This is a genomic window from Rhodopseudomonas sp. (assembly GCF_036404135.1).
GTDB lineage: Bacteria > Pseudomonadota > Alphaproteobacteria > Rhizobiales > Xanthobacteraceae > Rhodopseudomonas_A.
Window position 1 is genome coordinate 1 of record NZ_DASWPE010000201.1, and the last position, 56,577, is coordinate 56,577.

General features: G+C 66.2%; 53 protein-coding genes and 1 other RNA gene (1 of these 54 only partly in view). 30 read left to right on the forward strand and 24 right to left on the reverse strand.

What is annotated here, in order from left to right; translation table 11 throughout:
* Positions 1–269 (forward strand): hypothetical protein (locus VGC77_RS22110; protein WP_331173707.1); only part of this gene is annotated, 269 nt, incomplete at its 5' end.
* On the opposite strand, the gene VGC77_RS22115 is transcribed toward VGC77_RS22110, so the two are convergent.
* Positions 224–943, reverse strand: a complete 720-nt coding sequence (locus tag VGC77_RS22115) for an outer membrane protein (RefSeq protein WP_331173708.1) — start codon at positions 941–943, stop codon at positions 224–226. The genes VGC77_RS22110 and VGC77_RS22115 overlap by 46 nt on opposite strands.
* Before the next feature lie 338 nt (positions 944–1,281).
* On the opposite strand from VGC77_RS22115, the gene VGC77_RS22120 reads away from it, so the two are divergent.
* The 7 genes from VGC77_RS22120 to VGC77_RS22150 all read left to right on the forward strand — a co-directional run bounded on the left by VGC77_RS22120 (position 1,282) and on the right by VGC77_RS22150 (position 6,505).
* The gene (locus tag VGC77_RS22120; protein WP_331173709.1) at positions 1,282–1,461 is read left to right on the forward strand and encodes a hypothetical protein; all 180 of its coding nucleotides are present in this window, start codon (positions 1,282–1,284) and stop codon (positions 1,459–1,461) included.
* A 1-nt stretch (position 1,462) separates the two neighbouring features.
* Complete coding sequence (locus tag VGC77_RS22125; RefSeq protein ID WP_331173710.1) at positions 1,463–2,221, forward strand: ABC transporter ATP-binding protein; 759 nt, start codon at positions 1,463–1,465, stop codon at positions 2,219–2,221.
* 2 nt (positions 2,222–2,223) lie between these two features.
* Entirely contained in the window at positions 2,224–3,099 is an 876-nt protein-coding gene (locus VGC77_RS22130; protein ID WP_331173711.1) for a metal ABC transporter permease, read from the forward strand.
* A gap of 11 nt (positions 3,100–3,110) precedes the next feature.
* Positions 3,111–3,992, forward strand: coding sequence for a metal ABC transporter substrate-binding protein (locus VGC77_RS22135; protein ID WP_331173712.1), 882 nt, complete (start codon positions 3,111–3,113; stop codon positions 3,990–3,992).
* 51 nt (positions 3,993–4,043) lie between these two features.
* Positions 4,044–5,081, forward strand: a complete 1,038-nt coding sequence (locus VGC77_RS22140) for a GTP-binding protein (RefSeq protein ID WP_331173713.1) — start codon at positions 4,044–4,046, stop codon at positions 5,079–5,081.
* A complete protein-coding gene (locus VGC77_RS22145; protein ID WP_331173756.1) occupies positions 5,081–6,100 on the forward strand; it encodes a WD40 repeat domain-containing protein in 1,020 nt (339 codons plus the stop codon). Before VGC77_RS22140 ends, VGC77_RS22145 begins: the two co-directional genes overlap by 1 nt.
* Positions 6,101–6,202: 102 nt before the next feature.
* Positions 6,203–6,505, forward strand: coding sequence for a hypothetical protein (locus VGC77_RS22150; protein WP_414709709.1), 303 nt, complete (start codon positions 6,203–6,205; stop codon positions 6,503–6,505).
* 177 nt (positions 6,506–6,682) lie between these two features.
* On the opposite strand, the gene VGC77_RS22155 is transcribed toward VGC77_RS22150, so the two are convergent.
* The 6 genes from VGC77_RS22155 to VGC77_RS22180 all read right to left on the reverse strand — a co-directional run bounded on the left by VGC77_RS22155 (position 6,683) and on the right by VGC77_RS22180 (position 11,921).
* Positions 6,683–8,119, reverse strand: a complete 1,437-nt coding sequence (locus VGC77_RS22155; protein ID WP_331173715.1) for a homospermidine synthase — start codon at positions 8,117–8,119, stop codon at positions 6,683–6,685.
* Positions 8,120–8,194: 75 nt separating this feature from the next.
* A complete protein-coding gene (locus tag VGC77_RS22160) occupies positions 8,195–8,584 on the reverse strand; it encodes a RidA family protein (RefSeq protein ID WP_331173716.1) in 390 nt (129 codons plus the stop codon).
* A gap of 133 nt (positions 8,585–8,717) precedes the next feature.
* Positions 8,718–8,900: a hypothetical protein gene (locus tag VGC77_RS22165; RefSeq protein ID WP_331173717.1), complete on the reverse strand. Its 183-nt coding sequence runs from the start codon at positions 8,898–8,900 to the stop codon at positions 8,718–8,720.
* The gene (locus VGC77_RS22170) at positions 8,900–9,490 is read right to left on the reverse strand and encodes an N-acetyltransferase (protein ID WP_331173718.1); all 591 of its coding nucleotides are present in this window, start codon (positions 9,488–9,490) and stop codon (positions 8,900–8,902) included. Before VGC77_RS22170 ends, VGC77_RS22165 begins: the two co-directional genes overlap by 1 nt.
* A 301-nt stretch (positions 9,491–9,791) precedes the next feature.
* Positions 9,792–10,934 (reverse strand): type III PLP-dependent enzyme, encoded by a 1,143-nt coding sequence (locus tag VGC77_RS22175; RefSeq protein WP_331173719.1) that lies wholly within the window; start codon positions 10,932–10,934, stop codon positions 9,792–9,794.
* A 705-nt stretch (positions 10,935–11,639) separates the two neighbouring features.
* Positions 11,640–11,921, reverse strand: coding sequence for a hypothetical protein (locus VGC77_RS22180; RefSeq protein ID WP_331173720.1), 282 nt, complete (start codon positions 11,919–11,921; stop codon positions 11,640–11,642).
* A 139-nt stretch (positions 11,922–12,060) separates the two neighbouring features.
* Here VGC77_RS22180 and VGC77_RS22185 point away from each other — a divergent pair, with 139 nt between their 5' ends.
* The 6 genes from VGC77_RS22185 (at position 12,061) to VGC77_RS22210 (ending at position 19,325) form a co-directional block, all read left to right on the forward strand.
* Positions 12,061–14,151: a M3 family metallopeptidase gene (locus VGC77_RS22185; protein ID WP_331173721.1), complete on the forward strand. Its 2,091-nt coding sequence runs from the start codon at positions 12,061–12,063 to the stop codon at positions 14,149–14,151.
* A 343-nt stretch (positions 14,152–14,494) separates the two neighbouring features.
* Positions 14,495–15,121, forward strand: a complete 627-nt coding sequence (locus VGC77_RS22190; protein ID WP_331173757.1) for a DUF1007 family protein — start codon at positions 14,495–14,497, stop codon at positions 15,119–15,121.
* Positions 15,121–16,275 (forward strand): nickel/cobalt transporter, encoded by a 1,155-nt coding sequence (locus tag VGC77_RS22195; protein WP_331173722.1) that lies wholly within the window; start codon positions 15,121–15,123, stop codon positions 16,273–16,275. The genes VGC77_RS22190 and VGC77_RS22195 overlap by 1 nt, the downstream gene beginning before the upstream one ends.
* 71 nt (positions 16,276–16,346) lie before the next feature.
* Entirely contained in the window at positions 16,347–17,384 is a 1,038-nt protein-coding gene (hemH, locus tag VGC77_RS22200) for a ferrochelatase (RefSeq protein ID WP_331173723.1), read from the forward strand.
* A 371-nt stretch (positions 17,385–17,755) separates the two neighbouring features.
* On the forward strand, positions 17,756–18,763 hold the full coding sequence (locus VGC77_RS22205; RefSeq protein ID WP_331173724.1) for an SPFH domain-containing protein: 1,008 nt from the start codon (positions 17,756–17,758) through the stop codon (positions 18,761–18,763).
* Positions 18,764–18,881: 118 nt separating this feature from the next.
* Entirely contained in the window at positions 18,882–19,325 is a 444-nt protein-coding gene (locus tag VGC77_RS22210) for an NfeD family protein (protein WP_331173725.1), read from the forward strand.
* Positions 19,326–19,749: 424 nt separating this feature from the next.
* Here VGC77_RS22210 and VGC77_RS22215 read toward each other — a convergent pair whose 3' ends face one another.
* The 5 genes from VGC77_RS22215 to ffs all read right to left on the reverse strand — a co-directional run bounded on the left by VGC77_RS22215 (position 19,750) and on the right by ffs (position 23,244).
* Positions 19,750–20,151: a hypothetical protein gene (locus VGC77_RS22215; RefSeq protein WP_414709710.1), complete on the reverse strand. Its 402-nt coding sequence runs from the start codon at positions 20,149–20,151 to the stop codon at positions 19,750–19,752.
* A gap of 20 nt (positions 20,152–20,171) precedes the next feature.
* Positions 20,172–20,777, reverse strand: coding sequence for a recombination mediator RecR (recR, locus tag VGC77_RS22220; protein ID WP_331173726.1), 606 nt, complete (start codon positions 20,775–20,777; stop codon positions 20,172–20,174).
* Between the two features lie 2 nt (positions 20,778–20,779).
* Positions 20,780–21,097 (reverse strand): YbaB/EbfC family nucleoid-associated protein, encoded by a 318-nt coding sequence (locus VGC77_RS22225; protein WP_331173727.1) that lies wholly within the window; start codon positions 21,095–21,097, stop codon positions 20,780–20,782.
* A gap of 27 nt (positions 21,098–21,124) precedes the next feature.
* Entirely contained in the window at positions 21,125–22,984 is a 1,860-nt protein-coding gene (locus VGC77_RS22230) for a DNA polymerase III subunit gamma/tau (RefSeq protein ID WP_331173728.1), read from the reverse strand.
* A 163-nt stretch (positions 22,985–23,147) separates the two neighbouring features.
* Positions 23,148–23,244, reverse strand: an RNA gene (ffs, locus tag VGC77_RS22235) — signal recognition particle sRNA small type.
* A gap of 142 nt (positions 23,245–23,386) precedes the next feature.
* Between ffs and VGC77_RS22240 the strand changes: the two genes are divergently transcribed.
* A complete protein-coding gene (locus VGC77_RS22240) occupies positions 23,387–23,806 on the forward strand; it encodes an HIT family protein (protein WP_331173729.1) in 420 nt (139 codons plus the stop codon).
* Positions 23,807–23,913: 107 nt separating this feature from the next.
* Positions 23,914–24,852: an NAD(+) diphosphatase gene (gene nudC, locus VGC77_RS22245; protein WP_331173730.1), complete on the forward strand. Its 939-nt coding sequence runs from the start codon at positions 23,914–23,916 to the stop codon at positions 24,850–24,852.
* A 222-nt stretch (positions 24,853–25,074) separates the two neighbouring features.
* On the opposite strand, the gene VGC77_RS22250 is transcribed toward nudC, so the two are convergent.
* From VGC77_RS22250 to hrpB, 3 genes are all read right to left on the reverse strand, one after another.
* Positions 25,075–25,275, reverse strand: coding sequence for a hypothetical protein (locus VGC77_RS22250; protein ID WP_331173731.1), 201 nt, complete (start codon positions 25,273–25,275; stop codon positions 25,075–25,077).
* A gap of 112 nt (positions 25,276–25,387) precedes the next feature.
* On the reverse strand, positions 25,388–25,903 hold the full coding sequence (locus VGC77_RS22255; RefSeq protein ID WP_331173732.1) for a TIGR02281 family clan AA aspartic protease: 516 nt from the start codon (positions 25,901–25,903) through the stop codon (positions 25,388–25,390).
* A gap of 249 nt (positions 25,904–26,152) precedes the next feature.
* A complete protein-coding gene (hrpB, locus tag VGC77_RS22260) occupies positions 26,153–28,816 on the reverse strand; it encodes an ATP-dependent helicase HrpB (RefSeq protein ID WP_331173733.1) in 2,664 nt (887 codons plus the stop codon).
* Positions 28,817–29,129: 313 nt separating this feature from the next.
* On the opposite strand from hrpB, the gene VGC77_RS22265 reads away from it, so the two are divergent.
* A complete protein-coding gene (locus VGC77_RS22265) occupies positions 29,130–30,167 on the forward strand; it encodes an acyltransferase family protein (RefSeq protein ID WP_331173734.1) in 1,038 nt (345 codons plus the stop codon).
* Here VGC77_RS22265 and VGC77_RS22270 read toward each other — a convergent pair whose 3' ends face one another.
* The gene (locus VGC77_RS22270) at positions 30,168–31,136 is read right to left on the reverse strand and encodes a quinone oxidoreductase (protein ID WP_331173735.1); all 969 of its coding nucleotides are present in this window, start codon (positions 31,134–31,136) and stop codon (positions 30,168–30,170) included.
* 96 nt (positions 31,137–31,232) lie between these two features.
* Between VGC77_RS22270 and VGC77_RS22275 the strand changes: the two genes are divergently transcribed.
* On the forward strand, positions 31,233–32,084 hold the full coding sequence (locus tag VGC77_RS22275; protein ID WP_331173736.1) for a LysR family transcriptional regulator: 852 nt from the start codon (positions 31,233–31,235) through the stop codon (positions 32,082–32,084).
* Between the two features lie 22 nt (positions 32,085–32,106).
* Here the strand turns inward: VGC77_RS22275 and VGC77_RS22280 are convergent, their stop codons facing one another.
* Positions 32,107–32,700, reverse strand: a complete 594-nt coding sequence (locus tag VGC77_RS22280) for a hypothetical protein (protein WP_331173737.1) — start codon at positions 32,698–32,700, stop codon at positions 32,107–32,109.
* A gap of 155 nt (positions 32,701–32,855) precedes the next feature.
* On the opposite strand from VGC77_RS22280, the gene polA reads away from it, so the two are divergent.
* The 4 genes from polA to VGC77_RS22300 all read left to right on the forward strand — a co-directional run bounded on the left by polA (position 32,856) and on the right by VGC77_RS22300 (position 38,808).
* Complete coding sequence (gene polA / locus VGC77_RS22285; protein WP_331173738.1) at positions 32,856–35,909, forward strand: DNA polymerase I; 3,054 nt, start codon at positions 32,856–32,858, stop codon at positions 35,907–35,909.
* Between the two features lie 228 nt (positions 35,910–36,137).
* Positions 36,138–37,043, forward strand: a complete 906-nt coding sequence (locus tag VGC77_RS22290; RefSeq protein WP_331173739.1) for a hypothetical protein — start codon at positions 36,138–36,140, stop codon at positions 37,041–37,043.
* 236 nt (positions 37,044–37,279) lie between these two features.
* Positions 37,280–37,843, forward strand: a complete 564-nt coding sequence (gene pyrE, locus VGC77_RS22295; RefSeq protein ID WP_331173740.1) for an orotate phosphoribosyltransferase — start codon at positions 37,280–37,282, stop codon at positions 37,841–37,843.
* A gap of 140 nt (positions 37,844–37,983) precedes the next feature.
* Entirely contained in the window at positions 37,984–38,808 is an 825-nt protein-coding gene (locus tag VGC77_RS22300) for a DUF2865 domain-containing protein (protein WP_331173741.1), read from the forward strand.
* Between the two features lie 162 nt (positions 38,809–38,970).
* Here the strand turns inward: VGC77_RS22300 and VGC77_RS22305 are convergent, their stop codons facing one another.
* Entirely contained in the window at positions 38,971–39,402 is a 432-nt protein-coding gene (locus VGC77_RS22305) for a hypothetical protein (RefSeq protein ID WP_331173742.1), read from the reverse strand.
* Between the two features lie 403 nt (positions 39,403–39,805).
* Here VGC77_RS22305 and VGC77_RS22310 point away from each other — a divergent pair, with 403 nt between their 5' ends.
* Positions 39,806–42,289: a glycogen/starch/alpha-glucan phosphorylase gene (locus VGC77_RS22310; protein ID WP_331173743.1), complete on the forward strand. Its 2,484-nt coding sequence runs from the start codon at positions 39,806–39,808 to the stop codon at positions 42,287–42,289.
* Between the two features lie 184 nt (positions 42,290–42,473).
* Here the strand turns inward: VGC77_RS22310 and VGC77_RS22315 are convergent, their stop codons facing one another.
* A complete protein-coding gene (locus VGC77_RS22315; RefSeq protein WP_331173744.1) occupies positions 42,474–43,661 on the reverse strand; it encodes a DUF2125 domain-containing protein in 1,188 nt (395 codons plus the stop codon).
* A gap of 48 nt (positions 43,662–43,709) precedes the next feature.
* Here VGC77_RS22315 and VGC77_RS22320 point away from each other — a divergent pair, with 48 nt between their 5' ends.
* The 3 genes from VGC77_RS22320 to VGC77_RS22330 all read left to right on the forward strand — a co-directional run bounded on the left by VGC77_RS22320 (position 43,710) and on the right by VGC77_RS22330 (position 45,582).
* On the forward strand, positions 43,710–44,288 hold the full coding sequence (locus VGC77_RS22320) for a gamma-glutamylcyclotransferase (RefSeq protein WP_331173745.1): 579 nt from the start codon (positions 43,710–43,712) through the stop codon (positions 44,286–44,288).
* A gap of 143 nt (positions 44,289–44,431) precedes the next feature.
* Entirely contained in the window at positions 44,432–45,010 is a 579-nt protein-coding gene (locus VGC77_RS22325; RefSeq protein ID WP_331173746.1) for a TetR/AcrR family transcriptional regulator, read from the forward strand.
* An 89-nt stretch (positions 45,011–45,099) separates the two neighbouring features.
* Positions 45,100–45,582 (forward strand): hypothetical protein, encoded by a 483-nt coding sequence (locus tag VGC77_RS22330; RefSeq protein ID WP_331173747.1) that lies wholly within the window; start codon positions 45,100–45,102, stop codon positions 45,580–45,582.
* Positions 45,583–45,604: 22 nt separating this feature from the next.
* Here the strand turns inward: VGC77_RS22330 and VGC77_RS22335 are convergent, their stop codons facing one another.
* The 4 genes from VGC77_RS22335 to ftsE form a co-directional block, all read right to left on the reverse strand.
* Positions 45,605–46,393: a lysophospholipid acyltransferase family protein gene (locus tag VGC77_RS22335; protein ID WP_331173748.1), complete on the reverse strand. Its 789-nt coding sequence runs from the start codon at positions 46,391–46,393 to the stop codon at positions 45,605–45,607.
* A gap of 11 nt (positions 46,394–46,404) precedes the next feature.
* Complete coding sequence (locus tag VGC77_RS22340; protein ID WP_331173749.1) at positions 46,405–47,130, reverse strand: YdcF family protein; 726 nt, start codon at positions 47,128–47,130, stop codon at positions 46,405–46,407.
* A gap of 160 nt (positions 47,131–47,290) precedes the next feature.
* A complete protein-coding gene (locus VGC77_RS22345) occupies positions 47,291–48,262 on the reverse strand; it encodes an ABC transporter permease (protein ID WP_331173750.1) in 972 nt (323 codons plus the stop codon).
* Complete coding sequence (gene ftsE, locus VGC77_RS22350; protein ID WP_331173751.1) at positions 48,255–48,914, reverse strand: cell division ATP-binding protein FtsE; 660 nt, start codon at positions 48,912–48,914, stop codon at positions 48,255–48,257. The genes VGC77_RS22345 and ftsE overlap by 8 nt, the downstream gene beginning before the upstream one ends.
* Positions 48,915–49,118: 204 nt before the next feature.
* Between ftsE and VGC77_RS22355 the strand changes: the two genes are divergently transcribed.
* The 4 genes from VGC77_RS22355 to VGC77_RS22370 all read left to right on the forward strand — a co-directional run bounded on the left by VGC77_RS22355 (position 49,119) and on the right by VGC77_RS22370 (position 54,901).
* Entirely contained in the window at positions 49,119–50,036 is a 918-nt protein-coding gene (locus tag VGC77_RS22355; protein WP_331173752.1) for an MJ0042-type zinc finger domain-containing protein, read from the forward strand.
* A gap of 2 nt (positions 50,037–50,038) precedes the next feature.
* Positions 50,039–50,413, forward strand: coding sequence for a response regulator (locus VGC77_RS22360; RefSeq protein WP_331173753.1), 375 nt, complete (start codon positions 50,039–50,041; stop codon positions 50,411–50,413).
* Positions 50,414–52,217: 1,804 nt separating this feature from the next.
* Positions 52,218–53,444, forward strand: a complete 1,227-nt coding sequence (locus tag VGC77_RS22365) for a hypothetical protein (protein WP_331173759.1) — start codon at positions 52,218–52,220, stop codon at positions 53,442–53,444.
* Complete coding sequence (locus VGC77_RS22370; protein WP_331173754.1) at positions 53,441–54,901, forward strand: aspartate aminotransferase family protein; 1,461 nt, start codon at positions 53,441–53,443, stop codon at positions 54,899–54,901. Before VGC77_RS22365 ends, VGC77_RS22370 begins: the two co-directional genes overlap by 4 nt.
* 356 nt (positions 54,902–55,257) lie before the next feature.
* Here VGC77_RS22370 and VGC77_RS22375 read toward each other — a convergent pair.
* Positions 55,258–56,577, reverse strand: part of the annotated coding region (locus VGC77_RS22375) for a TIGR02302 family protein (protein WP_331173755.1) (this coding region is incomplete at its 5' end). 634 nt of the annotated region lie beyond the right edge of the window; 1,320 of its 1,954 annotated nt are in view.

Genomic DNA, 56,577 nt, shown 5'->3' on the forward strand with positions numbered 1-56,577 from the left:
CAGCCATGCATCAGGCGCGGATGGGCCAGCCGGAGCGAATCAGTGATTTGAATTTTGCGGTGTGGAGATCGGGCCATGGCGCGCCGGTCGGCGGCGCTCGAACCGGCTCGCAGCAGGCCGGATGCCGGCCGCCCGCGGAAAAGACGATGGACAACAAAAAGGCCGGCGCAAGCGCCGGCCTTTCCGAGATTAGACGGAAGCTTCGCGAGAAGCTTCGATCAGATCAATACTTCGCCAGGAGCGGTGCGCCGCCCAGGTTGAAGCGGTAGTTCAGGCCAGCCTTGACGGAGTGAACGTCGTTGGTGAAGCCGCCGACAACCAGGCCCGGGGTGATGAAGCTGGTGTTGCCGAAGTTGTAGTACTGGTATTCGATCTTGCCCGACCAGTTCTGGGTGAACAGGTATTCCAGACCGCCACCGACGGTGTAGCCATCGCTCTTGCTGGACACGCCAGCGGCAGCGCCGGTACCGACGATGGTCACAGTGGTGTCGTAGTCGGCGAAGGCATAACCGCCCTTGACGTAGAGCAGCGCCGGACCCCAGGTGTAGCCGATACGGCCGGTCACGGAGCCGAGGCCCTTCTGCTTGTCGCTGAAGGAATAGACGCCGCCGACGACAACCGGATCGGTGCCCTGGTCGAGCCAGCTGTACTGGGCTTCAACACCCAACACCCAGTTCGGAGCGAACTGATAGTCATAGCCGCCCTGCACACCGCCGAGGAACGTGCCATCGCTGCTGCGGGTCGCGCCGGTGCCGATGCTGTCGTCGCCGACGAAGGCGCCGCCGACGTGACCGCCGATGTAGAAGCCGGTCCAGTTGTAGATCGGGGCAGCGACATAGGCCGGGGCCTTGGTGTAGGTGCGGGCGCCGAGGTCGGCGGCGAATGCCGGCACCGTCGCGGCCATGGCGACGAGGGCCACGGTACCAAGCAGGAACTTCTTCATTTCATCTCTCCAGAATTTACTTGCAGAGGAGCCGTCCGTGGCTCCGTCTCACAGAGGCATAAACGCCTTTGTCTAAAAATGCTGTCACCCATAGGCCACAGTGGAATTGGAAGTAACCTTATGAGGGACCTCAAAATTTTGTGCTTAATGGAGCCCTAAACAAACCTTAATGATGCCTTAATTTGTAGCTTTTCCGCTGCCGCTCAACGCGGCATTAACCCTTTTTGCCTGCGCCGAGAGCAGTCTGTCCGGGAAGCCATTGCGATTCATGACCGCGCCGGTTTGCATCTTGTTATGTTATAATATAACATCCGTAACATTCGCCGCTGAGAGGTCCCATGACGCCGCCGCACGACCACCCCCATTTTGATTCCGCCCACCATCACGCTGCCGCGCTGCCGCATCCGTCGCAGTCGCCGCCGTGGTCGATCCTGCGCATGGCGGTGTGGTCGCGGCTCGGCGTCGCGTTCGCCATCAGCGCGCTGTTATGGGCCGCGGTCTTGACGGCGATGCGCTGAGATGGCCGCGCAGCTCTCGTTTCGTAACGTCACGCTGGGATATGACCGTCATCCGGCGGTGCACCATCTCGATGGCGAGGTGGCACCCGGTGCGCTCTTGGCGGTGGTCGGCCCCAACGGCGCCGGCAAGTCGACGCTGTTTCGCGGCATCGTGGGGATTCTCAAGCCGCTGACCGGCGCGATCGAACGCGGCGGGCTCGGCGTCCGCGACATCGCCTATCTGCCGCAGATCGCCGATATCGACCGCAGCTTCCCGATCTCGGTGTTCGATTTCGTCGGCACCGGGCTGTGGCGCCGCACCGGGATGTTCGGCGGTCTCGGCCGGCGCGAGCGCGACGCCATTATCCAGGCGCTGGCGGCGGTCGGGCTCAGCGGCTTCGAGAATCGCACCATCGGCACGCTGTCCGGCGGCCAGATGCAGCGCATCCTGTTCGCCCGCGTGCTGTTGCAGGACGCAAGCGTCATCGTGCTGGACGAGCCGTTCAACGCCATCGACGCCAAGACCGCGGCCGATCTGGTCGGCCTGGTGCGGCGCTGGCACGACGAACAGCGCACCGTGCTGGCGGCGCTGCACGACATGGATCTGGTGCAGGCGCATTTCCCCGAGACCCTGCTGCTGGCGCGCCGCGCGGTGGCGTGGGGCGACACCGCGCAGGTGCTGACTGCGGACAATCTCAACAAGGCGCGGCGGATGTGCGAAGCGTTCGACGACACCGCGGGGGCCTGCGCCGGCGCGGCCACGCGACCGCGGGCCGCCTGACCATGGACACTCTTTATCAAGCGCTGGTCGCGCCGTTCACCGAGTTCGAATTCATGCGCCGGGCGCTGGCCGGCGTGCTGGCGCTGTCGCTCGGCGGCGCGCCGATCGGCGTATTCCTGATGCTGCGGCGGATGTCGCTGGCCGGCGACGCCATGGCGCACGCCATCCTGCCCGGCGCGGCGGTCGGTTTCCTATTGTCGGGGCTCAATCTGTTCGCGATGACGTTCGGCGGATTGATCGCCGGCTTCGCGGTGGCGATCCTGTCCGGCGTGGTGTCGCGCGCCACCGAACTGAAGGAAGACGCCTCGCTGGCGGCGTTCTATCTGGTGTCGCTGGCGCTCGGCGTCACCATCGTCTCGATGAAGGGCAGCAACATCGACCTGTTGCACGTGCTGTTCGGCAACATCCTGGCGATGGACGACCAGACTCTGTTGGTGATCGCCTTCAACGCCACGCTGACGCTGCTGGTGCTGGCGGTGATCTTCCGGCCGCTGGTGATCGAATGCGTCGATCCGGTGTTCCTGCGCAGCGTCAGCCGCGCCGGCGGCCCGGCGCATCTGATCTTTCTGGCGCTGGTGGTGATCAACCTGGTCAACGGCTTCCACGCGCTCGGCACGCTGCTCGCGGTCGGGCTGATGATCCTGCCGGCCGGCATCGCGCGGTTCTGGTCGCGCGACATCACCGGGATGATTCTCATCGCGGTCGCCAGCGCCATGGTCTCCGGCTACGCCGGGCTGGTGCTCTCGTTCCAGACCAAAGTGCCGTCCGGCCCCGCGATCATCCTGATGGCGGCGCTCATCTATCTCGTCTCGGTGCTGTTCGGCTCGGCCGGCGGCATCCTGCGGCGGCTGTTTCCCGGCCGTCATCTCGAAGCCTGAACGGAGACACCATGCGACGATTTTTTCAGACCGCCAGCCTCGTGCTGACCGCCCTCACCGCGACCATCCCAGCGCATGCGCAAGACCGCATCGACGTGGTCGCAAGCTTCTCGATCCTGGAGGATTTCGTCCGCAATGTCGGCGGCGATCGCGTTGCCGTCGCCACCCTGGTCGGCCCGGGCGGCGACGCCCATGTCTATACGCCGACGCCGGCGGACGCCAAGAAGATCACCGACGCCAAGCTCGTGATCATCAACGGGCTCGGCTTCGAGGGCTGGCTGCCGCGGCTGGTGAAATCCTCCGGCGGCAAGGCCGAGATCGCTACCGCGACCAAGGGCATCGCGCCGCGCAAGCTCGACGGCCACGCCGATCCGCATGCCTGGCAGGCGGTGCCCAATGCCAAGATCTACGTCGCCAACATCCGCGACGCGCTGACCGCCGCCGATCCCGCCGGCGCCGACGCCTACCGCGGCAATGCCGCGGCCTATCTGGCCAAGCTCGACGCGCTGGACGGCGAGATTCGCGCCGGCGTGGCGCAGATCCCGCCGGAGCGCCGCAAGGTGATCTCCACCCACGACGCGTTCGGCTATTTCGCCCAGGCCTATGGCTTAGCCTTCATCGCGCCGCAGGGCGTGTCCACCGAATCCGAGGTCAGCGCCAAGGATATCGCCAGCATCATCAAGCAGGTGAAGGCGGAAAAACTGCCCGCGGTGTTCCTGGAAAACATCAGCGACCCGCGCCTGATGCGGCGGATCGCCGCCGAGACCGGCGCCAAGGTCGGCGGTTCGCTGTATTCCGACAGCCTGACCGACGAAAAGGGCGAAGCCCCCACTTACATTGATATGGTCAGGCACAATATAAAGGCGCTGACGAGCGCGCTGACCACCGAGTAAGGGGCACCCCTGGCTCCGGCGCGGCTCAACCAGAATCCCGCCGGAGTCATGATGTCTGAACCCACCGCCGCAAAAATCCCCGTGACCGTGCTGACCGGCTATCTCGGCGCCGGCAAGACCACGCTGTTGAACCGCATCCTGTCGGAAAACCACGGCAAGAAATACGCGGTGATCGTCAATGAATTCGGCGAAATCGGCATCGACAACGACCTGATCATCGGCGCCGATGAAGAAGTGTTCGAGATGAACAACGGCTGCATCTGCTGCACCGTGCGCGGCGATCTGGTGCGCATCCTCGGCGGCCTGATGAAGCGCAAGGGCAAGTTCGACGCCATCATCGTCGAGACGACTGGCTTGGCTGATCCGGCGCCGGTGGCGCAGACCTTCTTCGTCGACGAGGACGTGCAGAACGCAGCCCGGCTCGACGCCGTGGTGACGGTGGCCGACGCCAAATGGCTGAGCGAGCGGCTGAAGGATGCGCCGGAAGCCAAGAACCAGATCGCCTTCGCCGACGTCATCGTGCTGAACAAGACCGATCTCGTCAGCAAGGCCGAACTCGCCGAAGTCGAGGCGCGGATCCGCGCCATCAACCCCTACGCCAAGCTGCATCGCACCGAGCGTTGCCAGGTGGCGCTCGCCGACGTGCTGGAGCGCGGCGCCTTCGACCTCGACCGCATCCTGGAGATCGAGCCGCAGTTCCTCGAAGCCGGCGACGATCACGACCATGATCACCACGATCATGATCATCACCACCATGATCACGACCACGGCCTGAAGCATTACCACGATGAGGACATGCAATCGCTGGCGCTGCACAGCGACAAGCCGGTCGATCCCGCCAAATTCATGCCCTGGCTGCAGCAACTGATCGCCGCCGAGGGCGGCAAGATCCTGCGCTCCAAGGGCATTCTTTCGTTCAGCGGCGACGACGACCGCTACGTGTTTCAGGGCGTGCACATGATGCTGGAAGGCGATCATCAACGCGCCTGGAAGGACGGCGAAGCGCGGCAGAGTCGGCTCGTGTTCATCGGCCGCGACCTGCCCGAGCAGGTGATCCGCGACGGCTTCGAACAATGTCTCGCCGCGTGATGGAAGAGTTCGACCCGGCCGGACCGGCAGACTCCATCGCCTCGGTCACCGACCGGGTCCGCAGCATCGATCTCGGCGGCCCCGCAAGTGCTGCGTATTTTCTCGGCGCGACGCTGGTTGTCGTCGGCGCCGAGGAAACCGTGACGCTGGTCGACGCCGCCTGCGAAACCGCACGCGTCGAGGTCAGCGGCGGCGCGATTCTCTGCGCCGCCAGCGACGGCAAACGGGTGGTGCTCGGCGGCGACGACGGCAAATTGAGCGCCGTCGAAAGCAGTGGCAAACCTGTGGCAATCGCCACCGACCCGAAACGGCGCTGGATCGACAATGTCGCGCTGCATCCGGACGGCGCGGTGGCCTGGTCCGCCGGTAAAATCGCCTTCGTCCGCGGCGCGAAGGGCGAGGACAAGTTTTTCGAGGTGCCTTCGACGGTCGGCGGGCTAGCGTTTGCGCCAAAGGGGATGCGGCTCGCCATCGCGCATTACAACGGCGTGACCTTGTGGTTTCCCAACATGGCGGCGAACGCCGAAATGCTGGAATGGGCCGGCTCGCATCTCGGCGTGGTGTTCAGCCCGGACAACAAATTCCTGGTCACCACGATGCACGAGCCGGCGATGCATGGCTGGAGGCTCGCCGATTCCCAGCACATGCGGATGAGCGGCTATCCCGGGCGGGTGCGCTCGATCTCCTGGACCGCCGGCGGCAAGGGGCTCGCCACCTCGGGCGCCGACAGCGTGATCGTCTGGCCGTTCGCCGCCAAGGACGGGCCGATGGGCAAGCAGCCGGCGATGCTGGCGCCGCTCTCGGCGCGGGTTTCGGCGGTGGCCTGCCATCCCAAGCAGGACATTCTCGCCGCCGGCTATAGCGACGGCACCGTGCTGATGGTGCGGCTCACCGACGGCGCGGAAATCCTGGTGCGCCGCAACGGCAAGGGTGCAGTGTCGGCGCTGGCCTGGAGCAGCAACGGCGCGATGCTGGCGTTTGCCGCCGAGGACGGCGAGGCAGGGCTTCTGACGCTGTAAGGCTGCTGACGCTGTCGGCCGCGGGAACTTTGCCGTTCGGCGCTCGTTGAATCCGGCACATCCGAGTGCAGGCTGATGACGAAGCTCGAAAGGACACGCGCCTTGAAACGGGATTTGGTGCTCGCCGGGTTGATGATCGCGGCGGGACTGACGATCTCCGCAGTGTCGTTTGCGGAACTGGCGAGCCAGCCGAAACTCGCGCAAGCGACACAGCCTTTGCAATCCACACCCGGCGCCGAGACCAAGCCGTCGGCGCCCGCCGAGCCCGGCACCACCGGCGCCCGGCCGCGCGAACTCGCGCCGGAGCCGGCGCGGCCCGACCCCGAGGCGCAGAGTTCGGGCGCAACACCGGCGCTGCCGCCGGCCCCGGCGGAAAAAACCGGCGATCCGATTCCGGCGAAGTAAGCGGGATCAATTCGACGAAATCCATCACCGGCTGACTTCGCCATTGATGTCATTCCGGGGCGCGAGAGCGATAGCTCATGCGAACCCGGAATCTTGCGACAGGCCAGCCGCTTCACGCGCAGCGAGATTCCGGGTTCGCGGGCGGCTCGCGCCGCCCGCGCCCCGGAATGACACCTCTCAGCGCACCAGCACGTTGCGGAACTGCCAGGGGTCGGACGTATCGATGTCTTCCGGGAACAGGCCGGGGCGATCGTTGAGCGGGGTCCAGTCGGTGTAGTAGCCTTTCACCGGGCCGAGATACGGCGTCTGCACTTCCAGGCAGCGGCGGAAATCCAGTTCGTCGGCCTCGACGATGCCGGCTTTGGGATTTTCCAGCGCCCACACCATGCCGGCCAGCACCGCCGACGACACCTGCATGCCGGTGGCGTTCTGATACGGGCAGACCTCGCGGGTTTCCTCGATCGAGAGCTGCGAGCCGTACCAATAGGCGTTCTTGGCGTGGCCGTAGACCAGCACGCCCAACTCGTCGATGCCGTCCTCGATCTCGTTCTCGTCGAGGATGTGCCATTTCGGCTGCATCTTGCCGGTGGCGCCGAACATTTCGTGCAATGACAACACGGCATCGTTGGCCGGGTGATAGGCGTAATGGCAGGTCGGGCGATACACCACGTTCTGGCCGTCGCGCACCGTGAAGTAATCGGCGATCGAGATCGATTCGTTGTGGGTGACCAGGAAGCCGTATTGCGCGCCGGGCGTCGGGCACCAGGAGCGAACGCGGGTGTTGGCGCCGGGCTGCAACAGATAGATCGCCGCACCGCAGCCTTCGGTGTGGGTGCGGCCGTTGTCGGGCATCCAGGTTTCATGGGTGCCCCAGCCGAGCTCGGCCGGCTGCAGGCCTTCGGAGACGAAGCCCTCGACCGACCAGGTGTTGACGAACACGTTGATCGGCTTCGGCTTCTTCGAACGCTGGGTATCGCGCTCGGCGATGTGGATGCCCTTGACGCCGAGCTTCTGCGCCAATTGCCCCCAGCCTTCGCGGCTCTTCGGCTCATTGATCTCGAGGCCGGTGTCCTTGGCGATATCCAAGAGCGCCTGCTTGACGAACCACGACACCATGCCGGGATTGGCGCCGCAGGTGGAGACCGCGGTGGTGGCGCCCGCGCCGGCCTTGGCCTTGGCGGCCAGCAAGGTCTCGCGCAGCGCGTAGTTGGAGCGCTTTTCCGGGCCGGCGCTCTTGTCGAAGTAGAAGCCCAGCCACGGCTCGACCACGGTGTCGATGTAGAGCGCGCCGATCTCCTGGCACATCGTCATGATGTCGACCGAGGAGGTGTCGACCGACAGGTTGACGCAGAAGCCCTGGCCGCCGCCTTCGGTGAGCAGCGGAATCAGCAGTTCGCGATAATTGTCTTTGGTCACCGCCGACTTGATGAAGCGCACATTGTGCTGCTTGGCCAGCTCGCCGTCCTCGTGCGGATCGATGATGACGAAGCGCTCTTTGTCATACTCGAAGTGCCGCTCGATCAAAGGCAGCGTGCCTTTGCCGATCGAGCCGAAGCCGATCATCACGATGGGGCCGGAAATCTTGGCGTGGATCTTGGCGGCGGGGGCGGGCATTGGCGAAATCTCCAGGGATAAAAACAGGCCGGCGACGCGATCGTCGCCGGCGCAGGACAGGAATAGGGGGAAGGCTCAGGCCTGGCGGCGTTTGGCGGTGACTTCGATTTCGATCTTCATCTCCGGCTTGAACAAGGCCGCCACCGTGACGATGGTGCAGGCCGGACGGATTTCGCTGAGATGCTCGCCGCACACCGCAAACACCGCGTCGGCGTCCTTCGGATCGGTGATGTAGTAGGTGGCGCGCACCAGATCGGCCAGCGCGAAGCCAGCTTCCTCGAGCACGCCCTCGATGGTCTTGAACGCGTTCTGTGTCTGCGCCGTGACACCCTCCGGCAGCGTCATGGTGGCGTAGTCGAAGCCGGTGGTGCCGGAGACGAAGGCGAAATCGCCGTCGACCACGGCGCGGCTGTAGCCGGCGGTCTTTTCGAAGGGCGATCCGGTGGAAATCAGGCGACGGGACATTGCGTTGACCTTGCAGCAGGAGCGTGACGGGTTGCGGTCAGGCAATGCCGTGTCTGCGCCGCCAAATCAAGCTGGCGATCGGGCTATTTTCCGCCGGCGCCTGGCAATGCCGAAAACCCGCTGATTCTGCCGGTCAGGAACGCTCCGACACCGGCCCGCGGCGCCGCGTCAGCACGTCGATGACGATCTCGATCACCAGCAGGATCAGGATGATGGTGGTGATCGCCGGCCGGGTCTCGCGGCGGCTGCGCACTACGACATGCTCGCAGCACAGCTCGGCATCGATCGTGTCCAGGACCTCAAGACTTCGCGCCATCACGCCGCCCGCCGCAGTTGGCGACGACCGGCGCGCGCCGGCTTGCCGAGGCCGGCCGGCGCCCCGGTCGGAACGATCAGCCCGGCCGCGCCGTCGAGCGCGTCGGCGCGCAATTCCAGGCCAAGCAGCCGGGAGCGCTCAAACGGACCGGGCAGCGACAGCGCCTCGGCGAGATCGCGGGTGAAGCCGAAACGGGCGTAATACGGTTCGTCGCCGAGCAGGATTACCGCGCCGTGGCCGAGCGCCTTGGCGGCGGCCAGCGCGTGCCGCATCAACGACGCGCCAATGCCGAGCGCGCGCGCTGATGGGTCGACCGCCAGCGGACCCAGCACCAGCGCCGGCCGGCCGCCAGCATCGACGTGCCACAGCCGCACCGTGCCGACCAGCCGGCCGCGATGCATCGCCGAAAAGGCGAGGCCCTTGGCGGGCAGCCGGCCGTCGCGCAGCCGCTGGCAGGTGCGGGCGTTGCGGCCCGCGCCGAAGCAGGCGTCGAGCAGCGCTTCGCGCGCCGCGACGTCACTGGCGCGCTCGGCGCGGATCGCGACGGCGGCTTCGGAAGGCGCGGCGGCAAGCGTGGTCAATGCGGTCATGGCGGTCCAGTCCCCACTCCGGGACGACGTTGGGTGAAAGCGGGGAATCCGCCGAGCCTTGCGATTTGGAAGGCGCCAACGATCGTTGGCCGGCTTCGTTCCCGCAGCCCAGCGTCCCGCCTCGCCAACGCGGCGCGGCGTGTTGTCATCCGGATGGAAGGTGACGGGATGGGAGCCGGCACACCGGCTCCCGATTTTCTTGCTCCCTCCCCCGTTTACGAGGGAGGGCTGGGGTGGAGGCGAAACGCGTAGTTCCCCCACCCGGCCTCCCCCGCAAGCGGGGGAGGTGAAGAAGACGACCTCAGATGTGGTAGGTCCGCAACGGCGGGAAACCGTTGAAGGCCACCGACGAGTAGGTCGACGTATATGCGCCGGTGCCTTCGATCAGCAGCTTGTCGCCGATCTCGAGCGTCACCGGCAGCGGATACGGCAGCTTCTCGTACATCACGTCGGCCGAATCGCAGGTCGGGCCGGCGAGCACGCAGGGCATCATCTCCGCGCCGTCGTGACGGGAGCGGATCGCGTAGCGGATCGATTCGTCCATCGTCTCGGCGAGACCGCCGAACTTGCCGATGTCGAGATAGACCCAGCGGGTGTCGTCGTCGTCGCTCTTGGTGGAGATCAGAACGACTTCGGTCTCGATGATGCCGGCATTGCCGACCATGCCGCGGCCCGGCTCGATGATGGTCTCCGGAATCGCGTTGCCGAAATGCTTGCGCAGCGCCCGGAAGATCGAACGGCCGTACTGCACCACCGCCGGCACTTCCTTCAGATACTTGGTCGGGAAGCCGCCGCCCATGTTGACCATCGACAGGTTGATGCCGCGCTCGGCGCAGTCGCGGAACACGCTCGACGCCATCGCCAGCGCACGATCCCACGCCTTCACCTTGCGCTGCTGCGAACCGACATGGAACGAGATGCCATAGGGTTCGAGGCCAAGACGCTTGGCGAGGTCGAGCACGTCGACCGCCATCTCCGGATCGCAGCCGAACTTCCGCGAAAGCGGCCATTCGGCACCGGCGCAATCATAGAGAATGCGGCAGAACACGCGGGCGCCGGGCGCGGCACGGGCGATCTTCTCGACTTCCGCGGTGCAATCCACCGAGAACAGCCGAATCCCGAGCGCGAAGGCGCGGCCGATGTCGCGTTCCTTCTTGATGGTGTTGCCGAACGAGATGCGGTCGGGCGTGGCGCCGGCATCCAGCGCCATCTGGATCTCCTGCACCGAGGCGCAGTCGAAGCACGAGCCCATCGAGGCCAGCAGCGACAGCACTTCCGGCGCCGGATTGGCCTTCACGGCATAGAACACCCGGCTGTCCGGCAGCGCCCGGGCAAAGCTCTGAAAGTTGTCGCGCACGACTTCGAGATCGACGACCAGGCACGGCTCGATGTCCTGGCCTTCGTTGCGGCGCGCGCGGAGGAATTCCTGAATGCGTTCGGTCATAGCACGCTCCCAAACGGCCCAGCGACGGGCTCGTTCAAACCAAAACGTCTGATCCGAGCGCGATAGACCCGACGCGCGATGGAGGCGCGACGAGCCAATGAGCTCAGACAAACTGTGCTGCCGTGGAGTGGTTGGGAGATGCTCCCGCCCGCACACCTGGCAATGAAGGACAAGCCTCTTCGGTATTCGCGCCGGCTGGTGGAAAGCCGGCAGAGACCAAAAAAGCCCGATCCGTCGTTGCTTTAAGTCGCGTCCCTCGTTGAGAGCGAGGTGCGCCGGTTCGCCTCCGGCTGCCAGTCACGGTTGCAAGGGGTAAAGTCACCTTCAACGGCATCCCTTGAGAGAGATGCTGGCGGCTTGATCTCACGCGAGTAAGATTTTGCGACCCTCGGCTTCTTCATCCCTTGGCGGCTGTCCGGCCTCTTGTCCGGATACCTACCGACTGACACACGACCACAGGCACGTGCGAAATTGGGCAAGACCGGAGATAGGTGCTTTAGTCCGGCACCGCAAGATTTTTTTCGCCCGAACGCGAAATTTCCCCGACACGGCGGCGCAGCGTTGCGCGCAAGCCACGAAAGTCGCCTCGAACATGAACGGATGTTCAAAGTACTTAACGTGGGGTGAAGGAAAGTCCGCGCCGAGCAGCGGTTTCTCGCAACGCCGCGGGCGCGGCGGGCCGCTAAGCGCGGCGGGTGAGCGCGCCTAAGCGCGCCTGGTAAACGGCTCGACGTGGTGGGCGTGGCGGACAAACGCCACCATGATCACGACGCCGATCACGAACAGCACCACCTGCACGATATGCGCGGCGGTGTCGTTGAGGCCGAACAGGATGGCGAGCGCCCAGCCGCCGGCGAACGCCGCGCCGAACACCTCGGCCCCGATCAAAATCGCGGCACTGAACACCGTGACCACGGTCGACCACACGATCCGGCGCGGGCCGGTCGGGGCGTTGCGGGGGCCTTGGGCTGCGGGCGGCTTGCTCATCGCGGAAAGATCCTGTTGCGGCGGCAATCTCTCTGAAAAACCCCGCTGCGGCAAGCCGCAAACGCGGTTAAAGGCTCAAAAAAGCCCGATCGCATGTTATATGTCGCGGCGTAACTTCCCCTTGAAGCAGGACCTTTCGATGCCAGATTCCGCGGTCGCGCCGGCGCCTTCCGACAGCCTCGACAATCCCCTGCTGCAGGCCTGGCTGACGCCCTTCGAGACCCCGCCGTTCGAACAGATCGCGCCGCAGCACTTCCTGCCGGCGTTCGAGCAGGCCTTCGCCGATCACACCGCCGAGATCGCGGCGATCACCAACGATCCATCGGCGCCGGATTTCGCCAACACCATCACCGCGCTGGAACGCTCCGGCCGGCTGTTGAACCGGGTCGCCGCGGTGTTCTACGATCTGGTGTCGGCGGATTCCAATCCGGCGCTCCTGGAGATCGACACCGAAGTGTCGCAGCGGATGGCGCGGCACTGGAATCCGATCATGATGAACGCCGCGCTGTTCGGCCGGATCGCGCTATTATACGGGCTGCGCTCCAAGCTCGAGCTGTCCGCGGAGCAGCTGCGGCTGTTGGAGCGCACCTACACCCGCTTCCACCGCGCCGGCGCCGGGCTCGACGCCAAGGCCAAGGCGCGGATGGCCGCGATCAACGAACGGCTGGCCGAACTCGGCACCGCGTTCAGCCATCATCTGCTCGGCGACGAGCAGGACTGGGTGATGCAGCTCGGCGAGGACGATTGCGCCGGGCTGTCCGACAGCTTCGTCGCCGCCGCCAAGGCCGCCGCCGCCGAGCGCGGGCTGCAAGGCAAGGCGGTGGTGACGCTGTCGCGCTCCTCGGTCGAGCCGTTCCTGAAGTCGTCGACCCGGCGCGATTTGCGCGAAAAGGTCTACAAGGCGTTCACCGCGCGCGGCAACAACGGCAACGCCAACGACAACATCGCGGTGATCAGCGAGATCCTGCAACTGCGCGAGGAGACCGCCAAGCTGCTCGGCTTTGCCAGCTTCGCCGAATACCGGCTGGAAGATTCCATGGCCAAGACCCCGCAGGCGGTGCGCGGGCTGTTGGAACGGGTGTGGAAGCCGGCGCGCGCCCGCGCCTTGGCGGATCGCGACGCGCTGCAGCAATTGGTCGCCGAGGACGGCGGCAACTTCAAATTGGCCGCCTGGGACTGGCGCTATTACGCCGAAAAGCTCAGGCAGCGCCGCGCCAATTTCGACGACGCCGCGATCAAGCCGTATCTCGCGCTCGACAACATGATCGATGCCGCCTTCGACACCGCGACCAAGCTGTTCGGCGTCAAGTTCAGCGAACGCAAGGACGTGCCGGTGTGGCATCCCGACGTCCGGGTCTGGGAGGTGTTCGACGCCGCAGGCACCCACAAGGGGCTGTTCTACGGCGACTACTTTGCGCGGCCCTCGAAGCGCTCCGGCGCCTGGATGACCTCGCTGCGCGACCAGCAGAAGCTCGACGGCGTCGTGGCGCCGCTGATCATCAACGTCTGCAACTTCGCCAAGGGCAATAACGGCGAGCCGGCGCTGCTGTCGCCGGACGACGCCCGCACCCTGTTCCACGAATTCGGCCACGGGTTGCACGGCATGCTGTCCGACGTGGTGTATCCGTCGTTGTCCGGCACCGCGGTGTTCACCGACTTCGTCGAATTGCCGTCGCAGCTCTACGAGCATTGGCAGGAGCAGCCGCAGGTGCTGCGGCAATTCGCCAAGCATTACCAGACCGGCGAGCCGTTGCCCGACGATCTGTTGCAGCGCTTTCTCGCGGCGCGCAAATTCAACCAGGGCTTCGCCACCGTGGAATTCGTCTCCTCGGCGCTGCTCGACCTGGAATTTCACACCCAGCCGGCCTCCGCGATCGGCGACATCGCCGATTTCGAACGCCGCGAGCTGGAAAAGATCGGCATGCCGGAGGAAATCGCGATGCGGCACCGGCCGACCCAGTTCGGCCACATCTTTTCCGGCGATCACTATGCCTCGGGCTATTACAGCTACATGTGGAGCGAGGTGATGGACGCCGACGCCTTCGGCGCGTTCGAGGAGGCCGGCGACATCTTCGATTCCAAGGTCGCCAAGCGGCTGCATGACGACATCTACGCCGCCGGCGGCGCGCGCGACCCGGAGGTCGCCTATGTCGCGTTCCGCGGCCGCCCTCCGGAGCCCGACGCGCTGTTGCGCCGCCGCGGGCTGCTCGACACGCCCGAGGCGGCGTAAGATGGCCGACCTCTCCCCGCGCGCGGCAGGGCAATCGCATATGAAAGTTTGCGCCGGCTGCGATGATCACCCTCCCCTGGAGGGGGAGGGTCGCTCGCGCAGCGAGCGGGGTGGGGTGGCGAAGAACTCATCCGCCGTGCTTGAGGCTCACCCCACCCCGGCGGGCACCGCGCTTCGCGCGGGACCCGCCGACCCTCCCCCTCCAGGGGAGGGTGAAGAGCGCGCCGAGGCAATAGCTCGCGAAAATCCATATGCGATTCCCCTGCCGCGCGCGGGGAGAGGTGAAGTCCGCGCTTCGGTGCACTGGCGTGGACTGCATCGCTTCGCCACTGCGCTCACCGCGGTGACCAGAGCGGTGCTATGCCTTGGCTTTCTCGCGCTCGGCATCACCGTCGCAGAGGCCCACCCGCATGTCTGGATCACTGCGCATAGCGATCTGGTCTATGCCCCGGACGGCAGCATCAGCGGCGTGCGCCACACCTGGACCTTCGACGACATGTTCTCGACGTACGCGCTGCAGGGCATCGAGACCAAGACCAAGGGCGTCTATAGCCGCGACGACCTCGCGCCGCTGGCGCAGACCAACGTCGAATCGCTGAAGGAATTCGGTTTCTTCACCTTCGCCAAGGCCGACGGCAAGAAGCAGAGATTCCTCGAGCCGGTCGATTACTACCTAGTCTACGACAAGACCGCGCTGACGCTGCACTTCACGCTGCCGCTGAAAACCCCGGTGAAGAGCCGGGAGCTGGCGGTCGAGGTGTTCGACCCGTCGTATTTCATCGACTTCACCTTCGACGACAAGGACCCGGTCAAGCTGGTCGGCGCGCCAGCCGGCTGCGCCGTAAGCTTTCAACGCCCCAATGACGGCACCGCCAACGCCGCCCGGCTCGGAGAACAGAACTTCATGAATGGCGACAATTCGAATTACGGCGCGATGTTCGCCAACAAGATCATGGTCAGTTGCCCGTAATGGCCCGCTCCCGTATCGCCGCCATCGCGCGCGGCCTCGTGATCTGCGCCGCGGTGCTGACGCTGGCGCCCTTGATCGATGCCGGGCTGAGCCACGCGCTGGCGCAAAACCCGTTCGGCGGACCGCGACCGGAGGCCGCCCCGCAGCTCGGCGGCGTGGTCGGCTGGCTGCTGGAACAGCAGTCACAATTCTATCGCCAGATGTCGGCGACGATCCGTGCTGCGAAATCCGACGGCAGCGCGGTCTGGACGCTGCTGGCGATCTCGTTCGCCTATGGCATCTTCCACGCCGCCGGGCCCGGCCACGGCAAGGCGGTGATCTCGTCCTATCTGGTCGCCAACGAGGAGACCGCGCGGCGCGGCATCGTGCTGTCGTTCGTCTCGGCGCTGTTGCAGGCGCTGGTCGCGGTCATCGTGGTCGGGATCTGCGCCTGGCTGCTCAACGCCACCGCCAAGACGATGTGCGGCGCTGAACGGGTGATTGAAATCGCCAGCTACGCGCTGATCGCGGCGTTCGGCGCGCGGCTGGTGTGGAGCAAGGGCGGCGGCTTCTTTCGCGCGCTGCGGGCGCGTCGCGCCGCGTCGCCGGCCTTCGCGCTCGCACCCGCCGCGGTGCAGCATCACCACCGCGCCCACCACGACGCGACGCACACGCATGCGCATCAGGCCCATGCTGAGCTTGCGCACGGTGACACGCACGACCACCGGCACGACCATGACGATCACCACCACCATGACCATGGCGGTCCCGGACACGTCCATGACGCGCATTGCGGGCATGCCCATGGTCCGGAGCCGGAGGAACTCGCCGGCCCCGGCGGCTGGCGGCGCGGCTTCGGCGCGATTGTCGCGGTGGGCCTGCGGCCGTGCTCCGGTGCGATCCTGGTTCTGGTGTTCGCACTTGCACAGGGCATGTTCTGGGCCGGCGTCGCCGCCACTTTCGCGATGGGCATCGGCACCGCGATCACGGTGGCGGCCATCGCCAGCCTCGCGGTTTCGGCCAAGGGCCTGGCGCGACGCCTCGCCGCGGGGCGCGACGGCGGCGGAGCATTGATCATGCGCGGCGTGGAATTCAGCGCGGCCGGGCTGGTGCTGCTGTTCGGCCTCGGGCTGTTACTGGGCTATGTAGCCGCAGAGCGGGTGACCTGCCTATGAGTAAGGCTCGATTTCGGCGAATGTTGCCTTATCTTGACAACATTATGCCAACGCGCGAAGCCAACCGTCTCATGACAGTCATTGTTCCCATTCACGGCACTGAGACCGTTGCCGATCAGGCGCCGGAACGGGTCGGCGTGCTGTTGGTCAATCTCGGCACGCCGGACAGCGCCGACACCAAAGGGGTGCGCGACTATCTGCGCGAGTTCCTGTCGGATCCGCGGGTCATCGAGAACCAGGGCGTGGTCTGGAAGCTGGCGCTCAACGGCCTGATCCTGCGCACCCGGCCGGCGCGCAAGGCGCGTGATTATCAGAAGATCTGGAACAATGACGCCAACGAATCGCCGCTGAAGACCATCACCCGCGGGCAGTCGCGCAAACTCGCGGCGACGCTGACCGGCCGCGAGCATATCGTGGTCGATTGGGCGATGCGCTACGGCAACCCGTCGATGCGCTCGCGGATCGACGCTTTGGTCGAGCAAGGCTGCCGCCGGCTGTTGGTGGTGCCGCTGTATCCGCAATATTCCGCCGCGACCTCGGCCACGGTGTGCGATCAGGCGTTCCGGGTGCTCAGCGAGATGCGGGCGCAGCCGACGCTGCGGGTGACGCCGCCGTATTATCGCGACGACGCCTATATCGACGCGCTGGCGAATTCGATCACCAGTCATCTGGCGACGCTGCCGTTCGAGCCCGAACGCATCGTCGCCTCGTTCCACGGCATGCCGCAGGCCTATATCAACAAGGGCGATCCCTACCAGTCGCATTGCATCGCCACCGTCGACGCGTTGCGCCAGCGCATGGGGCTCGACGACAACCGCCTGCTGCTGACCTTCCAGTCGCGGTTCGGCTTCGACCAGTGGCTGCAGCCCTACACCGACAAGACCATCGAACAGCTCGGCAAGGACGGCGTCCGCCGGCTCGCGGTGGTGATGCCGGGCTTCGCCGCCGACTGCCTGGAGACGCTGGAAGAGATCGCGCAGGAAAACGCCGAGATTTTCGTGAAAAATGGCGGCGAACAGTTCACCGCGGTGCCCTGCCTCAACGACAGCGACGGCGGCATCAGCGTGATCCGGCAAGTGGTGCTGCGCGAACTCGAAGGCTGGCTGTAGGCCGGGGTGCCGTTGTCGCCCGCGCGTAAAAGAAAATCCTTCTGCGAGCACTGACTTCACCTCTCCCCGCTTGCGGGGAGAGGTCGACCCGGCGTAGCGCCAGCGAAGCCGGGTCGGGTGAGGGGGCGCCCGAGTTTTTCCGCGACGCCCCCTCACCCGGCGCGACAAGCTTCGCTTGTCACGCCACCCTCTCCCCGCAAGCGGGGAGAGGGACGTCTGTCGCACCGCTTCGATTTGATCGCTTTTTGCGTGAGAGTGTTCGACAATCGCCGTCCTGTTGCAGTCGAACCTTCCATCTGATGCCGGCGACCACAGGCGTGCGCGGCGTGCCGATCCCGGCCGCCCTCCCTGTCCGCCGCGAGGAGACACCCATGATTTCGTTCAGCGGTTTCGACGTGTTTTCGATCGCGCTTGTGGTGCTGGTCATTCTCACGCTGTTCGCCGGCGTCAAGACCGTGCCGCAGGGCTTCGACTGGACCATCGAACGGTTCGGCAAATTCACCCGCACGCTGTCGCCGGGGCTCAACCTGATCATCCCGTTTTTCGACCGGGTCGGCCGCAAGGTCAACATGATGGAGCAGGTGATCGCGATCCCCGAGCAGGAGGTGATCACCAAGGACAACGCCACCGTGACGGTGGACGGCGTCGCGTTCTATCAGGTGTTCGACGCCGCCAAGGCGAGCTACGAAGTCTCCGACCTCAACCAGGCGATCATCGTACTGACCATGACCAACATCCGTTCGGTGATGGGCGCGATGGATCTCGACCAGGTGCTGTCGCATCGCGACGAGATCAACGAGCGGCTGTTGCGGGTGGTCGACGCCGCGGTGTCGCCCTGGGGCCTCAAGGTCAACCGTATCGAGATCAAGGACATCGTGCCGCCGGCCGATCTGGTCGAGGCGATGGGCCGGCAGATGAAGGCCGAACGCGTCAAGCGCGCCGACATCCTGCAGGCCGAAGGCCAGCGGCAGTCGGAAATCCTTCGCGCCGAAGGAGCAAAACAAGGCCAGATCCTGCAGGCCGAGGGCCGCCGCGAAGCCGCGTTCCGCGACGCCGAGGCGCGCGAGCGCTCCGCCGAGGCCGAGGCCAAGGCAACCCAGATGGTCTCCGAGGCCATTGCCAAAGGCGACGTCGCGGCGTTGAACTACTTTATCGCCGACAAGTACATCAAAGCGTTCGGCCAGTTGGCGGATTCACCAAATCAGAAGATCATCATGTTGCCGATCGAAGCGATGAGTATACTTGGATCGCTGGCCGGCATCGGCGAGATCGCCAAGGCGACGTTCGGCGAAACCGCGGCAACGCAAGCCGCGGCGCGGAGCAGTTCGGTGCCGCCGAGCGGCGGCTCGGCGGCGAGCCCGGCGACGCCGCCGCGCTGAGCGCGACGCGACGGCTCGTGAGCATCGTCCGATCGCGGGATGCTTCGGGCGAAATGTTTGCGGCGAGATTATTGCGGCGTGATGGTCGGGCGTGCGGCCGGGGAATGGGGGCTTGGGAATGACGGGTTTGTTGGTGTCGCTGGGGACCTGGAACTGGCTGATTTTCGGCTTCGCCCTGATGGGGCTCGAACTGCTGGCCCCCGGGGTGTTTCTGTTCTGGCTTGGCCTCGCGGCGCTGTTGGTCGGCGGGCTGTCGTTCGTCAGCGAGCCGTCCTGGCAGGCGCAGCTCCTGGCGTTCGCGCTGTTCGCGGTCTCCGCGGTGCCGCTGTGGCGGCGCTTCGCGCGGCCGCGCGCCGGTGAAGGCAGCAATCCGTTTCTCAACAACCGCGCCGCGGGCCTAGTCGGCCGGGTGTGCACGCTGGAGAAGCCGATCGTCGACGGCACCGGCACGGTGCGGATCGACGACACCATCTGGCGGGTGTCCGGGCCCGACGCGCCGGCCGGCAGCAAGGTCAAGATCGTCGAGGCCGACGGCGCCAAGCTGACGGTAGCGGCGGCTTGAAAGTTCTCATTTGGTTGGCTGGGGCCAATCAAAAGGCAAAGCCGTCATTCCGGGGCGCGAGTTCGTCAGAACGAGCGAACCCGGAATCTCGCAACACGCCCTTGCATCTCGCAACGCGTTTCGGCGCTGGTCCTCGCGGCGAGATTCCGGGTTCGCACGCGGCTGACGCCGCTTGCGACCCGGAATGACGGGAGTTGAATGAGCCGAATGGTCCCTCACTCGCAGCCTTGCACGGCTTCGGACCGACAGCGCTTGAGGTCGTCGCGGCCTCACCGAACAAGCGATCACGAGCGTTACATGAGAAGCGTCATTGCGAGGAGCTCTTGCGACGAAGCAATCCAGGGCCACGCATGAGGCCCCTGGATTGCTTCGCGTCTCAGTCGACGCTGCGCGCCGACTTCGGCTCGCAATGACGTACCGATTGCTACGGCGTCGCCACCACGCTCCAGGACGAGATCACCGCTTCGCTGATTTCGCCGGCGGCCTCGGCGCAGGCCATCTCGCCGACCTTGATCGAGACCTGTTTGCCGATCAGCCCCTTGAGCTGCGCCGCCTGGGCCTCGGTGCTGGTCACCAACTGAAAGGTCTGCGGGCCGGTCTCCAGATTGCACAGCCCGCCCGGCGCCGGCAGCCGGCGCGGCTCGCTGACCAGTTGGAACGAGGCGACGTGCTTGCCCTTGGCGCGGCTGCGCAGCGCGTTGAGCTGGCCGGTCAACACGTCGCCGTTCCTGATCGCCTTCTGCGCCAGCGCCTCGCTGACGCCGCCGGCGGCGAACGCCATCGCCACCGCCAGCATCAGCCATGGTCTCGCCGAGGGTCCGGTCATTCGGGATCTTTCGTTGGCTGTCAAAACAGGGTCCGCTGCCGCATCGCCGCCGACAGCGTGCCTTCGTCGAGATAGTCGAGTTCGCCGCCGACCGGCACGCCATGCGCCAGCCGCGTGACCTTGACGCCCGCCTCCATCAACAGGTCGGTGATGTAGTGCGCGGTGGTCTGGCCGTCGACCGTGGCGTTGAGCGCCAGCACGATCTCGCCGACCTGCGGATCGTGCGCGCGCGCCACCAAGGCGTCGATCGACAGATCGTCGGGGCCGACGCCGTCGAGCGGCGACAGCGTGGCGCCGAGCACGTGATAGCGGCCGCTCGCGGCGTGCGCGCGCTCCAGCGCCCACAGATCGGCGACGTCGGCGACCACGACGATGATCGACGGATCGCGCCTGGGGTCGGTGCACACCGTGCAGGGATTCTGCGTGTCGATATTGCCGCACACCTTGCAGACCTGAATCCGCTCGATCGCCACCTGCAGCGCCGAGGCGAGCGGCGCCATCAAGGCTTCGCGCTTCTTGATCAGGTGCAATGCGGCGCGCCGCGCCGAGCGCGGCCCGAGCCCCGGCAGCTTCGCCAAGAGCTGGATCAGCCGTTCGATCTCCGGGCCGGCAACCGCAGCGGCCATGCCTACAGGCCGAGCCCCGGCGGCAGCGACAGCCCGCCGGTCAAGGCCTGCATCTTCTCCTGCATCGCGGCTTCCGCCTTGCGGTGGGCGTCGGCGAGCGCGCTGACCACGAGATCCTCCAGCACCTCGGCCTCATCGGCCTTGATCAGCGTGGGATCGATCTTGATCGACTTCACCTCCATCTTGGCGGTCATCCGCACATGGACCAGCCCGCCGCCAGAGATGCCCTCGACCTCGATATGATCGAGCTCTTCCTGCATCGCCTTCATCTTGGATTGCAGCTGCGCCGCCTGCTTCATCATGCCGAGAAAATCAGCCATGATCGGTTCCTTCCACTTGCAGAGTTGTTACTGGTCGTCGTTGTCGAAATTGTCCGGCGAATCCTCGCCGCCGGCGTCGGCGTCCGGCGCATCGGCATCCGGGGTTTCGGCGGCGAGCCTGCGCACCTCCAGGACTTTGGTGCCGGGAAATCGCGCCAGCACCTCCTGCACCCGCGGATCGGCCTCCGCGGCGCGTTCGCGCTCGCTCTGCTGCGCCTGCGCCTGCGAGCGCAGCGTCGGCTGGCCCGGTTCGTTGGACACGATCACGGTCCAACGCCGCCCGGTCCATTGTTCGAGCTTGCGCGACAGATCGTTGATCAGGGTGCGCGCGGCGCTGCGCTCCATCGCCAATTCCAGCCGGCCGTCCTCGATCCGCACCAGCCGGACGTCGGCTTCCAGCGCGGCCCGGGTCATCACGTCGCGCTTCTCGGCGGCGAGCGCCACCAGTTCGGGGAAGCTGGAAATCTTCAGCACCGGCGCGGCCGCCGCCGGCTGCGGCGCGCTCAGTTGCGGACGCAATGAGGCTTCGGCGCCGCCGCGCGGCGCCGACGACATCCGCGCCGACGCCATCGCGCTCGGCGAGGACGATGATGATGAGCTCGATGATGAGGCCGAAGACGCGTTCGCGCCATTGCGCGCGGACGCGCTCGCCGCGGAGGCTGACGAATTGCCGCCGTCCTGCAACATCTTGATGGCTTCGTCCGGCGTCGGCAGATCGGCGACATAGGCGATCCGCACCAGCACCATTTCCGCGGCGGCGGCCGGGCGGGTGGCGCCTTGCACCTCGGCGATGCCCTTCAACAGCATCTGCCACATCCGCGACAGCACCCGCATCGACAGTTTCGACGCGAAGTCGCGGGCACGCAGCCGCTCGGTCTCGCCAAACGCGACGTTGTCGGCGGTCGCCGGCACGATCTTTACCCTGGTGACGAAATTGACGAATTCAGCGAGGTCACTCAGCACCACCACCGGATCGGCGCCGACGTCGTATTGTTCGCGGAATTCGCCGAACGCGCTGGCGATGTCGCCGCCGGCCAGATGCGCGAACAGATCGATGACGCGTGTCCGATCGGCGAGGCCGAGCATCTGCCGCACCGCGTCGGCGCGCACCACACCGGCGGCATGGGCGATCGCTTGATCGAACAGCGACAGCGAATCGCGCACCGAGCCTTCGGCGGCCCGCGCGATGATGCCGAGCGCTTCCGGCTCGACCTCGACATTCTCTTTGCCGGCGATGTTGGCAAGATGCGCCATCAACACGTCGGCCTCGACGCGGCGCAGATCGAAGCGCTGGCAGCGCGACAGCACCGTCACCGGCACCTTGCGGATTTCGGTGGTGGCGAACACGAATTTGGCGTGCTCCGGCGGCTCCTCCAGCGTCTTCAGAAAGGCGTTGAACGCCTTGTCCGACAGCATGTGGACTTCGTCGATAATGTAGACCTTGTAGCGCGCGCTGGTCGGCGAATAGCGCACGCCGTCGGTGATCTGGCGGACGTCCTCGATGCCGGTATGGGAGGCCGCGTCCATCTCCAGCACGTCGATGTGCCGGCTCTCCATGATCGCCTGGCAATGCACGCCCGGCACCGGCATATGGATGGTCGGCGCGGAGACCGAGCCGTCCGGCATCTCGTAATTCAGCGCACGGGCGAGAATGCGCGCGGTGGTGGTCTTGCCGACGCCGCGCACCCCCGTCAGAATCCAGGCCTGCGGAATCCGCCCGGTCTCGAACGCATTCGACAGCGTGCGGACCATGGCGTCCTGGCCGATCAGATCCTCGAAATTGTTCGGACGATATTTGCGCGCCAGCACCCGATAGGGCGCGGCCGCCGCCGGCGCGGCGCCTGCCGGATCGCTCGGGGAAATGACGGGAGGGCCAGCGTCGGTCATCGATCGATCCGCAAGTGGTTGTCTCTCGGCGCCGAATTTTCGGAAATGCACGGGCGGTTTCAGGCGATCGCCGCCGGGCTGGACCCCGGGACGCGATCCGGCTCGAATGAGGAAAGGGTCCACCTTCGATCGATCGGAGCGCTGAATTCGCTCGCAAAAACAAGTAGGAGACTGACGAGCGACCCGATCCGGACCTCGTTAGGGCTGCTTCCTTCCGGACCTGACCCGGTTGGCGAGTGGCTCGTCCACCGCCAATCTCCCGGGGCTTATTTGGAGCCAAATGCGCCGAAATGCAAGCGTGGCGACGGCGCCATTCGTCGTGCTAAAGCGGGCGCCAAATGCGCCGCCGTGGCGCGCCGTTCGGCGCTCGAACGCCGCCGCCCACCTTCATTCGGAACCTCGATGCCCGCTTCAGACTGGTCGCTGCACGCGCAGCTGCAAAAAGACACCATCGACATCGGCGACCTGCCGCTGTGCCGCGTGCTGGTGATCAAGGACGCGCATTATCCCTGGCTGTTGCTGGTGCCGCGCCGCGCCAACGCCAGCGAAATCATTGATCTCGGCGAGGTCGAGCAGGCGCAACTGATGACGGAAATTTCCCGGGCCGGTCGCGCGCTGAAAGACGTCACCAAATGCGACAAGCTGAATATCGCAGCCCTCGGCAATCTGGTGCCGCAGCTGCATATCCACGTCATCGCGCGGCGCTCGAGCGATGTCGCCTGGCCGCGGCCGGTGTGGGGCGTGGTGCAGCCGCTCGCCCACGACCCTGAAGAAGTGCAGAGCTTCATCGCCGAACTGCGCCGCCGGATCTGGCTTGGTTGAACTGCGCGGGGTTTTGCGGCAGACTTGCGACCAACCGCCGCAGCCCTCCTCCCGGACCATACGCGACCCTCGTTCGCCACGGCGGCGTCCGGCTTTCGGACCAGCCCATGACAGCACATGATTCGTTTCCGCTCGGCCAGCCGGCCTTCGTCACGCATGTGCTGGATCGCGCCGCGCATCTGCGCTCCGACGACGACAAGCTGTTCAAGCTGGAGAGCCGGCGCGACGCCCGCGCCTATGTGGTGCACCGCGATTCGCTGGTGACGGCCAGGCAGGCCGACGGCGTCCGGGCGCTGTTGACGATCGACGAGGCGCTGGGCTTCGGCGCCAATTCCGGCACCATCTTTCTGGGCCTGCGCGACGGCGCGCCGTTGTTCGGCATGGGCATCGCGGCGGCCGCGGTCGACAAATTGCTGACCCGCGACGACGTCGCGGTCGCCGAGTTGCGCGGCATGGCGATGCAGGGCGCGGTGCCGGCCGAGGAGCTCTCGGCGATCGCGATGGCGAAATCGATGGTGAGCTGGCATCAGCGCCACGGCTATTGCGCCAATTGCGGCACCCGCAGCGTGATGTCGCAAGGCGGCTGGCGCCGCGACTGCCCGAACTGCAAGGCCGAGCATTTTCCGCGCACCGATCCGGTGGTGATCATGCTGGTGACAAAGGGCGACAACTGCCTGCTCGGGCGACAGAAGCATTTTCCGCAGGGGATGTATTCATGCCTCGCCGGCTTCGTCGAGGCCGCCGAGACCATCGAGGACGCGGTGCGCCGCGAGGTGTTCGAGGAATCCGGGATTCGCTGCGGCGAGGTCGCCTATTACATGACGCAGCCCTGGCCCTATCCGTCGTCGCTGATGATCGGCTGTTCGGCGCAGGCCACGACAGAAGACGTCGTGGTCGATCACTCCGAACTGGAAGACGCGCGCTGGTTTTCCCGCGACGAGGCGATGCTGATGCATCACCGGCGCCATCCCGACGGGCTGACCGGCGCGCATCCGTTCGCGATCGCCCATCATTTGCTCGGTCGTTGGCTGCATCCGCCGGCGTGACCGGCGCGGCGACGACGGCACATCAACCGGCAACCGAGGAACTGCCAGTCGCAAAAAAGCCGGGCGAAACGGATCGCTCCGCTCGCCCGGCCGAAGTAACAGCTATTGCGGTTCTGACAGATCAGAACCGGAGTTCTGGATTGTTATTTTGACGAGTTTTCTTCACGCGAAGGGGATCCACTCGGCTCGAAAACGCTAGAGCTGATCGCGATCAGACGCCGATCAATAGCGGTGATGGCCCTTCTTGATGATCACCACCCGGTCGCCGCCATGGTGGCGATGCGGGCCGCGGTCGTGGTGGCGCATCTCGGCGCGCGGACCGTCGCGATAGACCTTCTTGATCACGGTGGTTTCCGCCGAAGCGATCGAGGGCAGGGTCAACGCGGCGACGGACAGGGCGGCGAGCGCATAGCGAAGCTTCATCATGTTCCTCCTGGGAATTGGTTATCAGCGGGGAGGCAACACAGAAGTATGATGAGCGTTCCGCGAAACTTTTTTCATCCAACCTGAACGGGCGTTCAGAAAGCCGCGCGGTTTATTGCTCCAGGACCATCGTGCCGTTGGCATATTCGAAGCGCTTCAGCTTCGACAGGAACGACAGCCCGAGCAGGTTTTCCGACAGCGCGTCGTCGGGCAACACCAGCGCGTCGACGTCGCGCACCAACAGCCCGCCGACATCGACCATCGCCAGCCGGGTGCGCGCCGCCTTCACCGTGCCGTTGGCGGTGGTCACCGTGGCGTTGTAGTCGCGCGGCGCCGGCCGCAATCCGAATTGCGCGGCGGAGCTCTCGTTGAGCGCTATCACCGAAGCGCCGGTGTCGACCATGAAGCCGATGCGCTGACCGTCGATGCGGCCGTCGGTCTGGAAATGGCCGCGGGCGTCGCGGGGAATGCTGACGCTGCGCACCGCGGAGTTCGGCGTCACCGCGGCGCCGACCGTGGCCGAAGCCGCCGATGCGGTCGCGGATTTCTGCGTCATCCGGTCGGCGACTTCCGCCATCGCGGTGCCGAGGATCGCCATCAGCGCGGCAAAGATCATGATGTTACGCATCACGCACACTCACACTTACATCGACGCGATCACCGGAGCGCAATTTGATCATGACGGATCGCAACCGGCGACTAATGCCGCGCGCAGGCTTCGGTTTTTGCGGAAAAGGGTGAGCGAAGCGTTAACGCAGACATCGTTGCGAGGAGCTGTTGCGACGAAGCCATCCGGGCACCGCATGCGATGGGCCTGGATTGCTTCGCTGTGACCAGTGCTACGCGCCGTGCTCAGCCCGCAATGACGGAACAGCGCTCAGGTGCCGCGCGGCTTGACCCGCCGTGTCGGCAGCGCGGCGGCGGGATCCTCCGGCCAGGGATGCCGCGGATAGCGGCCGCGCAGATCGCTGCGCACCGCCGCATAAGAGCCGCGCCAGAATCCCGGCAGATCGCGCGTCACCTGCACCGGGCGCTGCGCCGGCGACAGCAGTTCCAGCACCAGCGGCACCGCGCCGCCGGCGAGCGAGGGATGCGTGGTCAGCCCGAACAATTCCTGCAAGCGCACCGCGATGGTCGGGCCCTGCTCGGCCTCGTAGTCGATCGCCAACATCGTGCCGGTCGGCGCCTCGAAATGGGTCGGCGCCTCGCGCTCCAGCCGTGCCCGCAGGTCCCACGGCAACAAGCCGATCAGCGCGTCGCTCAATTCGCCGGCCGACAGATCCCTCAGCGCAACCTTGTCGAACAGCGCCGGCACTAGCCAGGATTGGCGCGCCTCGGCGAGCGCATCGTCGGAGAGGTCGGGCCAACGATTCTGTGAAGCAGCACCTTCGGCCTTGCGCAGAAACATCACCCGGTCGCGCCATTGCTTGAGCGATTTCGACCACGGCAATTTGTCGAGCCCGGCCATGACCAGGCCGTCGGCCAACACAAGTGCGGTCGCCTCCGACGGCGCCACCGCCATCGGCGCTTCGGACAGCGCGATCGCCTGCAGCGTGCGCTTGCGGCGGCCGCGCAGCGCCATTGCCGCGCGGTCGAACGAGATGTCGTCGACGGCGTCGATCTCGGCGGCAAAGCGGGCTTCGATCTCGGCGAGCGTGAGCGGCGCGGCGAGCAGGATTCTGCCGTTCGCCGCGGTGCCGGTGAGTTCGGCCACCGCGATATAGGGCGCGCGCGCCAAGGCCGCGGTCCTGTCGATCGCCGCGCCGCGGCCGTTGGCCAGCACGAACGAGCCGTTGCCGCGGTTTTTTGCGACGCGATCGGGAAACGCCAGCGCCAGCATGCCGCCGGTGCTTAACTCACCTCCCCCTTGCTGCAACGCCGCTGCATCGCCGCGCGCACCGCGCGACTCCCCTCCCCCTTGCGGGGAGGGGTCGGGGGTGGGGGTCGCTCCAACACAAGCGCCGCGTTCTGTGGACCCCCCTCCCCGACCCTCCCCCGCAAGGGGGGAGGGAGCAGAGAGCGCCGCACTCGGGGCTAGGGCACTATAAGATGGCGTGCGAGCAGCCACCTGCGCCGCCCAGCGCTGCGCCATCTGCCGCGCGCTGATCGCCCGCTGCGAGCGATCGCGGCGGAACTGGTCGCGACGGTGATCGAGATCGACGGCATCGCCGCCGAGCCCGCGCTCGGTGAGGATCGCGGCGACCTCTGCGGCCTCCTCGCCGCAGCCCAGCCGCTGCGCATCCACGATCATCCGCGCCAGCCGCGGCGGCAGCGCCAGCGCGCGCAGGCTTTGGCCTTCCTCGGTGATGCGGCCGTCGGCGTCGAGCGCGCCGAGTTCGCGGAGCAGCGCGCGCGCCTCTTTCAGGGCCGGAGCCGGCGGGGCATCAAGAAACGCCAATTGCGCCGGATCGCCGACGCCCCATTGCGCGAGATCAAGCAGCAGCGACGACAGATCGGCGCTGAGAATTTCCGGCTGGGTGTAGGCCGGCAATGAGGCGGTCTGCGGCTCGTCCCACAGCCGATAGCAGACGCCAGGCTCGGTGCGCCCGGCGCGGCCGCGGCGCTGATCGACCGCGGCGCGCGAGGCGCGCACGGTTTCCAACCGGGTGAGGCCGATGTCCGGCTCATAGCGCGGCACCCGCGCCAGCCCGCAATCCACCACGATGCGGACGCCCTCGATGGTCAGCGAGGTTTCCGCAATCGAGGTCGCCAGCACCACCTTGCGAAGACCTTTCGGCGCCGGCTGGATCGCGCGGTCCTGCACGCTGGCATCGAGCGCGCCGAACAGCGGCACGATCTCGATTCCCGCATCATGGACGCGCTCGCGCAGCATGGTCTCGGTGCGGCGGATCTCGGCGGCCCCCGGCAGAAACGCCAGCACCGAGCCGGGATTTTCCCGCAACGCCTGCGCAATCGCCTCCGCCATCTGCCGCTCCAAGGGGGCATCCGGCTTGCGGCCGAGATAGCGGGTCTCGACCGCAAAGGCGCGGCCCAGGCTCTCGATCACCGGCGCGTCGCCGAGCAATTTGGCGACGCGGGCGCCGTCGATGGTCGCGGACATCACCAGAATCCGCAGATCCTCGCGCAAGCCGACCTGCGCGTCGCGCGCCAAGGCAAGGCCGAGATCGGCGTCGAGCGAGCGCTCGTGGAATTCGTCGAACAGGATGGCTGCGACGCCGGCGAGTTCCGGGTCGTCCAAAATCATCCGCGAGAAGATGCCCTCGGTGACCACTTCGATGCGGGTGGCGCGCGACACCTTGCTGCCGAACCGCACCCGATAGCCCACCGTGTCGCCGACGCGCTCTCCCAGCGTTTTCGCCATCCGCTCGGCGCTGGCGCGCGCCGCGATCCGCCGCGGCTCCAGCATGATGATTTTCTTGGAGCCCAACCAGGGCGCGTCGAGCAGCGCCAGCGGCACCCGCGTGGTCTTGCCGGCGCCGGGCGGCGCCACCAGCACCGCGGCGTTATGGGCCGCAAGCGCGGCGCCAAGCCGATCCAGCACGGCATCGATCGGAAGCGGGGTGTCGAAGGGAGGTGACATTTTGCTCAAGCGGTCGGATGCGGCATCTTTCCTCTCCCCCTGTGGGAGAGGGTGGCTGCGCGAAGCGCAGCCGGGTGAGGGGTAATTAACTTCTTCCGTTACTCCCCCTCATCCGGCGAGCTGCGCTCGCCACCTTCTCCCACGAGGGGAGAAGGAAGAAGGGGCCGCGATGGTTAACAGAATCGGCCACCCCGGCAAATCCGCGGCGGGCGATCACGTTTCCCGGAGAACCGGCACATTGTTTGAACGCAGCAACGTTAAAGCAACCGCTCCGCGCCACCATGCGCTAAAGCCGCGCCGAAAAGGGACACCGATGACCGCAAACGGGACAGCTGCCACGCCCCGGATCGACTGGGTGGATTACGCCAAGGGCATCTGCATCGTCATGGTGGTGATGATGCATTCGGTGCTGGGCGTCGAGATCGCCGCCGGCCAGACCGGCTACATGCATTATCTGGTGGAATTCGCCCGGCCGTTCCGGATGCCGGATTTCTTCCTGATTTCCGGGCTGTTCCTCGGCATCGTGATCGACCGCGACTGGCGCAGCTATCTCGACCGCAAGGTGGTGCATTTCGCCTACTTCTACGTGCTGTGGGTGACCATCCAGTTCGGCTTCAAGGCGCCGGCCTTCGCCGCCGAGCAGGGCTGGGCGCATGTCGGGCTGATGTATCTGGAATCCTTCATCGAGCCGTTCGGCACGCTGTGGTTCATCTATCTGTTGCCGATCTTCTTCGTCGTCACCAAGGCGACCAGGCGGCTGCCGCCGGCGGCGATCTGGCTCGTCGCAGCAGCCCTTGAGATGACGCATCTGTCGACCGGCTGGACCGTGATCGACGAATTCGCCGCGCGCTTTGTGTATTTCTATTCCGGCTATCTGTTCGCCGCCCGCGTCTTTGCGTTGTCGGAGCGCGCCCGGGCCCGGCCGCGCTGGGCGCTCGCCGGGCTCGTGCTGTGGGCGGTGGTCAACGCCGCGATCGTCTATGACGGCTGCAGCACCTGGCCGGTGTTCTCGCTGCTGCTCGGCTTCAGCGGCGCCTGCGCCGTCATCGTGATCGGAACGCTGCTGGCACGGCGGCAATGGCTGAACGGACTGCGGTTCTGCGGCGAGCACTCCATCGTGATTTACCTCGCGTTCTTCCTGCCGATGGTGATCGCGCGGCTGTCGCTTCTCAAATTCGCCCCGTTCCTCGGCACAGGCACCATCTCGCTCTTGGTGACGATCATCGGCGTGCTCGGCGCGCTGGCGATCTGGAGGCTGGCGCTGCGCACGGGCGCGCATTTCCTGTTCGAACGCCCCGACGCGTTCTGGATCGCGCCGAAAAAACGCGCGGCGCTGGCGGCGGCGGAGTAGTCACGGCACCAGCAGCAGCGAGCCGCTGCTGCGCCCGGCCTCCAGATCAGCCTGCGCCCGCGCCGCGTCGCGCAGCGGATAGCGCGTGGCTTCCGCCGAGAATACGCCCGAAACGATCAGACCGAGCACGGCCGCGGCCGCGGCGCGATAATCATCCGGATCGTTCATGAACCCCATCACGCTCGGCCGTGCCAGCATCAGGCTGCGGCGCGGCCCGAGCTCATTGACGTCGAGCGGTGGAATCGGCCCCGCCGCCTGGCCGATGCTGACCACCACGCCGAACGGGCGCACGCAAGCCAACGTCTTGGCGAGAGTCGCGCCGCCGACCCCGTCATAGGCGACATCGACCCCGCGCCCCGCGGTGAAGCCCGCAACCGCGGCGGCGAAATCGGCATCGCGGCCGACGATGACTTGCGCGGCCCCCGCGGCGCGTGCGACCGCAGCCTTGGGCTCCGAACTGACGCAGCCGATCACCGCGGCGCCGAGGCCGGCGGCGCGGCGCACCAACAATTGCCCGAGCCCGCCGGCCGCGCTGTGCACCAGCACGTGGTCGCGCGCGCCGACCGGATAGATCCGGGTCAGCAGCATCTGCACGGTCATCGCCTTGAGGAACACCGCGGCGACCTGCGCGTCGGCGAGCGTCGCCGGCAGCTTCACCGCGCGCCACGCCGGCAGGTTGCGCTCCGACGCATAGGCGCCGACCGGCGCCCCGGCATAGACGATGCGGTCGCCGACCTGCAGCGACGTGACATTGCCGCCGAGCGCCGCCACGACGCCGACCGCCTCGACGCCGGGAATGCCCTGCGGCAGCGGATACAGCCCCTGGCGCTGATAGATATCGAGGAAATTGACGCCGATCGCGGTCTGCCGGATGCGGACGTCGCCGTCGCCCGGAGCGGGAAGTTCGATCGTCACATAGCCGAGATTGTCCGGTCCGCCCGGCGCCTTCAGCCTGATCACATCGACCATGGTGTTCGTCCTCCATTGCAACGGACGCGACCTTGCGCCGCCGCGTCGATGTGCGAAATTCCCTAATCTTGCGTCGTCGTTGGGAGATTTTGCACAATGGTCGATTGGGAGGATCTGCGGCATTTCGCGGCGCTGGCGCGCGAGGGCACGCTGTCGGCCGCGGCCCGCGCCATCGGCGTCGACCACGCCACGGTGGCGCGCCGGGTGGCGGCGCTGGAAGCGTCGACGGGCTTGAAGCTGATCGACCGCCGCGCCCGGGTGGCGACGCTGACCGACGACGGCCGCCGCATCGCGGCGATCGCGGCGCGGATGGAGGAGAGCGCGTTCGCCGCCGAGCGCGCCGCGCAGGCGGCGCGGGCGGAGATTCGCGGCAAGGTCTCGATCAGCGCGCCGCCGGCCTTCGCCAATACCATGATCGCCCCGAAGCTGATCCGGCTCAGGCTGCGCCATCCCGGGGTGCTGATCACGCTGATCGGCGAGACCCGCAGCGCCTCGCTGACCCGCCGCGAGGCCGACGTGGCGCTACGGATGACGCGCCCGACCGAGTCCGGATTGATCGCGCGCAAGCTCGGCGGCGTCGGCTTCGGCCTGTACGGCGCACCGGACTACCTCAGGACGACGCCGCCGCACGCCTTCGCGTTCATCGCCTACGACGCCAGCATGAACGCCACGCCGCAGCAGAAATGGCTGCAGGCGCTGGCCGGCGGCAACGAGATCGTGCTGCGGACCAGCGATCTGGAAAATCAGGCGGCGGCGGCGCGCAGCGGCGTCGGCCTCGCGGTGCTGCCGCATTTCATCGGCGACGCCGATCCGGCGCTGGAGCGCCACAAGACCGCGCCGGCCGCAGTCAGCCGCGAGATCTGGCTGTTGGTGCATCGCGATCTGCGGCAGGTGCCGGCGGTCCGCGCGGTGATGGAATTTTTGGCCGAATGCGTCGCGGGCGAATGATCGGGCGCCTTGCCGCGCGCGCTTACGTCTGGTCGTCCAGCTTGACCCCATCCTTCATGCTGTCGACCTTGGCGCGGTAGGCTTCGGCGTCGCCGAAATCGGCGAAGCCCTGGTAATGCGGGTGCGGCCCCAGCACGCGGCGGGCGTGCTTGATCGGGCACCAATAGACTTCGGTGCGCGACGCCACCTCGCGGGCGAACGCGATCACGCCGTTGCCGTAGGAGCAATAGGCGCAGTTGATCTTTTCCAGCAGATTGAGATAGGCCAGATGATGCCGGTCGAAGATCAGGTAGTCGCGGCGGCGCACCTTGGGGATCTTGTAGACCGGAAAGCAGATCGCCTGGTAGATCATCACCATGACGTCGAGCAGCACGAACGCCACGATCAGCGAATAGATCACCGGCGCGGTGACGATAATCCACGGATTGGCGTCGCGGATGTAATGCGACAGCTTGGTCTTGATGGCGCGCTGCAGCCGCAGCGCCTCCTTTTCGAACACGATCCTGCGATTTTCCAGATGATAGCGCAGCGCCTCGCGATGCCTGGCGAGTTCGACCTCGATCTCGGCCTCCACCGCGCGCAGCTTCTCCATCAACACGTCGAGTTGCGAGGCCATCGGCGGATTCCTTTCGCGCGGGGGACTGCGTCACCGGCGCACGGAACCGGCGCCGATGCAACCTTTTCGGCGCCCCTCGCGCCACGAAAAAAATCCTGCTCTGTGCGCTGCCCGGCAGGGTGTCATTCGCCGGCAAAAATCTCTAAATTGCCGCCATGCCGAAAACCTCAGAGCAAGCCGCCGCCACACCCATCGCCGTGAAACCGCCTGCCAAAGGCGATCACGTGTTTCTGGTCGACGGCTCGTCGTATATTTTCCGCGCCTATCACGCGCTGCCGCCGCTCAACCGCAAGTCCGACGGCCTGCAGGTCAACGCCGTGCTCGGCTTCTGCAACATGCTGTGGAAGCTGTTGCGCGACATGCCGCCGGACAACCGGCCAACCCATCTGGCGATCATCTTCGACAAGTCGGAAAAGACCTTCCGCAACGAGATGTACCCCGCCTACAAGGCGCAGCGGCCGCCGGCGCCGGACGACCTGATCCCGCAATTCGCGCTGATCCGCGAAGCGGTGCGCGCCTTCGACCTGCCGTGTCTGGAGCAGATCGGCTTCGAGGCCGACGACCTGATCGCGACCTATGTGCGGCAGGCCTGCGAGCGCGGCGCCACCGCGACCATCGTGTCGTCGGACAAGGACCTGATGCAACTCGTCACCGACTGCGTCACCATGTACGACACCATGAAGGACCGCCGCATCGGCATCCCCGAAGTGATCGAGAAATTCGGCGTGCCGCCGAATAAGGTGGTCGAGGTGCAGGCGCTGGCCGGCGACAGCGTCGACAACGTGCCGGGGGTGCCCGGCATCGGCGTCAAGACCGCGGCGCAATTGATCAACGACTATGGCGATCTCGAAACTCTGCTGTCGCGGGCGACCGAGATCAAGCAGCCGAAGCGCCGCGAGGCGCTGATCGAAAACGCCGAGAAGGCGCGGATCTCGCGGCAGCTGGTGCTGCTCGACGATCACGTCGCGCTCGACGTGCCGCTCGACGAGCTCGCGGTGCACGAGCCGGATGCGCGCAAGCTGATCGCGTTTCTAAAGGCGATGGAGTTCTCCACGCTGACCCGCCGGGTCGCGGAATATTCGCAGATCGATCCGGCGGATGTCGAAGCGGATGCGGCGGTGAAGAGCGGTTCTTCCCCCTCCCCCCTTGCGGGGGAGGGCCGGGGTGGGGGGACCGCGGATGGCAGCGATCTTTTTGGGGCACCGCCCTCCCCATCCCTCCCCCGCAAGGGGGGAGGGAGCGCGCCGCAAGCGGGGAGAGGCCGCGACCAAACTGACGCGGCGCTCACCCCGCAAGCCCTCGCCGCCGCGCGGGCGGAGGAGGCGCGCAAGATCCCGGTCGAACGCAGCAGCTACGCCACGCTGCGCAGCCTCGACGCGTTGAAGGCGTGGATCGTGAAAATCCACGACCTCGGCCATGTCGCGCTGGAGGCCAAGGCCACCTTCGACATCAAAAGCGCGGTGGTCGATCCGATGCAGGCCGAATTGACCGGGATCGCGCTGGCGCTCGGCCCCAACGAGGCCTGCTACATCCCGCTCGGCCACCGGCAGGCCGGCGACGGCGACGGGCTGTTCGCCGCAGGTCTCGCGCCGGAGCAGATCGCGCCGCGCGAGGCGCTGGAAGCGCTGCGGCCGCTGCTGGAATCGCCGGGCGTCTTGAAAGTCGGCTTCAACATCAAATTCACCGCGGTACTGCTGGCGCAGCACGGCATCACGCTGCAGAACCATGACGACGTGCAGCTGATGTCGTATGCGCTGGATGCCGGCCGCCACGCCCATGGGCTCGACGCGCTGGCGGAGAACTGGCTCGGCCACAAGACGCTGAGCTATGGCGAGGTGATCGGCAGCGGCAAATCCAAGCTGTCGTTCGACCAGGTGGCGATCGACCGCGCCACCTGCTACGCCGCCGAGGACGCCGACGTGGCGCTGCGGCTATGGCGGATACTGAAGCCGCGGCTGGTCGCCGAGCGGATGCTGACGGTCTACGAGACGCTGGAGCGGCCGTTGATCGGCGTGCTGGCGCGGATGGAGCGGCGCGGCATCTCGATCGACCGGGCGGTGCTTTCGCGGCTGTCGGGCGATTTCGCCCAGACCGCCGCAAGGATCGAGGCGGAGATCCGCGAGATCGCCGGCGAAGAGATCAATATCGGCAGCCCGAAGCAGCTCGGCGACATCCTGTTCGGCAAGATGGGGCTGCCCGGCGGCAGCAAGACCAAGACCGGGGCGTGGTCGACGTCGGCCTCGATTCTGGAAGACCTCGCCGAACAGGGTCACGACTTCCCGCGAAAAATTCTCGACTGGCGGCAGGTGTCGAAGCTGCGCTCGACCTATACCGACGCGCTGCCGGCCTATGTGCATCCGCAGACCCATCGGGTGCACACCACCTACGCGCTGGCGGCGACCACCACCGGGCGGCTGTCGTCGAACGAGCCGAACCTGCAGAACATCCCGGTCCGCACCGAGGACGGCCGCAAGATCCGCCGCGCCTTCGTGGCTTCGCCAGGGCGCAAACTGGTCTCGGCGGATTATTCGCAGATCGAGCTGCGGCTGTTGGCCGAAATCGCCGACATCCCGGTGCTGAAACAGGCGTTCCAGGACGGCCTCGACATCCACGCCATGACCGCGTCGGAAATGTTCGGGGTGCCGATCAAGGACATGCCGAGCGAGGTGCGCCGCCGCGCCAAGGCGATCAATTTCGGCATCATCTACGGCATTTCGGCGTTCGGCCTCGCCAACCAGCTCGGGATTCCGCGCGAGGAGGCCGGCGCCTATATCAAGAAGTACTTCGAGCGCTTCCCCGGCATCCGCGCCTATATGGACGCGACGCGGGATTTCTGCCGCGCCCACGGCTATGTCGAGACGCTGTTCGGCCGCAAATGCCATTACCCCGACATCAAGGCATCGAACGCCTCGGTCCGCTCTTTCAACGAGCGCGCCGCGATCAACGCGCGGCTGCAGGGCACCGCCGCCGACATCATCCGCCGCGCCATGGTGCGGATGGAAGACGCGCTGGCGGCAAAGCCGCTTTCCGCGCAGATGCTTCTACAAGTTCATGACGAATTGATCTTCGAGGTGCCGGACGACGAGGTCGCAGCGACCCTGCCGGTGGTGCAGCAGGTGATGCAGGACGCCGCCTTCCCGGCGGTAATACTTTCTGTTCCGTTGCAAGTTGATGCGCGAGCCGCCAATAATTGGGACGAGGCGCATTAAGCTTGTTCAGGTGGATATATTTAAGGTATTGTTACGCCGAACGAAGTCGGATCCTTCGAATTCAATGCCCCTCAGGGGAGCGGCGGCGAAATAACTCTTACCATAAGGAAGGAGAGCTTCGCGTCGTTTATCAAAAATCTTTTGGGCGAACCGCGATCAATCGAACGTACTTATGCGGGAAGTTTCGTTATAGATCTCAGATGGCTGTCCAATATCGATGCCATACTGATGCAGCGTGTTAATAATCAACACACGGCTCAGTTAATTGAGTTCTCTGCGAAGATCCATTTTTCATCAGGCGCGATCAAGACACTAAGCACGCGCGAGGCATTCTTAGCCTTTGGTGACAATTCGGATAACATAACTACTGGCGTCTCGCTAAGTTGGATCTTTCTTATCCAATTTCCTCATTCAACGACTCCAGAGAAGCAACGAATTCGTTTCGATGCATTTCAGAAGTCTCAACTACCGTTTGATGTGGATCCTGAACTGAGGATACTTCGAGGTTGGTCAGGGCCTTCTACAATTCGCTTGATAGTTGAGCACACCGAAATAACTTGGGGCGACGATATTTTCAATCATCTTTCGAGCCAGGTTAAGAAGGTGATGGTCCGAAATTCAAAAGCCTATAGCATTGCAGACAGGACGGAAGATTTTTTTGATTCTGGGTACACCGCAGTTGCTTATTTCTCAGCAATAGCGGCACTTCTGTTTTCTCAATGGAACGATATTTTGATCCGATCCAGAGGGGATGCATCCGAACAAATTGCAAGGCTGAATGGGCTTGCCGATAGCTTAGTCTCGGTGAACGAAAAGCTCGACTTCCTCTTGATGAGGTCGTTCTCTGGTCTTTCCGAGCCGGTCATTCTCCTTTTTTTTGAGTTTTTCCTGGCCGTACTTCTTTTCATTTTTGCAAACGTCCTCTCCACAAAATTACGAGAGGCATTAGGTGGAAAGACGTTCATCATATTGAACGGAGCCACCGAAAAGAGATTTCAACAACACGAGAAATCCAACGCCATCTACTCTGTCGCCATTGCGCTCGGCTTTGCGGTGAATGTGGCCGCGGCGATCTTCTTAGAAAAACTGACACCTGCGGTGGTTGCTCTTCTACGCCATTTAGTTGGGCGATAAGATAAGATAGCTTACCGTCCGTGATTGCAGCCAACGCCCGGTCTATAGCCATGGGGACAGAGATGCACCCCTGAATCTGGCCCCAGAGCCACCACAGAGTATCGGATCGAGAGGCTTAGAGGTCCGGAGAGACTTCGGAAGTTGGCAGCGTCGAATCTCCGCTGGCGTGCGCCGCGCCCGATCGATAGATTGCAGCGCAATCTCAAGCCCCAAGAGAATCATCTAAGAGAATCATCGTGTCGAAATCCGCCTCCCGCGCCCGCCTCGCCGACATCATCCGCGTCCGTTCGTTCGGCCGCGGCGAAATCACCTTGGCCTCCGGCCGCAAGAGCGACTTCTATTTCAACCTGAAGCCGACCATGCTCGATCCAGAAGGCGCGGCCCTGCTCGCGGAACTGACCTTCGAGGCGCTGCGCGAGGACAATGTCGACTATATCGGCGGGCTGGAGATGGGCGCGGTGCCGCTGGCCGGCGCGATTGCGCAATTGTCCTGGCTGAAGAACCACCCGATCGCGGCGTTCTTCGTGCGCAAGAAACCGAAGGAACACGGCGCCCGGCTCTCGGTCGAGGGGCTGTCCAAGAGCGAGACCCTGACCGGCAAGCGGGTGGTGATCGTCGAGGACGTCACCACCACCGGCGGCTCGGCGATCAAGGCGGCGGAATCGGTGCGCGAGGCCGGTGGCGTGATCGTGCTGGTGTTGACCATGGTCGATCGCGAGGAGGGCGCCACCGAGGCTTTCGCCGCCGCCGGCTTGCCGTTCCGCTCGCTCTACAAGGCCAGCGAGTTCCTCAAAGCCTAAGTTCTTAACCCGCGGCAAATGCATTTGTTTGCGGCCGCCACGCGGCGCGCTTACGCCTCGTTTACCATCCTGCATTAAAGTTTGGCCAACGCTGGGCCACGATGATCCGGCCAAGCCAGACCGCCTGGGTGGAGTGAGCGTTGCGTCGACAGTTCGAATTTGCGCAGCCGCGCCGCGGCCTGATGTGGGCCGCAGCGGTGGCGATGGCGATCCCGGTGGCGCTGGCGCCGCAGGGCGCCGCCGCCGAGAATTTCTTCGAGGCGCTGTTCGGCGGGCTGCAGCAGAGGCCGCAGCCGCGCAGCGCACCGACCCCGTCGAATTTCTTCGCCGATCCGTTCGGCCTCAACCAGCAAGCCGCACCGCCGCCGCCGCGCCCGGTGAGCGGCTCCGGCTCCGGGCCGGCGTTCTGCGTGCGCAGCTGCGACGGCCGGTATTTCCCGCTGACCAGCCGCGGCGGCGCAAGCCCCGCGCAAATGTGCCAGGCGTTCTGTCCGGCGAGCCCGACGCGGGTGTATTTCGGCAGCAATATCGACGGCGCCACCGCCGGCAATGGCGAGCGCTACGCCGACAGCGACAATGCCTTCGCCTATCGCAAGGCGCTGAAGGCCGATTGCACCTGCAACGGCCGCGATCCCGCAGGGCTTGCCCCGGTTGACCTCACGCTCGACACCTCGCTGCGCTCCGGCGACATCATCGCCACCACCAACGGCCTGGTGGCCTATTCCGGGGTCCGGATCGGTGCCAGCCAGACCGCAGAATTCACGCCGGTGAATTCCTATCCGGGGCTCACCGCCGAAGTGCGCGCGAGACTCGGCGAAATGAAAGTGGCGCCGGTGACCGCCGAGATGCTGAGCGATCCGGCGCCGCTCGCCGACGCCAGCGCGGCGATGCCGCCGGAGTCCGCCAAAGCGACGCCGGCCAAGGAGCCGGCCGCCGCCAAGGGCAAGCGCGCCGAGGCGCGGTGAGGTCTGCGTTCGAGAATTAACGGATTTCAACGGCGTCATTCCGAGGCGCGAAGCCGCAGGCTGAGCGAACCCGGAATCTCGCCGCAAACGCTCACGATCTCCCCACAGCAAGATTCCGGGTTCGCTCGCAGCGGAACTGCTCGCGCCCCGGAATGACCGGCGCTACCGGCTGCGCACGATACCGATCACGTTGGGCGCCGCGAGATAGGCCTCCTCGATCCGGGCGCGCGCCGCAGCCTGGTTTTCCGGCGTCAGCAGGCCGCGCCGTTCGGCCAGGATCATCCAGCAATAGCCCCACCAGTCGGTCAGCATGCCGTGATCGTCGATCAGGTCGTAGCCCTGCGCGGCCGCGAAGATCCGCGCCTCGGCCTCGTCGAGCGCGTCAAGCCAGGCATGGTCGGCGGCGCTGAACAGTTCGTCGCTGAAATCATCGGTGGTGTAGCCCCAGATCGAGCGACACACCGCGTTGAATTCGCGGTCGAGCTGGTCGTCCTCGACCAGCTGCCGGCGCGCGATCTGATGCAGCCGCGACAGCGACCGCGCGAAATCCGCGATCCGGGTCAGCGCCAACGGCTCGAAGGCAATGGTGGACATGTAGTCCTCGCAACTTTGCACAGGCCCAAGATCTTGTACCGCGAACAGGCCGAATCACAATGATATATCAATGACTTGCTAAAGTGTTCTTAATTTGTTCGGCAAAGCCTGAGCGGCGGCGTCCGGAACCGGCGCCGGGCCCGGCCGGGCTCTCGCGCGGCAGGTTTTCCAGAATGGTATCAGGTACCTCCGGTGTGTCCCGAACTTGCCTCGTCGTGATTTGCTCGCAACACTCGCCTGCTAAGTTGCTGGATGCGGAGCCGTGCTCAAAAGCCATGCACTGCAACGCACAAACGATCGCCGCGGCACGGGTTCCGATCCAATGCGAATGCGCGTATGATCAGGCCCAACGCAGTTTTAGGGTAACATTTTGCCAGTTCAATCGACCACTGACGACTTCCGCATGCCGCAGCCGCCGCTCGATGAGCTGGCTCTGGCAGAAATCAAAAGCGCCATCGTCGCCAAGCTGACGCTGGCGATCGGCAAGGAAGCCGCGCTTGCCACCAAACACGATTGGTACAAGGCCGCGGCGCTGGCGCTGCGCGACCGCATCGTGCACCGCTGGCTGATGTCAGAGAAGGACAGCTACGACGCCGGCCGCAAGCGGGTGTATTACCTGTCGCTGGAATTCCTGATCGGCCGGCTGTTCACCGACGCGCTGAACAATATGGGCCTGTTGCCGCTGTTCGACGCCGCGCTCGGCGACCTCGGCGTCGGGCTGTCGGAATTGCGCAAATGCGAGCCCGACGCCGCGCTCGGCAATGGCGGTCTCGGCCGGCTCGCCGCCTGCTTCATGGAAAGCATGGCGACGCTGGAAATTCCGGCGTTCGGCTACGGCATCCGCTACGATTTCGGCCTGTTTCGCCAGATCATCACCCAGGGCTGGCAGCAGGAATATCCCGACGAATGGCTGGGCTTCGGCAATCCATGGGAATTGCAGCGGCCGGAAGTGGTCTATCAGGTGCATTTCGGCGGCAGCGTCGAGCATTCGGTCGATTCCCGCGGCCATGATCGCGCGATCTGGTACCCCGGCGAAACCGTTCAGGCGGTGGCCTATGACACCCCGATCGTCGGCTGGCGCGGCAAACACGTCAACGCGCTGCGGCTGTGGTCGGCGCGGGCGCCCGATCCGCTGCGGATCGACGTGTTCAACACCGGCGATTATCTCGGCGCCACCGCGCACGAGGCCCGCGCCGAGGCGATCTGCAAGTTCCTCTACCCCAATGACGAGAGCGCCGCAGGCCGCGAATTGCGGCTGCGCCAGGAATATTTCTTCGTCTCGGCGTCGCTGCAGGATCTGATCAAGCGGCATCTGCACGCGGAAGGCCAGTTGCGCAGTCTGGCGAAAAAGGCCGCGGTGCAGCTCAACGACACCCATCCGAGCCTCGCCGTCACCGAATTGATGCGGATCCTGATCGATCACCACGGCATGCGCTGGGACGAGGCCTGGGAGATCACCCGGGCGACGCTGTCCTACACCAACCACACGCTGCTGCCGGAGGCGCTGGAAACCTGGCCGGTCGAATTGTTCGAGCGCTGCCTGCCGCGCCATCTCGAGATCATCTATCGCATCAACGAAGTGCATCTCGGCCTCGCCAATGCGTGCTGCCCCGGCGACGTGGATTTCCGCGCCTCGGTGTCGCTGATCGACGAGAAGGCCGGGCGAAGGGTGCGGATGGGCCATCTCGCCTTCATCGGCTCGCACCGCATCAACGGCGTCTCGGCGATGCATTCCGACCTGATGAAGGAGACCGTGTTCCACGATCTGCACCATCTGTATCCCGGCCGCATCACCAACAAGACCAACGGCATCACCTTCCGCCGCTGGCTGATGCTGGCCAATCCGGGACTGACTGAACTGGCGCGCGCCACCTGCGGCGAGGAGGTGCTCGACGATCCGAGCCGTCTGGAGCGGATGGAGGACTACGCCGGCGACAGCGCCTTCCAGCAGCAGTTCACCAACGTCAAGCATCACAACAAGGTGGCGCTGAGCCGGCTGATCGGTGAGCGTCTCGGCATCAAGATCGATGCCAGCGCGCTGTTCGACGTGCAGATCAAGCGGATTCACGAATACAAGCGCCAGCTGCTCAACGTGCTGGAGACCATCGCGCTGTATTACGCGATCAAAGACGAGCCGCAGCGCGACTGGGTGCCGCGGGTCAAGATCTTTGCCGGCAAGGCGGCGGCGAGCTACCGCTACGCCAAATTGATCATCAAGCTGATCAACGACGTCGCCGAGACCATCAATAACGATCCGGAGATCGCCGACCGGCTCAAGGTGGTGTTCCTGGCCGACTACAATGTCAGCCTCGCCGAGGTGATCATCCCGGCCGCCGACCTGTCCGAGCAGATTTCCACCGCCGGCATGGAAGCCTCCGGCACCGGCAACATGAAGCTCGGCCTCAACGGCGCGCTGACCATCGGCACGCTGGACGGCGCCAATATCGAAATGCGCGACCATGTCGGCGCGGAAAACATCGCGATCTTCGGCATGGAGGCCCTGGAAGTGGTGGCGCGCCGCGCCCAGGGGCTCGACGCCACCGACGTGATCGGCCGCTCGCCGCACCTGGCGCGGGCGATCCGGGCGATCGATTCCGGAGTGTTCTCGCCGGACGATGTCGGCCGCTTCGCCTCGATCGCGCATGCGCTACGCCATCTCGACCACTACATGGTCAGCGCCGATTTCGACTCCTACTACCAGGCGCAGCGCGGCATCGACGCGCGGTGGAGCGCCGGCCCGGCCTGGACAAGGGCGGCGATCCTCAACGTGTCGCGGATGGCGTGGTTCTCCTCGGACCGCACGATCCGCGAATACGCCTCGGATATCTGGGACGTGCCGACCACACCGGCGGCGCAGCCCTCGCCGGTCCGGCAAGCGCAGCGGTAGTTTGTAGCGCTGGGGGGACGGGCTCGCCCTCACCACGAGTCATTCCGGGGCACGAGGCCGAAAGGCCGAGCGAACCCGGAATCTCGCTGCGGGCGCGAGAGCTTTCCACGTGTTGCGAGATTCCGGGGGCGCTCACGGCTTAAGCCGTTCGCGCCCCGGAATAACGAGGCCTGGGATTGACGCGCTAAAACAACGGCGGAAGCTGCGCCACCTGCAGCGGGCCGATGAACACCGCGCCGTCGACGAAGCGCAGCGGAAACGCCCGCGCCGGTTTGCCTTCCAGCACGGCGTCCTTGCCGAGCGCATTGATGCCGACGGCGACGCCGGCATTGGCGTTCTGCCGCACCGCCTTGCCGAGCCCGGGGATGGCGCGGTCCAGCGCGCCGAGCACGCTATTGACGTCCTTGGCCCGCATCCCCGGCGCCACGCGGTCGAGGGTTTGCTGCGGCACGCCCTGCTCCAGCATCTTGTCGATGCCGAGCGCCGGGATCACCTTCTCGATGCCCGCCACCGTCATCTGCAATTCGCCGTCGATCCGGCCATTCGCGCTGAGGCCGAGCGTGCCGGTCGCCACCGCGATCAGCTCGCCCTGCTGAATCCGCGATCGGCTGATCTCGACCGAGCCGCCGGCGGCCTGCAGCTCGCGAAACCGCTGCGGCCAGGGCTTTGGCGAAAAATCCCGCAGCCCGCTCAGCACCGCCCGGAGCTCGGCGTCGAACGGCTCGGTGAGCAGCGGGTGCAGATCCTGCAGGCTGGCGCCGGTGAGTTGCGCCACCGCTTCGAGCTGCGGCGGCGCCGGCGGCACCGCATCGAGCAGCCGGCCGTGCAACTCGGCGTGGCGGGCGCGCGCCAGCGGGGTTTGCGCGGCGCCGGCCAGGCGGTCGATGGCGCCATCGTCGAACACGATCGAGGCGCGCTGCGGCACGCCGGGCAGGCCGACCACGCTGGCTCGCGCCGCGCTCCAGCTCACCGCCAGCGACGGCGGCTGGCCGGGGCCGGCCAGCACCGCGGGTGCGGCAAATTCGGCGATCAGCAGCCTTGGATCGTAGATCTGCCCGACCACCAGGATCTCGCCGAGCTTGGCGACCATCGGCGCCTGCCGCGGGCCGGCGGCCTGCGAAGTCAGCGCGACGCTGGCGTCCTTGCAGCGCACTTCCAGCCGGAACGGAAAGCCTGCGACCGAGCGGCTGCCGCAATCATAGGCGCGCCCCGATGCCGCCTCCCGCGCGCGCCAGGCATCGACCGATTGATCGAGCCTTGCGGCCGTGTAAAACCAGAAGCCGCTCCACGCCGCGGCCAGAACCAGCAGCACGATCGGCAACACGAAGACCAGCCATAGCCGTCGGCGCGGTGTGAGAATCATTTCGGACATGCGGCGACCCTAGACCCGAGATTTTGTCAATTGAGCGATCCCCATAGCATGTCGGCGAACAACCTGCCCGACGCCGCGACCGCCGCCGGCGACCTTTGGGTGTTCGGCTATGGCTCGCTGATGTGGCGGCCGGGCTTTGCCTTTCTCGAACAGGTTCCGGCGCGGCTGATCGGCGAGCACCGCGCGCTCTGCGTCTATTCCTTCGTGCATCGCGGCACCCCGGAGCAGCCCGGCCTGGTGCTCGGGCTGGACCGCGGCGGCGCCTGCCGCGGCGTCGCGTTCCGGGTGGCGTCGGCCGATCGCGCCGCCACCGTGGCCTATCTGCGCGAGCGCGAACAGGTCACCAGCGTCTATCGCGAGGTGATGCGCTCGGTCTGGCTACAGGACGACGCCCGTCGCCGGGTCAGCGCGCTGGCCTATGTGGTCGACCGCGGCCACGCGCAATATGCCGGGCGGCTCAGCGACGCCGAGCAGCTGCGCTTTGTGCGGCAGGGCCACGGCCAGTCCGGCCCGAACCGCGACTACGTGCTGTCGACGGTGGAAGCGCTGGAGGCGCAGGGCTGCCGCGATCCGCAACTGCATCGCCTGGCGGTGCAATTGCGCGACGACGCCCCGCTGCATCGCTAGAAACGTTGGCGCTGGAGACGAGTGGCGGGGACGCAGGCCTACGGTCAGCGCCAGCGCGGCCGTGCCGATTGGCGCCATCACGACTTGGCGATCGGGGCGCCCGCCGGCTTGACTGCCGTCCTACTAGTCGGTAGGCAAAGGGCATGAGCAATCTTACATCCAAGGCCGACGACATCCTGAGCTGCGCCCGATCGCTGATCCTTAAGGGCGGCTACCACAATTTCAGCTACGCCGACATCGCCAGCGTGGTCGGCATTCGCAAGCCGAGCATTCACCACCACTTTCCCAGCAAGGCCGACCTGGTGCGCACGCTGGTCGCGAAATACCGCGAGGAGGCGGCGGCAGGCTTCGCGCAGCTCGACCGCAACGTCGCCGACCCGCTCGATCGGCTTGGCGCCTATCTGGGCTATTGGGAGCGCTGCATCGCCGACGCTTCGCACCCGTTCTGCGTCTGCGCGCTGCTGGCGGGCGAGATCGAGGCGCTGCCGGAAGCGGTGGCTCTGGAAGTGCGCGCGCATTTTCGCGCGCTGTCGGACTGGCTGAGCGCGGTCCTGGAGTGCGGGGCCGCGCAGGGCCGCCTGCGGCTGACCGGCACCGCCCGGGCCAACGCCGAGATGTTGATGGCCACCGTGCATGGCGCGATGCTGTCGGCCCGCGCCTATGGCAATGCCGCGACCTTCGGCGACATCACCCGGCCGCTGCTGCAGCGCCTCGCCGCCTAAACCTGGATCGAACCAGCGCGCATAGCGCACGCTCACTGCCTACCGACTAGTTGATAGTAATCAGTTCAACAGATCTGAAAGGAAAAAAGATGTTCGGAATTTCTCCGCTCGGCTGGATCCATACAATCGGCAGCCTGCCCGCGATCCCCGCGGCGCTCTACATGTTTGCGACTCGCGGCCGGATCGTGCCGCGGTCCACCGCGGGCGCGGTGTATTTCGTATCGATGCTGATCGGCGCGGTGACGGTGTTCTTGGTCGCGCATCAGCCGGTCAGCTACGGCATTGGCGCGGCGACGCTACTATTGCTGCTGGCGGGCTATGGGATCGAGCGCGTTCCGGGCAGCGCGGCCAGATATGTTGAAACCGTCTGCCTCAGCCTGACCGCGTTTCTGCTGATGCTGCCCACCGTGACGGAAATCCTGCGCCGCGTTCCGGACGGCCACCCTTTGGTGACTGACCTCAAGTCGCCGCTGCTGCTCGGCGCTCGGGCGGCGCTGCTGGCCATTCTGGTCGTCGGCCTCACGGCCCAGATCATTGTGCTGCGACGCCACGGCAGGGTGGCGGCGAACTAAGCGCGCGCCGTCCGGCTGACGATCAGGCCGCCGGCGGCTTGGCCTTCAGCGGCACCCGGCTCGGCACCCGGCCGAACAGCTGCGCCTGCTCGTTTCGCCCGGCGTCGACCAGCCGGTTGCTGGCGGTCTCGATCGCCTCGCTGACCCGCGCCAGAAATTCCTTACGCGGCAGGCCCGCCGGCAGCGGCTCGAGAAACTCGATCACGATGGTTCCGGGATAGCGCAGGAAGCTGCGGCGCGGCCAGAACAGCCCGGAATTCAGCGCCACCGGAACGCACGGCACCGCGCAATCGGAATAGAAATGACCGACCCCGCTCTTGTAGTTGGGCGGCGCGTCCACCGCGGTCCGCGTCCCCTCGGGGAAGATGATCAACTGCCGGCCGCGTCGAACCTCCGCGCCGACGCGCCGCGTGAGGTCGACCACCGAGCGGCCGCCGGCGCCGCGATCGACGCCGATCATGTCGGCCTTCGACAGATACCAGCCGAAGAACGGAATCCACAGCAATTCGCGCTTCAGGATATACAGCGGCTGATCGAAGAATTGCAGCAGCGCGAAGGTTTCCCACATCGACTGGTGCTTCGAGGCGACGATCAAGGGACCAGCGGGAATGTTCTCAAGGCCGCGAAACTCGACCTTGGTGTTGCAGATCAGGCGCATCAGCCAGATGCTGCTCTGCCCCCAATATTTCGCGATGTTGATGATCGCCCAGCGCGGCATCAGATAGGTCGGAATGCCGACCACGACCCAGAACGCCAGCAGCAGATAGAACAGGATATTAAAGACCAGCGAACGCAGAAAAATCGCAACCATGGAGCATCCGATCAATTGGCAAGCGCCGTCGCCGGCTTGCGGCGAGCCACCCATTCGGTCGGCGCCTCGCCGTCCGGCGCAAGCTCGACCCCGAGCCCGGCCAGCCGGACCCGCGCCTCGGCGGCGATGTACTTAGCATATTCAGATAACAGCAGCCGGAACGTGGCACCGCTGGTCCACCACGGATCGTCGCGCCATTTGTCGCCGACCACCGCGAACGGAATGAGCTCGATGTCCGGCATGGCGTGCGACATTTCCACGATCGCCCGCGGCATGTGGTAATTCGAGGTCACCACGATCAGCGAGCGGAAGCCGCGCTCGTGCGCCCAGCGCCGCGCCTCGGCGGCGTTGCTGCGGGTGTTGACGGCGGAGCGGTCGAGGTCGACGCAGCAATTCAGTAGCCGCTGGCTGTCCGGCAGCGAGCGCGAAATATCGTTGGCGCCGTTGGTCGGATGCACGCCGGAGATCAACAGCCGACGGCCGTAGCCCGCCGCCAGCAAGTCGATCGCGTCGGACACCCGCGACGAGCCGCCGGTCAAGACCACGATGCCGTCGGCGGTGCGGCCGGGCTGAATTTCGGCGCCGCGCAATTGCGACAGAAACACGATGAAGCCGCTCGCCATGCCGACGAAGCCGAGCGCCAGCGTCGCCACGATCGCGGCGCGCAGCCCGCTGCAGCGGACGCTCGGTGCGGCCGCGGACAGGGCCGGCGGATCCTGATCGGACTGCGAAGTCATACGTGGTCGATCGTTCTCTTGATGGCTGTTCCGAACCGGCACAGTAGAAGTTTTTCGGGCGAATTGAAGTCCGCGCGGCCTACGCACATCGCCCGGCCGGGTCGGCGGCGGCCGGGCCAGCCGCCGTCGCCGGGGCGCCGGCCAAAGCCCCCGCTTTCGCTCAGTCGATCTCGTCGAGCGTCGCAAACAGCGTCCGGCGCGACGACCAGGCGGTGATCGCCGCGATCAGCACGGTCTGCACCGCCAGCGCCAGATAGCCCTGCGGCCGCAGCGAGAAGGTGCCGAGCAGCGCCGCGAACTGGTCGCCGACCGGGGTGCCGGAAAACCAGCTTGCGATCGATTCCGAAAAGCCGAAGCCGAGCATCGCGATGCCGCCGCCGATCACCCCGCCCTCCAGCCCGAGCCGCAGGAAATGCCGCAGGAAATGGTTGGCGATGTAGCGGTCGCCGGCGCCGACGAAATGCAGCACCTCGACGATCGGCCGGTTCGCCGCCATCGCGCCGCGGGTGGCGAACGACACCGAAATGATGGTGGTGATGATCACCAGCGCCAGGATGCCGAGCCCGGCGATCACGGTGGCGCCGGTCATCGAGCGCATCCGCTCGATCCAGGCGCGGTGGTCGTCGACGCTGGCCGAGGGCGCCGCCTCGCTGACCCGGCGGCGCAGATCGGCCAGATCGAGCGGCGTGCCGGGCGACAGCCGGGCGATGATCACCCGCGGCACCGGCAGATCGTCGAGCGACAGCCCGGCGCCGAGCCAGGGCTCCAGAAGCTTGCCGGATTCCGCCTTGGTGAACGGCCGCACCTCGACGATGCCGGGCTGCGCCCGCATCACCTCGGCGACGGCGGCGACGTCGCGCTCGACGTCGCGGCCGGCCAGCGCCCGGACCTGGATGGTGATTTCGCTGGCCACCTCGGATTGCCATTCCGCCGCCGAGGCGCTGATCAGCAGCACCGCGCCGGTGGTGATCGAGGCCAGAAACGTCATCATCGCCACCACCGCGACCAGCGCGCGGCCGGCGATCGAGGCCCGCGGCACGATCGGCGCCAGATTGCGCGCCCGCGCCGGCACCTGCGGGCGTTCATGCCCGAGATCCATCAGCACGCCGCGTTCGTGGTCGGCTCTATTCATAGACGTGCAACCGTCCCTGATGCAGCACAAGACGCCGCGCTTCATATTGATCCATCAAGGAAATGTCATGAGTCGCGATGACCACCGCGGTGCCGGATTTGTTGAGCTCGATGAACAGCCGCAACAGCCGCCGGCCGAGCGTCGGATCGACATTGCCGGTCGGCTCGTCGGCCAGCAGCAGATGCGGCCGCGCGATCACCGCACGCGCGATCGCGGCGCGCTGTTTCTCGCCGCCGGACAGCACCGGCGGCAGCGCATCCATCCGCTCGCCGAGCCCGACCCATTTCAACAGGTCGATCACCTCGCGGCGATAGCTCGACTCCTCGCGTCCGGTGACCCGGAACGGCAATGCGACGTTTTCATAAGTGGTCATGTGGTCGAGCAGCCGGAAATCCTGCAGCACGATGCCGATGCGCTGGCGCAGTGCGGCGATCTCGTCCTTGCCGAGCTGCGAGACGTCGTTGCCGAACAGCGTCACCAACCCGCGGGTCGGCCGCAGCGACAGGAACAACAGCCGCAGCAGCGAGGTCTTGCCGGCGCCGGACGGCCCGGTGAGGAACTGGAAGGAATGCGCCGGGATCTGGAAATTGAGATCGCGCAGAATCTCCGGACCGAGCCCGTAGCGCAGGCCGACATTTTCGAACCGAACCACATTCAGCTCCGTTCGACGGTGGCGCGACAGCGGATGGCCCAGCGCGACACAAGCCGCGATCCGCCGCCGGGTTGCGCGAAAACACCCCGGTCCGGCCGCGCGGGCCACCCCCGTCCCTGGCAGCGGTTTTGAACCGTTATGGTTTCCGGTTCGTTAACGGACGTAGGATAGGATCGGCTTAGCATCATAGGTACGATTCGCTCCATGCACATCGTCTGCCCGCATTGTACGACATCCTATGCGATCGGCCCGAACACCCTGGGCGCGGCCGGCCGCAGCGTGCGTTGCGCCCGCTGCAAGCAGGTCTGGCTGGCGCGGCCGGAAGACGCCATTGCGGCCGACGCCCGGCAGCCTTCGATGGCCGGCGCGGTGGAGCCCGCGCCCGATCCGGCTCCGCCGGCACAGCAACCGGCATCCGAGGCCGACTGGACGACGCCGCAGGTCGACAGCCCGTCGATCTCCACCGAACTGCCGTCGACCGAAGAAGACCCGGTGATGCGGCAGAAATTGGCCGCGCAAGCCGCCTGGGCGGCGCTCGCGCAGCACGACGAAGACGCCGACCTTGCGCCTGCCGCGGCGCCGCGACCGCACTCGAAATTGCCGCTGCCGCGCCTGGCTCTGCCGGCCTGGGTGCCGCGGCCGCGCAATCCGTTGGCCCGGCTGCCGCAGCCGTTGCGCGCGATCTTCAGCCTGCCGACCGCCTGCGTGGCGATGGCCGCGCTGCTGATGGGGCTGGTGGTCTGGCGCGTCGAGGTGGTCCGCGCGCTGCCGCAAACCGCCGCTTTCTATCGGATGACCGGCCTCGAGGTGAATCTGCGCGGGCTGGCGATCAAGGACGTCAAGGTCAGCACCGAAGCCGTCGAAGGCAAATCGGTGCTGGTGATCGAGGGTGTGATCATCGATCAGGCCAAGAAGCCGGTCGACCTGCCGCGGCTGCGCTTCGTTGTGCGCGACGAGCGCGGCACCGAGATCTACGCCTGGAACGCGGTGCTCGAACAATCGGTACTGAACCCCGGCGAAAAGGCCTGGTTCCGGTCGCGGCTGGCGTCGCCGCCGGCGGAAGCCCGCAGCATCGACGTGCGCTTCTTCAACCGCCGCGACCTGACCGGCGGAGGCAGCTAGCCATGGCCCGGCTGCTGATCGCCGACGACGAAGAATCGATGCGGCTGATGGTGGCACGGGCGCTTGCGCTGGACGGACATGTCATCGTCACCGCCCGGGACGGCGGCGAGGCGCTGGAGATCCTGACTCACGGCGCCGGCCGCTTCGAGCTGTTGCTGACCGATATCAAGATGCCGATCATGGACGGCATCGCGCTGGCGCTGGCGGCGGCGCGCGAATTTCCCGATCTGACGATCCTGCTGATGACCGGCTTTGCCGATCAGCGCGAGCGCGTCTCCGGCCTCGACGCCATCGTGCACAGCGTGATCGCCAAGCCGTTCTCGGTGGCGGAGATCCGCGCCGCGGTGGCGGAAGCGCTGGCCAGCCGGCGGGCCTGACGCGCGGGCGCGACCGCGCAAGCTCGGCATCGTACCGAGCGCTGCGATAATGTGTTGTTAACCATACACCATCTACGTTCCGGCGAACTCGCGGCGACCGCCGCGACCGATACGACCGTCCGAAAACCCTCGATGGTGGCCGCGCCGGGCGAGAGGGTGAGCAATGTCGAACGGCACGTTTCGACGGCCCGCGGTGGATCAACTCAGCCTCCGGGTGCAACGACAGGACGGCCCCGCCGTGCAGCTACGCGACCTGTTCGTGCCGCTGCACCGCTTGTTGATGTCGGACGGCGACGCGCGGCTGGCGCTGTTTCAGCCGAGCGGCGCCAACGCTTATCATTGCCGGCCGACGCCCTGCGCAGACACGCTGGAATTCTCCTCGAGCACCGCGAGTTCGATTTCGCAACGCGGCTATGAGGCCGCCGGACGGGCGCGTGGCGCCTTGATGCAGGACGCCATCGAACACGGCCTCGACGCCGCCTTCGAAACCCGCATCGAACAGCTGCGGCAGGAGCTGAAGGCGCTGCTCGGGCTCGGCTCCGCGACGGAAGTGGTGTTTTCCGCCTCCGGCACCGACGCCCAGCTGCAGGCCCTGGAATTGACCCGCGCGCTGCTCGGCGGAGCGCTGACGACCATCATCGTCGGCGCCGACCAGACCGGCAGCGGCACCGTACACACCGCACGCGGCCGGCATTTCGGCGACGTGACATCCAATGCACGCGCCGTCGTCAAGGGCGCGCCGCTCTCCGCACGACAATCGGTGCCGTCGGTCGCGCTGTCGCTGCGCGACGCGGCCGGCGAGCGGTTGTCGGAGGCCCGCTGCGACGCTGCGGTGCTCGACGCGGTGACGCGCGCCCTCGCCGCCGGCGACCGCGTGCTGCTGCAGGTGATGGACTGCTCGAAGCTCGGCTGGCGGGCGCCGAGCGACCGGCTGATCGCCGAGATCGCATCGCGCTTTCCGGGACAGGTGCAGTTGGTGATCGATGCCTGCCAGATGCGGCTGTCGCCGCGCCGGATTGGCTGGTATCTCGACCGCGGCGCCATGGTGCTTCTCACCGGCTCGAAATATTTCACCGGCCCGGCGTTCAGCGGCGCGCTGCTGCTGCCGCCGAAACTTGCGCAGGCCATCGCCGCGACCGAGGCCGATCTGTCCTCGCTGCTCGCCTACAACGTCCGCAGCGACTGGCCGGAAAGCTGGGCGGCGGTGCGCGCGCCATTCACGCCGCGGTTGAAGATCGGGCAATGGCTGCGCTGGGAAGCCGCGCTCGCCGAGATCCGCGCCTACTACGCGGTGCCCGAATGGTTTCGCCGCACCGCGCTGCGCGAGCTCGGCGCCGGCATTGCGCGGCTGATCGCGGCATCGCCGTCGTTGCGCTTGCTGGCGGTGCGGCCGCATCCCGGCGACGACGACGAATTGGCACTGCCGACGATCTTTGCCTTCACGCTGGCGCCGGACGGCGTTGCGCTCAGCCCCGAGGCCTGCAAGGCGATCCACCGCGACCTCGCCCGCGCCGACGCCGCGGCGAACGGTGAGGACGATTTGCTGACCGCGGCGAGCTGCCTGGTCGGCCAGCCGGTGGAGTGGCGCGACGGCTCCGGCCAATCGATCGCCGCGCTGCGGATCTGCATCGGCGCCCGCCACATCACCGACGCCTGGTCGGCCGATGCGGCCCGCGCCAAGAGCAACCTGCAGCGCCAGCTTGGCAACGTCGCGACCATCGTCGCCAGAACCGAATGGCTGCTGCGCCAGCACAGCGAAACTGCAATCTCGAGGACCCCCATGGCCACACCACCCGATGATACGATGCGCGGCGCCGCCGCAGCCGCCGACCGGATCGGTTTCGCAAGGCTGACCAAGATGGCGTTCGACGGCGAGAGCCTGCTGCCGTTGTGGCAGGAGCTGATCGGCAAGGCGACGAACGGCACCGCCACCGCGGGCGAGGGGCTCGACCTGTCGCTGATCGCGCAGCTACTCGGCCAGAAAGAAACCGGGCTCGCCGTCCAGGATGAAGTGCTGGCGCTGCACCAGCTGTTCCGCTCGCCGTGCTCGGCCGCCGAGCCGCGGCTGCGGGTGCTGGCGCTGGCGGCTGCGATCGACATGGGCGGCAATACCCCGATCGAATTTCTGCTCGAGAATAGCGGCATCGAACTGACCACGCTCTACGTGGTGCCCGGTGCGACGATCCCCGATCCGCTGCCGGAGCATGACATCGCCATCGTGATCGCCTCGGATTCCGAAGAGTGCCGCCACGCGCTGGCCGAGATCGCCAAGCGGGCGCCAAGCTGGCCGAAACCGCTGCTCAACCCGCCGGACCGGGTCGCCAATCTCGACCGCGACAAACTGCATCGGCTGCTCGATGGCATCGACGGCCTGGATATTCCGGCCACCGTCGCGGTCGACCGCGCGCAATTGCTCGAAGTGGTGCTGATGGCGCAGACGCTGTCGGAAGTCGCCGAGGGCACCGGCTTTCCGGTGATCATCCGGCCGCGCGGTTCGCATGCCGGCGTGGGCCTCGCCAAGCTCGACGATATCACCGCGCTCGCCAACTATCTGATCGAACGGCGCGAGCACGACTTCTTCGTCTCGCGCTTCGTGGATTATTGCAGCGAAGACGGCTTGTTCCGCAAATACCGGATCGTGATCGCCGACGGCAAGGCCTATGCCTGCCACATGGCGATCGCCGATCGATGGGACATCTGGTATCTCAACGCCGGGATGGCGGAAAGCGAAGCCAAGCGGCTGGAGGAGGCCACCTTCATGCACACCTTCGATTTCGGCTTCGCGCTGCGCCACCGCTCGGCGCTCGCCGCGATGATCGAGCGCGTCGGACTGGATTACTTCATGGTGGATTGCGCGCAGACCAAGAGCGGCGACCTGCTGATCTTCGAAGCGGACAATACCGCGGTGGTGCACAACATGGATTCGCCGGAATTGTTTCCCTACAAGCCGCCGCAGATGCACAAGATCTTCGGCGCCTTCGCCGCCATGCTGCAGCGGCGGGTGGTGCAGCACGCGGACCGCGCGGCGTGAGCACGACGCGGCGCGAGGCCGCGAACGCGTTGGGACAAAGCGAGACGCTGGACCCGCAGGACTGGGACGAATTACGCGCCCAGGGCCACCGCATGCTCGACGACATGATCGATTATATCGCCAAGGCCCGCGTGCGGCCGGTGTGGCGGCCGATCCCCGAGGCGGTGCGCGGCCAGTTCCGGCAGACCCTGCCGCGGGCGCCATCCGCGCTCGGCGAGGTCTATGGCGAATTCACCGAGCTGATCGCGCCTTACGCCACCGGCAATGTGCATCCCGGCTTCATGGGCTGGGTGCATGGCGGCGGCACGCCGGTCGGGCTGTTGGCGGAGATGCTGGCGGCGGGGCTCAATGCCAATTGCGGCGGCCGCAACCACATGCCGATCGAGGTCGAGCGCCAGATCGTGCAATGGATGCGGCAATTGTTCGGCTTTCCGGAGAGCGCCAGCGGCGTGTTCGTCACCGGCACCTCGATGGCGAACCTGATGGCAGTGCTGGTGGCGCGCACCGCCAAGCTCGGCACCGAGGTGCGGCAGCGCGGCCTCGGCAACCCGGGACTCACCGCCTATACCTCGGTCGCAGCACACGGCTGCATCGCCCAGGCGATGGACCTCGCGGGGCTCGGCCGCGATGCGTTGCGCCGGATCGGCAACGACGGCGCGCACCGCATCGACGTCGCAGGCTTGCGCGCGCGGATCGCCGAGGATCGCGCCGCCGGATTGGCGCCGTTCCTGGTGATCGGCACCGCCGGCGCGGTCGACACCGGCGCGATCGACGAGCTCGACGCGCTGGCGACGCTCTGCCGCGACGAGAAGCTGTGGTTTCACATCGACGGCGCGTTCGGCGCGCTCGGCATGTTGTCGCCGCAGATCGCGCCGCGGCTGAAAGGCCTGGAACGCGCGGATTCCATCGCCTTCGACTTCCACAAATGGGGCCAGGTGCAATACGACGCCGGCTTCCTGATGGTGCGCGACGGCGAACGGCATCGCGAGACCTTCGCGGCGCCGGTGGCCTATCTGCGCCGCGAGACACGGGGGCTCGCCGCCGGCTCGCCATGGCCGTGCGATTTCGGCCCGGACCTGTCGCGCGGCTTCCGCGCGCTGAAGACCTGGTTCACGCTGAAGACCTACGGCGCCGACAAGCTCGGCGCGATGATCGATCGCACCTGCGCGCTGGCGAAATATCTGGAGCGCAGGATCATGGCCGAGCCGCGGCTGGAATTGCTGGCGCCGGTCGCGCTCAACATCGTCTGCTTCCGATTCCGCGGCGAGGACCCTAACCATCTCAACGCCGAGATCGTCGCCGACCTGCACGAGTCAGGCATCGTGGCACCGTCGACCACCACGATCCACGGCGCGCTGGCGATCAGGGCTGCGATCGTCAACCACCGCACCGATAAGCCCGACATCGACGCGCTGGTCGAGGCGGTGCTGCGGTTCGGCACGGCGCGGGTGAAGTAGCGGGCGTCCTCCAGCAGCCGCACTCAGCGCTCGACGAGTGGAAGCATTCGAGTTCGTCATTGCGAGGAGCACTTGCGACGAAGCAATCCAGGGCCACGCATGCGGCCCCTGGATTGCTTCGCTGTCGCGCGGCGCTCCGCGCCGCGCTCGGCTCGCAATGACGAAAACAACCGAGTTTCTGCCGCGTGTCTGATGCTGGAAAGGCCAACCAACACCGAAGCAGTCATTCCGGGGCGCGAGTTCGTCAGAACGAGCGAACCCGGAATCTTGCGACGGATGCAATCGTCCGGGCCTGTCGCGAGATTCCGGATTCACGCGCAGCTGACGCTGCGCGCGCCCCGGAATGACGGCCTCAATTAGTAATCCTTCAGCAGCCGCTCGATGTAGTCGAGTTCGATCTGCGGGCGCTGGGTGTCGCCGAGCCGGCGGCGCAGCTCTTCCAGAATCCGCCGCACCCGCTGCACGTCGATCTCGCCGGGGATCTTCACCGTGAGGTCGTCGCCGAATTCGCGGCCGTGCAGCGGCCGGCCGAGCGGATCGCTATCCTTGCCGCCGCTCTGCTGGCGGCCCGGCCGGTTGCCCGGACCATCGCCCTGGCCCTCGCCGTCACCCTGCTGCATCGCCTCGGCGAGTTTCTGCGCGCCCTTGCGCAAAGCGTCGAGCGCCTTGCCTTGCGAATCCACCGCGCCCTCGGCATTGCCCTCGCCGAGCCGGCCGCCGGCGTCGCCCATCGCGCTGTCGGCGTCGCCGAGCCCGTCGCCGCCTTGCCCCTGTTCGCCTTGACCCTGTTCACCCTGGCCCTGTTCGCCGCCCCGGCCCTTGTCGCCCTGCGGGCCGCGCGGCGCCTGGCCCATGCCGCGCTTGGCCAATTCTTCCTGCAGCTTCTTCAGCCGGTCGCGCAGCCCCTGCTGATCCTGCTGCAGATCGCTGAGGCTCTGCTCGCCCGGCTTCTTGCCGCGGTCTCGGCGCTGGTCCTGGCCCTGCTGATAGGTCTTGTCGCGCAATTGCTGCTGCTTGCGGATCATGTCGCCGAGCTCGTTCAGCGCCTGCTCCATGTCGCCGTCGCCCTGCTGGCCGGGCTGCGCCATCTGCAGATTTTCCAGCATCTGCTGCAATTGTTCGAGCAATTGCTTGGCGGCGGCCTTGTCGCCGGAGCGCGACAGCCGCTCCATGCGCTCGATCATGGCGTTGAGGTCCTGCTGCCGCATGACCTTGGTGTTCTGATCGAGCGGGCGGGCCAGTTGCTGCGGATTGTCGCGCATCTGCTCGGCGAGCTGCTTGAGGAAATTGTCGAGCGCCGCGCGAAGATTTTCGGTGAGCTTCTTGATCTCCTCGTCGCTGGCGCCGCGCTCCAGCGCCTGTTTCAGCGCATCCTGTGCCGCCTTCAGCGCCTTGTCGACGTCGGTGATGTCACCGTCCTCGATGGTGACGGCGAGCGCCCATAGACTGGCCACAACCTCGCGCAACGCATCATCGGTCCGGGCGCGATCGAGCTGGATGGAGACGCTGCGCAGTCCGAGATATTGCCCGGCCTCCGGCGTGAAGACCTCCGGCGCGATCATCAGCGCATCGAGAGCAACCTGCACCTGCGAAGCCTGGTTGGCATCGAGCGCCAGAAGGCGGCGCTGTTCGATCAGCGCGCGCGGCAGCGGCTTGGTGAACAACCGCTCCGGCAG

Excerpts from the sequence above, each read along its gene's own strand:
- VGC77_RS22255 (WP_331173732.1), bottom strand. The coding sequence starts at position 25,903 with ATGCGTAACATCATGATCTTTGCCGCGCTGATGGCGATCCTCGGCACC.
- VGC77_RS22360 (WP_331173753.1), top strand. The coding sequence starts at position 50,039 with ATGGCCCGGCTGCTGATCGCCGACGACGAAGAATCGATGCGGCTGATG.
- VGC77_RS22165 (WP_331173717.1), bottom strand. The coding sequence starts at position 8,900 with ATGGCGCGAAGTCTTGAGGTCCTGGACACGATCGATGCCGAGCTGTGC.
- VGC77_RS22270 (WP_331173735.1), bottom strand. The coding sequence starts at position 31,136 with ATGGTCGATGTGATCAGGCTGAAGGCGCCGGGCGGACCGGACAATCTC.
- VGC77_RS22135 (WP_331173712.1), top strand. The coding sequence starts at position 3,111 with ATGCGACGATTTTTTCAGACCGCCAGCCTCGTGCTGACCGCCCTCACC.
- VGC77_RS22315 (WP_331173744.1), bottom strand. The coding sequence starts at position 43,661 with ATGTCCGAAATGATTCTCACACCGCGCCGACGGCTATGGCTGGTCTTC.
- VGC77_RS22280 (WP_331173737.1), bottom strand. The coding sequence starts at position 32,700 with ATGGCCTCGCAACTCGACGTGTTGATGGAGAAGCTGCGCGCGGTGGAG.
- VGC77_RS22275 (WP_331173736.1), top strand. The coding sequence starts at position 31,233 with ATGGTCGATTGGGAGGATCTGCGGCATTTCGCGGCGCTGGCGCGCGAG.
- hrpB (WP_331173733.1), bottom strand. The coding sequence starts at position 28,816 with ATGTCACCTCCCTTCGACACCCCGCTTCCGATCGATGCCGTGCTGGAT.
- VGC77_RS22130 (WP_331173711.1), top strand. The coding sequence starts at position 2,224 with ATGGACACTCTTTATCAAGCGCTGGTCGCGCCGTTCACCGAGTTCGAA.
- VGC77_RS22180 (WP_331173720.1), bottom strand. The coding sequence starts at position 11,921 with ATGAGCAAGCCGCCCGCAGCCCAAGGCCCCCGCAACGCCCCGACCGGC.
- VGC77_RS22185 (WP_331173721.1), top strand. The coding sequence starts at position 12,061 with ATGCCAGATTCCGCGGTCGCGCCGGCGCCTTCCGACAGCCTCGACAAT.
- VGC77_RS22250 (WP_331173731.1), bottom strand. The coding sequence starts at position 25,275 with ATGAAGCTTCGCTATGCGCTCGCCGCCCTGTCCGTCGCCGCGTTGACC.
- VGC77_RS22175 (WP_331173719.1), bottom strand. The coding sequence starts at position 10,934 with ATGACCGAACGCATTCAGGAATTCCTCCGCGCGCGCCGCAACGAAGGC.
- VGC77_RS22205 (WP_331173724.1), top strand. The coding sequence starts at position 17,756 with ATGATTTCGTTCAGCGGTTTCGACGTGTTTTCGATCGCGCTTGTGGTG.
- VGC77_RS22225 (WP_331173727.1), bottom strand. The coding sequence starts at position 21,097 with ATGGCTGATTTTCTCGGCATGATGAAGCAGGCGGCGCAGCTGCAATCC.
- VGC77_RS22155 (WP_331173715.1), bottom strand. The coding sequence starts at position 8,119 with ATGCCCGCCCCCGCCGCCAAGATCCACGCCAAGATTTCCGGCCCCATC.
- VGC77_RS22125 (WP_331173710.1), top strand. The coding sequence starts at position 1,463 with ATGGCCGCGCAGCTCTCGTTTCGTAACGTCACGCTGGGATATGACCGT.
- VGC77_RS22170 (WP_331173718.1), bottom strand. The coding sequence starts at position 9,490 with ATGACCGCATTGACCACGCTTGCCGCCGCGCCTTCCGAAGCCGCCGTC.
- VGC77_RS22215 (WP_414709710.1), bottom strand. The coding sequence starts at position 20,151 with ATGACCGGACCCTCGGCGAGACCATGGCTGATGCTGGCGGTGGCGATG.
- VGC77_RS22160 (WP_331173716.1), bottom strand. The coding sequence starts at position 8,584 with ATGTCCCGTCGCCTGATTTCCACCGGATCGCCCTTCGAAAAGACCGCC.
- VGC77_RS22145 (WP_331173756.1), top strand. The coding sequence starts at position 5,081 with ATGGAAGAGTTCGACCCGGCCGGACCGGCAGACTCCATCGCCTCGGTC.
- VGC77_RS22210 (WP_331173725.1), top strand. The coding sequence starts at position 18,882 with ATGACGGGTTTGTTGGTGTCGCTGGGGACCTGGAACTGGCTGATTTTC.
- VGC77_RS22230 (WP_331173728.1), bottom strand. The coding sequence starts at position 22,984 with ATGACCGACGCTGGCCCTCCCGTCATTTCCCCGAGCGATCCGGCAGGC.
- VGC77_RS22365 (WP_331173759.1), top strand. The coding sequence starts at position 52,218 with ATGCGCGGCGCCGCCGCAGCCGCCGACCGGATCGGTTTCGCAAGGCTG.
- VGC77_RS22115 (WP_331173708.1), bottom strand. The coding sequence starts at position 943 with ATGAAGAAGTTCCTGCTTGGTACCGTGGCCCTCGTCGCCATGGCCGCG.
- nudC (WP_331173730.1), top strand. The coding sequence starts at position 23,914 with ATGACAGCACATGATTCGTTTCCGCTCGGCCAGCCGGCCTTCGTCACG.
- VGC77_RS22335 (WP_331173748.1), bottom strand. The coding sequence starts at position 46,393 with ATGGTTGCGATTTTTCTGCGTTCGCTGGTCTTTAATATCCTGTTCTAT.
- VGC77_RS22345 (WP_331173750.1), bottom strand. The coding sequence starts at position 48,262 with ATGAATAGAGCCGACCACGAACGCGGCGTGCTGATGGATCTCGGGCAT.
- VGC77_RS22120 (WP_331173709.1), top strand. The coding sequence starts at position 1,282 with ATGACGCCGCCGCACGACCACCCCCATTTTGATTCCGCCCACCATCAC.
- VGC77_RS22305 (WP_331173742.1), bottom strand. The coding sequence starts at position 39,402 with ATGTCCACCATTGCCTTCGAGCCGTTGGCGCTGACCCGGATCGCGGAT.
- recR (WP_331173726.1), bottom strand. The coding sequence starts at position 20,777 with ATGGCCGCTGCGGTTGCCGGCCCGGAGATCGAACGGCTGATCCAGCTC.
- VGC77_RS22265 (WP_331173734.1), top strand. The coding sequence starts at position 29,130 with ATGACCGCAAACGGGACAGCTGCCACGCCCCGGATCGACTGGGTGGAT.
- VGC77_RS22330 (WP_331173747.1), top strand. The coding sequence starts at position 45,100 with ATGTTCGGAATTTCTCCGCTCGGCTGGATCCATACAATCGGCAGCCTG.
- VGC77_RS22320 (WP_331173745.1), top strand. The coding sequence starts at position 43,710 with ATGTCGGCGAACAACCTGCCCGACGCCGCGACCGCCGCCGGCGACCTT.
- VGC77_RS22240 (WP_331173729.1), top strand. The coding sequence starts at position 23,387 with ATGCCCGCTTCAGACTGGTCGCTGCACGCGCAGCTGCAAAAAGACACC.
- VGC77_RS22310 (WP_331173743.1), top strand. The coding sequence starts at position 39,806 with ATGCCGCAGCCGCCGCTCGATGAGCTGGCTCTGGCAGAAATCAAAAGC.
- polA (WP_331173738.1), top strand. The coding sequence starts at position 32,856 with ATGCCGAAAACCTCAGAGCAAGCCGCCGCCACACCCATCGCCGTGAAA.
- hemH (WP_331173723.1), top strand. The coding sequence starts at position 16,347 with ATGACAGTCATTGTTCCCATTCACGGCACTGAGACCGTTGCCGATCAG.
- VGC77_RS22340 (WP_331173749.1), bottom strand. The coding sequence starts at position 47,130 with ATGACTTCGCAGTCCGATCAGGATCCGCCGGCCCTGTCCGCGGCCGCA.
- VGC77_RS22195 (WP_331173722.1), top strand. The coding sequence starts at position 15,121 with ATGGCCCGCTCCCGTATCGCCGCCATCGCGCGCGGCCTCGTGATCTGC.
- VGC77_RS22140 (WP_331173713.1), top strand. The coding sequence starts at position 4,044 with ATGTCTGAACCCACCGCCGCAAAAATCCCCGTGACCGTGCTGACCGGC.
- VGC77_RS22290 (WP_331173739.1), top strand. The coding sequence starts at position 36,138 with ATGCAGCGTGTTAATAATCAACACACGGCTCAGTTAATTGAGTTCTCT.
- VGC77_RS22355 (WP_331173752.1), top strand. The coding sequence starts at position 49,119 with ATGCACATCGTCTGCCCGCATTGTACGACATCCTATGCGATCGGCCCG.
- VGC77_RS22325 (WP_331173746.1), top strand. The coding sequence starts at position 44,432 with ATGAGCAATCTTACATCCAAGGCCGACGACATCCTGAGCTGCGCCCGA.